The following is a 56665-nucleotide window of genomic DNA, read 5'->3' on the forward strand; positions in this document are numbered from 1 at the left end:
CGCATGGCCCGTGTCGTCCCGCCGCAGCCACATCTGCCAAATCGCGCCTGCCATGTCCGAGAGGCGTAGCCATCCGCAGCCGGCTCGGCCTACACTGGCCTGATCGCAGCCAGGATGCAGGCTCCGGATCGAGGCAGGACGATGCCGCAGGCAACCGAGACCGACCGCCGCAGCGAGACGACACCCTCCGCCTTGCCGCAGGCCTATGCGCATTGCGCGGCGCTGGTGCGGGAACAGGACCATGACCGCTACATCGCCTGCCTCTATGCCCCCGAATCGCAGCGTCCGTCGCTGTTTGCGCTCTATGCCTTCAGCCATGAGATCGCCCGGGTGCGGGCGCTGGTCAGCGAGCCGCTGCCCGGCGAGGTCCGGCTGCAATGGTGGCGGGATCTGCTCGAGGGGCAGGGCGCCGGCGAGGCCCAGGCCCATCCGGTCGCATCTGCGCTGCTCGACACGATCGCGCGCTACCGCCTGCCGATCGCGCCGCTGACCGGGCTGATCGAGGCGCGGATCTTCGACCTCTATGACGATCCGATGCCGTCGCTGCGCGATCTGGAGGGTTACGCGGGCGAGACGTCGAGCGCGCTGATCCGGCTGGCCTCGATCATCCTCGCCAATGGCCGCGATCCGGGGGGGGCGGCGGCTGCGGGCTATGCCGGCGTCGCCTATGCGCTGGCCGGGCTGATGCGCGCCTTTCCGTGGCATGCGGCCGAGGGCCAAGTCTATCTGCCGGCCGATATCCTCGGGCGCAACGGCGTCACCCGCGACGACATCGTGCGCGGGCGCGGCGGGCCGGGTGTCCTGTATTCGCTGAAGGAACTGCGCGAGATCGCGCGCGGGCATCTGCAGAAGCTGCGCGACCTGCGCGGGACGATCCCGACGGCCGTCATGCCGGCTTTTCTGCCCGTAGCACTGGTCGAGCCCTATCTCAAGCGGATGGAGCGAAGCGGCTACGATCCCTACCGCACGATCATCACGCTGCCGGCCTGGCAGCGGCAATGGCTGATCTGGTGGGCGGCCAAGGCGGCGGGCTGAGGCCATCCGTCATTCTCGGGCGAAGCGCAGCGCAGCGCAGACCCAAGAATCTTTTGCGGGAGATGCTCGGGTCAAGCCCGAGCATGACAGGCGTCTCACTCAGCCGCCTGAACCGCAACCCCGCCAGCCCAGGCTTCCATCTCCGCTTTGGCCCGCGCGGTCAGCGCGTGCTTGCGGGCGACGCTCTTTGCCGGACCTTTCAGCTTCTTGCCGTCGGGCCCATGCGTCGCCTGGCCCTCGATATGCGGGAACAGGCCGAAATTGATGTTCATCGGCTGGAAGGAGCGCGGCCCCTCGTCGATGGTGACGATGTGGCCGCCGGTGATGTGGTTGACCAGCGCACCCAGTGCCGTCGTCGCCGGCGGCAGCTCGAGGTCGCGGCCGAATCGTTCGGCGGCGGCCATGCGACCCGCCAGCAAACCGATCGCGGCACTCTCGACATAGCCCTCGCAGCCGGTGATCTGGCCAGCGAAGCGCAGGCGAGGATCGGCCTTGAGCCGCAGGCGCGGGTCGAGCAGCTTCGGCGAGTTGAGATAGGTGTTGCGGTGGATGCCGCCGAGCCTTGCGAACTCGGCGTTCTGGAGGCCGGGAATCATCCGGAAGATCGCGGCCTGCTCGCCATATTTCAGCTTGGTCTGGAAGCCGGTCATGTTGAACAGGGTGCCGAGCGCATTGTCCTGCCGGAGCTGCACGATCGCATAGGCCTTGACCGTCGGGTTATGCTTGTTGGTCAGCCCGACCGGCTTCATCGGGCCCCAGCGCAGCGTCTCGCGGCCGCGCTCGGCCATGACCTCGATCGGCAGGCAGCCGTCGAAATAGGGCGTGCCCTCCCACTCCTTGAACTCGGTCTTGTCGGCGGCGAGCAGTGCGTCGATGAAAGCCTCGTACTGGTCGCGGTCGAGCGGGCAGTTGATGTAGTCGGCGCCGGTGCCCCCGGGCCCGACCTTGTCGTAGCGCGACTGGAACCAGGCCTGGTCCATGTCGACCGAATCGAAATGCACGATCGGGGCGATGGCATCGAAGAAGGCGAGTGAGTCCTCGCCGGTCAGCGACTGGATGCCCTGTGCCAGTGCGGCGGAGGTCAGCGGGCCGGTCGCGATGATGATATTGTCCCAGGAGGCCGGCGGCAGGCCGGCGATCTCGGCGCGGTCGATGGTCACCAGCGGATGCGCCTCGAGCGCGGCGGTGACGCCTTGCGAGAAGCCGTCGCGGTCGACGGCGAGTGCGCCACCGGCCGGAACCTGATGCGCGTCGCCCTTTCCCATGATCAGCGAGCCGAGCCGGCGCATCTCCCAATGAAGCTGACCGACGGCGTTGCTGAGCGAATCGTCCGAGCGGAAGGAGTTCGAGCAGACGAGTTCGGCGAGCCCTTCGGTCTTGTGGGCGTCTGTGCCGCGCACGGGGCGCATCTCGTGCAGGACGACGGGGACGCCGGCCTGGGCGATCTGCCAGGCGGCTTCGGAGCCGGCGAGCCCGCCGCCGATGATGTGAATGGGTTCCATGCCCGGGATGTGTCCGCAGCAGCCGGGAAGGTCAAGGGACACGGGGCCTGCGAAACGCAAAATGCCCGCTTGGCAGCGGGCATTCGCTCTTCAACCGGTCTTCGCGGGGGAGGGCCGCGAGTCCAGGAGATACGACGTGTGGCCGGCTCCGCTTGCGGAGCGCGACGCCTTCAGACGGCGGCGTGGGTGCGCGCGACGAAGGCGATCTCCGAGCGCGACAGGCCGAGATCATCGAGCTCGCGGTCGGTCAGGCGGGACAGCTCGCGAACGGTCTCGCGATAACGCAGATAGGAACGGATCTTGGCGGCGATCATGGTGACGAACATGGTGGTAGTCCTGTTTGAGTTCCGGAGCGGGGCGGTGCCCACAGCGATGAATTCGTTGTGCACTGCATATAAGTGAGCCAGTGCGCCCCAAACAGAGGCATGATGTCAGCTCCGTTATGCAATTGGCGCATGAACCATTCTTGAATCCTTCATTTTCGCCGGATCGCACGCGCTGAGCGGTTAACGGCTCGGTAAGATTCGTCTGAATCCTGCCTCGCGATTGGGCAAATCATCTCGCAGATGCGAGAACGGGAGAGGCGATGCTCTTCGCTTGGGCGTTTCGAGGCTTTTCGGAGCTCGAACGGCGCCCCTTCCGACCGTATCGCGCCGATTCGGCCTGTAGCCGCCATGGCGCGGGACTTCGCCATGCGGTTAACGTAGGGTTATTCGCGCCAGCCGCTGGCGCGCGGCGCCGGGATCGTCCCGCGCGGCGTCGAAGGGGGAGACCATCATGAAGACGTTTCTTGCCGCAGCCCTGATGCTCGCCGGCGCCGCCTTTGCCGCGCCGGCCTCGGCCCTGCCGCTCGTCCCGCCCGGCGCGGTTCCGGACCTCGTCGTGGCGGTTGCCGGCGGCTGCGGGCAAGGCTTCCATCGCGGGCCCAATGGCGGCTGCCTGCGCAACTATGCCAATCCGGGCGCCCATCCCTGCCCGCGCGGCTATCATGTCGGCCCCGGCGGCCGCTGCCGCGGCAACGGCCGCTGAGGCCAGCCGAGGTCGCGGCTCAGTCGCAAGCGGCGAGCAGCCGCGAGGCCGCGGTGACGCCGGCAAGCGAGAAGGTGTAGCTCGTCTCGTTGCCACGGGCCGAGCGCGCCGCCAGCACCATCTCGCTGCCGGCGCGCATCGCGGCGAGCAGTTCCGGCTCGCGCTCGAGCCGGAGCAGCCAGGCATTGCTGCCCTGCGTCACCATACGGAAGCTCTCGTCGCCGATCGTCACGGTGATCTCCGAGCCGCGGGCGAAGTCGTAGCCGGCCTGCAGGCTCGATTCGGTGCCCTGCTGGCCGTCGCTGGTCTGCACAAAGAAATGCACGTCGCCATGGCGCAGCGTCGAGGGCTCGGCCGAGGCCGGGGTGGCGAGGATGTAGCAGCGGCGCGCCTCGCCGGCGCCATAGGCGGCGGCATTCCAGGTGCCGAAGCTGCCGAGCGGCGTCGCCGGGGCGGCGAGAGCGGGCGCGGCGGCCACAAGCGCGAGGAGGGCGCAGGCGGCGCGGGGCGTCAGATCGGTCATGTCGTCTCCTTTCGTCCGAAGCGGGCAGGGTGGAAAGAAGCGGTTAACGAGATGTAACCGGGACGCCGCCTGCGGCGGTGGGGCGCAGGTCGTGGCGGCAGCCGGGTGCGCGGGCGGCGCCCATCTCGGCGCTCATTCGCCGAAGCGGGCGATCTCGTCTTCGACGCGCGCCTGCGCCCGGGCGAAGGCTTCGCCGGGCTCGAGGCCGGCCTTGCGGTTTTCCAGCGCATAGCGGAACAGGCGGCGGTCCTCGTCCGGCAGCGCCTGCATGAAGGCGGTGAGGCAGGCCCCGTCGCTGCGCCGGCAGCTCCTTGCGCGGGTGCAGGCGCTGTTGTCGCAGCCGCGCCAGACCTCGAGGATATCTCCGACACGGTGCAGCAGCATCGGCCGCACCCTTTGGCAGCTCGCGAAATCGGTGATCGGCGGCAGGTCGGCGAAGCGGTTCCGGCGTTTCGGCATGGCGGGCTCCGATGGCTGAGGCGCCACCCGCCTGCACTCGGCGGGCGCGCCGAAGATCCGCCCGCGCGGGTGCGCGGCGGGTGCAAGGGCAGCAGGACGGGGCTGGCGGAGCGCCGCGAGGCGCGAAAGAAATCCGCATCCGTTGAGCCCGGACGCGGCGCGGCGGGATTGAGCCACCCGTCGCACGCCCCGTGGCGCTCCGCCTTCGGCGATTTTGGGCCTCGGGCCGCGCTTATCGGGTCGGTTGCCGACCGGCACCCTTGGGTCCATGTGACGCCAGTTCGGCTCATCGCCTCGTCGCGTCGAACCCGGCACCGGCGTTGTCGCCGCCGACCGTTCCAGCGAGCTCCTCGCACAGGGACCGTAGTGTCCCCAGGGCGGTGCCCCGAAGCCTCCCGGGACTGGCGTGTGAGACCAGCCGCAGGCGCCGACCCTTCACCCGACCAATGGCACACCTCCGGATGGCCGCCCCGTTTGGGTGATGGGCGAGGGGATTATGGGGGAGGTTTGGGCGGCGGGGATAAGTTCTCCACCTCCCGACGAGGCGCGGGCAACGCGGGGAACCCTCTCCTGTAAGGAGAGGGCAGGGAGAGGTGTCGGCCGTTCTCCGTTGAGGGCGCGGTGATGCCCACGGCTGCGGGCAGGTCACGGCCACGGTGTCCAGGGGCCGACACCTCACCCCTGCCCCTCTCCTTACAGGAGAGGGGTTCCCCGCGCTTTACCGGGGAGGGGAGGCATCACTCCCTGAAAGTAGTCGTCCCGGTCGGAGCCGTCGAAGCGGCCGCCCGGCATGCAGCACGTCTTGAAATCTGCGCCCGGAGCCGCAGACGCAGAGATCGCTGCGGCCGAGCTTTTCGTGCAGTTCGACATCGCCGTGGACGACGCGAACACCGCGCTTCACGCGCGTCTCGGACGGATAGGATTTGCGACGCTTGCTCGTGACCTCAAAAGGACGGCTGGTCGAAGACGTCGTGCGTGTTCCTGGTCATGGCACCCTCCATGGACGCTCCCCTCTTAGGCGGGTCCGTCCGCGCCAATAGAAACGTCATCAGAAATTACGCCGGCTTCGCGCAGTTTTCGAATGAGATCGTTGGGAAGCTGCATTTGTTGTTCGACCTCCCCAAATCTTTTGATCTCCAAGATGCCCCGGCTCACGCCATCCCACATGATCTCGCTCGGCTGCTTTGGCGCTATTGCTTTTATCATGTCTGACAGCGCTTCAATCCACTCTGATGGAGGCCGCCGCGGATCGATTACGGTAAGTAAACGCTTTAACACGGCGGCAACTTTATCGGCTTTGCCAGCGACCGCGAGGGTTACTAGCATTCCATCGTCTTCCCACGTGACAGGTACCGCAGCGCGCTGGGTTATTCCCGTCTCAATATCGGCAGACAAAGCGTCGGCTAAGGCGGTGACAAATCCGTCGAAGGTTGTCTTGAGGTCGCCATCCGGCACGAAGGCAATACGGGGAAGATTTAGTACCCCGTCCTGAAAGCCCGTCGTTGGTACGGTGCTCAAGTCAAACATTTCGCGAAGGCGTTGGGCCACTTGACCGACGCCTACTTCGAGGTAGTAAACTTGGTATCCGCCCATTTCAAAAAATGGACCCAAGAAAAATTGAATTGGCGGCCCGCTCAGTTCGCCTTCTGAAAGAGTGACGAGCGCTGCAATATCTGGAGAATCTGATTTGATTTCCTCTATGTCGTTTTGATCGGATTCTTGTTTTCTATAGCTATCTATTTCTGGCGAATCGCCAAAATACTCAGGAATAAGATTGTTGCCTCGGAAATAGGCTGTAAGAATCTCTTTCCAATCTTTGATGGGCAAAGCGTTATCCAAGCGGAAAAGTTTGGTGTACTCAGAACGCTTGCCCGCCCGATCGATAGAGGCATCTATTCGCTTTAAATAGTCGTCCGCAGGGTAGGCTCTAATGGCGCCATCGAAGTGCGTAATAGCGTCTTCTTCGGCGGAGAACTCCGCATGGGCATACCTGCAGCCAAATTGATCATCTTCTAAGCCTGCTGACGGGTTTTCTATCAGTTCTTCGATTTCGAAGGTCCTGAATTCAATACGGCGTTCTCCATCTCCATCTCGCGTCTCGGGCGATTTCCACCAAATATGGGTGCGATCAATGCCCTCAAACTTTCGAGTGCGCTCATCAGCCTTATGCTCGGCGACACCATTTTTGATATTGGCGATGTCGTCATCGTATAGAGGTCCACGCCAATATTCAAGCTCAACTATATTCTTGACGCTGTCAGGGTGCCCAATGATATCTGGATCAAGCCGTAATCTAATTCGAAGCCCAGGGTGAGCGGCGGCAATTTGCGCAAACGTCTGCAGAAAATCTACATTGAGCTTGTTGCGGTGCGATAGGCTTCGTCGAAAAAGCGATGGGCGAAAAGCAATAAGTCTCGATCTCGATCATGAAAAATGCCTGGTTGTATTTCTATCAGACGATCTATTAGGTCGCGGTAATCGGCAAGTCCGTCTTTGTCGACCTTATCTACCCCCGGAATAAACAGATCAGGATACAGCACGGCAGCGATGCCCTGCTTTTCTACTACTGCCGCCTCAAGCTGAAGCGACCGTGCTCCCGAAGATTCCGCGATCTCCGCTCGCTTCAGGATTTCCGCTTGTAAAGGGACAGAACCATGGTGAAACGCGGTCCAGTAAGACTCCGCTATGGTTCGGAGTTGCGCCTTCTCTGTCTCATTTTCTGGTTCCTCAATTTGTCCCAGGACACGCACCATCTCACTGTCGAGGTAGAGCCCCAACTCACAGCTCCAACCAATTAATCGATGCATATCGTGCTGTAGATGACAGGGTGTCCCGCTACGCACGCCTCTTGCTTGACACTCACGCCAATGATTTTGATGAGCCCGCATCAACTCAGAGGCAGGGAATCTCATTTTGCTACGATTGACCTGATCGGTATTGAATACACCGCGGCTGACGCGCATGGATTTATTACCTTCAAGAGGGTTATTCTGCGGATTTGATTGTGTATTCTGACACGCTTAAATCAACCCCGCTTCGCCATCTTGACGTATTCAGCGGCTCCTGCGCGCATTCAATTCGTATTTAGTAACAGGTATTTTGAAGATCAAAGACAGGCCATTTGCGACCTGGATGCCGGTCGATTGCGAACCTCGTCGTTTTGGGCGGGAGCTTGATGTCAACCCAGCTCTACTCCGCCGCCTCCCGCTGCACCTTCTCCTTCTTGATCGGCCGGCGCTCCAGCACCTCCTTCAAGAACCGCGCAGTGTGGCCTTTGCCGATGCGGACGATGTCTTCCGGCGTGCCTTGCGCCACGACCTCGCCGCCGCCGTCGCCGCCTTCGGGGCCCATGTCGATCACCCAGTCGGCGGTCTTCACCACTTCGAGGTTGTGCTCGATCACCACCACCGAATTGCCCTGGTCGACCAGCTCGTGCAGCACCTCCATCAGCTTGGCGACGTCGTGGAAATGCAGGCCGGTGGTCGGCTCGTCGAGGATGTAGAGGGTGCGGCCGGTGGCGCGCTTGGAGAGCTCCTTGGAGAGCTTGACGCGCTGGGCCTCGCCGCCTGACAGGGTCGTGGCCTGCTGGCCGACCTTGACGTAGTCGAGCCCGACGCGGTGCAGCGTCTCCATCTTGTCGCGGATCGAGGGCACCGCCTTGAACAGGTCCTTGGCCTCCTCGACCGACATGTCGAGCACGTCGGCGATGGAGTGGTCGCGGTATTTCACCTCCAGCGTTTCGCGGTCGTAGCGCTTGCCCTTGCAGACGTCGCAGGTGACGTAGACATCCGGCAGGAAGTGCATCTCGATCTTGAGCAGGCCGTCGCCCTGGCAGGCCTCGCAGCGGCCGCCCTTGACGTTGAAGGAGAACCGGCCGGGCTGATAGCCGCGCGCCTTGGCCTCGGGCAGGCCGGCGAACCATTCGCGGATCGGCGTGAAGGCGCCGGTATAGGTCGCGGGGTTGGAGCGCGGCGTGCGGCCGATCGGCGACTGGTCGATGTCGATAACCTTGTCGAGCAGCTCCATGCCCTCGATGCGCTCATGCGGGGCGGGGTGCTCGATCGAGCCGTTGAGCTTGCGCGCCACCGCCTTGTAGAGCGTGTCGATGACCAGCGTCGACTTGCCGCCGCCCGAGACGCCGGTGATGCAGGTGAACAGCCCCAGCGGAATATCGACCGTGACGTCCTTGAGGTTGTTGCCGCGCGCGCCGACGATTCTGAGGGCGCGGCCCTTCTGCGCCTTGCGGCGCTTGGCCGGCACCGAGACCGACATCTCGCCGGTGAGGTATTTGCCGGTGAGCGAATCCGGGTTGTCGAGGATCTGCTGCGGCGTGCCCTGGGCGACGATCTCGCCGCCATGGATGCCGGCGCCGGGGCCGACATCGACGACATAGTCGGCGGTCAGGATCGCGTCCTCGTCATGCTCAACGACGATGACGGTGTTGCCGAGGTCTCGTAGTCTCCGCAAGGTGCCGAGCAGGCGCTCATTGTCGCGCTGGTGCAGGCCGATCGAGGGCTCGTCCAGCACATAGAGCACGCCGGTGAGGCCGGAGCCGATCTGCGAGGCGAGGCGGATGCGCTGGCTCTCGCCGCCCGAGAGCGTGCCGGAGGCGCGGGCCAGCGTCAGGTATTCGAGGCCGACATCGAGCAGGAAGGTCAGCCGGTCGCGGATTTCCTTGAGGATGCGCGGGGCGATCTCGTTCTGCTTCTTCGACAGGCGGGCGGGCAGGGCGGAGACCCAGGCCAGCGCATCCTTGACCGAGAGCCGCGAAATCTCGCCGATATGGCGCATGTCGATCTTGACCGCCAGCGCCTCGGGCTTGAGGCGGTAGCCGTCGCAGGCCTTGCACGGCGTCTCGGACATGAAGCGGCCGATCTCCTCGCGGGCCCAGTCCGACTCCGTTTCCTTCCAGCGCCGCTCCATATTGGTGATGACGCCCTCGAAGGGCTTCCTCACCTCATAGGCGCGCAGGCCGTCATTATAGGCCATGCGGACGGGATCAGTGCCGGTGCCGAACAGGATCGCATCGCGCGCAGCTTGAGGCAGCTCGCTCCAGGGCTTCGTCATCGAGAAGCCGAAATGCTTCGCCAGCGATTCCAGCGTCTGGCCGTAATAGGGCGAGGTCGACTTGGCCCAGGGGGCGATGGCGCCCTTCTTCAGGGTGAGCGAACTATCCGGCACGATCATGTCCGGGTCAATGCGCATCTCGTGGCCGAGGCCGTCGCAGGCCGGGCAGGCGCCGAAGGGGTTGTTGAACGAAAAGAGTCTGGGCTCGATCTCGGGGATGGTGAAGCCGGAGACCGGACAGGCGAATTTCGAGGAGAAGGTAATGCGCCGGGCCTCGCCGTTCTCCTCCTTCTCGTCGGCATATTCGAAGACGGCGATGCCGTCGGTCAGTTCCAGCGCCTGCTCCAGCGAATCCGCCAGGCGGGCGCCCAAATCAGGCCGGATCACAATGCGATCGACGACGACGTCGATGTCGTGCTTGAACTTCTTGTCGAGGGCCGGCGCGTCGGGAATCTCGACGAATTCGCCATTGACCTTGACGCGCTGGAAGCCGCGCTTCAGCCAGTCCGCCATCTCCTTGCGGAATTCGCCCTTGCGGCCGCGCACCACGGGCGCGAGCAGGTAGCCGCGGGTCTTCTCCGGCAGTTCGACCAGCCGGTCGACCATCTGCTGGACGGTCTGGCTCTCGATCGGCAGGCCGGTGGCGGGCGAATAGGGGATGCCGGCGCGGGCCCAGAGCAGGCGCATATAGTCGTGGATCTCGGTGACGGTGCCGACCGTCGAGCGCGGGTTCTTGGACGTGGTCTTCTGCTCGATCGAGATCGCCGGCGAGAGCCCGTCGATCTGGTCGACATCGGGCTTCTGCATCATCTCGAGGAACTGGCGGGCATAGGCCGAGAGGCTCTCGACATAGCGGCGCTGGCCCTCGGCATAGATCGTGTCGAAAGCGAGCGACGACTTGCCCGAGCCCGACAGCCCGGTGAAGACCACGAGCTTGTCGCGCGGAATCGCGAGGTCGACATTCTTGAGATTGTGCTCGCGGGCGCCGCGCACCGAGATGACGCGCGAATCCGTCTTGCGCGCCTCGTCGAACATCGCCTCCAGCGAGGCGGCCTGGTCGGCGAGCGAGGTCTTGTTGCCAACAGGGGTTTTGCCACTGGCGGAGGTTTTGCGAGCCATGGGGGCGTCCGGTGAGGATGAAGCGTAGAGATAGGGCAAAAGCCGCGCCATGCCAGCCCGGCCGGCGGGCGGCAGCGATGTCTATCACGCAAGAGGCACGCCGGGCGGCCCGGTGCAGGGTGTTGCTGACAGGGGATGGCAGGAGCGGCAATGGCGCCGGGCGGGCGATGGTGCGAGCTTGCCGAGGGGACACACGCCCCTGGAATGGACAGGCATCGCCACAGATCCGGATCGTCATGGATCAAGCGTCGCCGATCGGCGTTCATGCGGCAGGCTGCTGCGCGCCGCGATATCAACCCAACGGGAGAGAGCCATGATCGTCAAAGCCGTGATGCGGGCCGGCGCGCTCGCGCTCTGTCTCGGTTTCGCCGGGCCGGCGCTGGCATGCGAACTGCCGCGTCCGCTCAAGATGGCGGGGTTGGACTATGATTCCGCTGCCTTCCATACCGCGGTCGCCAGCGCGATCGCCGAGCGCGGCTTCGGCTGCAAGGTCGAGCGTGTGCCCGGCGCCATTGCGCCGCTGGTGAACGGACTGGCCCGTGGCGACGTCGATATCGTCATGGAAATCTGGATGGCCAATCCCGTCGAGGCCTGGGTCAAGGCCGAGGCGGCCGGCCGCGTGATGCCGCTCGGCACGACCTTCCCCGATGCCAGCGAAGGCTGGTTCGTGCCGCGCTATCTCGTCTCGGGGGCCGATGCCAAGGCGCCTGAGCTGAAATCGGTCGAGGATCTCAAGCGCTACAAGGCGCTGTTCGCCGATCCCGAGGAGCCCGGCAAGGGGCGCTTCTACAATTGCGTGGCCGGCTGGGTCTGCGAGGGCATCAACACCAAGAAGCTTGCCGTCTATGGGCTGGCGGCGGATTTCACCAATATACGCGGCGGGTCGGGCGAGGCGCTGGTGGCCGCGATCGAGACGGCGCTCAAGCGAAAGCGGCCGGTGCTGTTCTATTACTGGGGGCCGAGCTGGCTGCTCGGCGCCTATGATCTCGTGAAGCTCGAGGAGCCCGCCTTCGATGCCGCGATCTGGACCGAGCTCAAGGCGAGCGATGTGCCGGGACGCGCGACGGCCTATCCGAGCAGCCGCGTCGTGATCGGTGCCCATGCCGATTTCGAGAAGCAGGCACCGCAGCTCGCGGCCTTCTTCCGGCGCTATGGCACCACCAGCGAGGTGACCTCGCAGATGCTGGCGCAGGCCCGCGAGAAGGGCGTCACGCCCGAGCAGCAGGCGCTGGTCTTCCTGAAGACGCAGCCGGAGGCCTGGCGCGGCTGGGTGCCGGCCGGGATCGCCGCCAAGGTTGCGGCGGGCTTGTGAGCGAAAGCGGGCTGCCCGATTTCGGCAAGGTGCTGCAGGGCGCCGTCAACCGCGCGGTCGATGCGCTCGTCACGGGCTATGGCGAGCAACTCGACGGGCTCGGCGGCCTGCTGACCGGGCCGGTGCGGCTGGTCGAGGCCGGGCTGCTGCAGCTCCCGGTCTGGCTTGGCGTCGTGCTGGTCGCCGTCGCGGCCTGGCTGGGGCGGCGCGAGGTCCTGTTTGCGGCGGCGATGGCGGCGCTGCCGCTGGCGCTGGCGCTGCTCGGCGTCTGGCTCGAAGCGATGCAGTCGCTGGCGCTGATCGTCGTCGCCGTTTCGATGGTCGTGCTGCTGGGGCTGCCGCTCGGCATCGCCGCGGCGCGGCTGCCGCGGGTCTCCCGGGTGCTCGCGCCGGTCTATGATCTGATGCAGACGATCCCGAGCTTCGTCTATCTGATCCCGGTCGCGATGGTGCTGGGTCTCGGCCGGGCGCCGGCGCTGGTCGCGACCCTGATCTATGCGTTGCCGCCCTTCGCGCGGTTGAGCGAACTCGGCCTGCGCGCGGTCGATGGCGGGCTGGTGCAGGCGTCGCGCGCGCTCGGGTTGGGCCGCTGGCAGACGCTGTGGCTGGTCGAATTGCCGCTGGCCAGGGCCGCGATCCTGCAAGGGCTGAATCAGGCGATCATGATGGCGCTTGCCATGGTCGTGGTCGCTTCGATGATCGGCGCCAAGGGGCTGGGCGAGATCGTACTGCTGGGGTTGCAGCGGGCCGATCCCGGCCTCGGCTTCGTCGGCGGGATGGCGATCGTGCTGCTCGCCATCCTGCTCGACAGGATGGCGCAGACGATGCTGACGCGGCGCTGAGCGCCGCGTCCCGGGCGGCGATCAGGCTGTCGCCGTGCCGAGGCTGGCGATCGCAGCCGCGACGCCGCCCGCGCCATGCGGAATGCTCTTCGCCTGCAGGGCCATCTCGACGGAGCCGAGCGTCGCCAGCAGGGTGGCCGCGCTGAAATGGCCCATATGGGCGATGCGGAAGGCCTTGCCGGTGTAGTCGCCGATGCCGAGACCGAGCGAGACGCCGCAGACGTCGCGGGTGAAATCGGTGATCGTGGCGGCGTTGACGCCCTCGACCAGGATGGTCGTGACCGAAGGCGAGCGCTGCGCCGGCTCGGGTACGCTGAAGCCCAGCACCTGCCCGGTCGCCCAGGTTTCGACGGCGGCGTGGGTCGCGCCGGCGAGCGCGGCGTGGCGCTGCCAGACCGCCTCCAGCCCTTCCTCGAAGATCATGTCGAAGGCGGCGCGCAGGCCGAAGAGCAGATGCTCCGGCGCCGTGCCGCAATGCTTCATATAGGCCAGCGTGTTCATTCGCCCGGTCCAGTCCCAGTAGCCGGTGCGCATGTCGGCATGGACATGGGCCGCCAGCGCCCTCGGATTGGCCGCGACGACGGCGAGGCCCGGCGACGACATCAGCCCCTTCTGCGAGGCCGACATGGCGACGTCGATGCCCCATCGATCCATCTCGAAGGGCATGCAGCCGACCGAGGCGACGCCGTCGACCATGAACAGGGCAGGGTGGCCGGCGGCATCGATCGCCCGGCGGATTGCCGGGATATCGTTGACGACGCCCGAGGCGGTGTCGACCTGCACGACCATCACGGCCTTGATCGAATGCGTCGTATCTGCGCGAAGCCTGGCCTCGACGGCGGCGGGATCGACGGCGGCACGCCAGCTTCCGGCCAGGACCTCGGTGTCGGCGCCGATGAAGCGCGCCATCTCGCCCCAGCCGATGGCGAAACGGCCGCTCGCCAGCACCAGCACCTTGTCGCCGCGCGACAGCACGTTGGTCAGCGCCGCCTCCCAGCCGCCATGGCCGTTGGCGGCGTAGACGAAGGTCTCGCCTTCCGTGCGGAAGATGCGCTTCAGATCGACCAGGATCGACTCGGTCAGACCGACGATCGCTTGCGAACTGAGCTCCTCGGCCGGGCGCATCATCGCCTGCAGCACGCGGTCGGGAATGTTGGTCGGCCCCGGCATCGCGAGAATGTGCCGGCCGTTTGCGACGCTCATCGCTCGAAGATCCTCTCAGGCGCGCGCCTTTCGCAAGCGCAGCAGACCGAAGGCCTTAGCGACAGACCGGGCGGGCAGGCAAGAGCCACCAGAGCGGCCACCCCATGTCGCCCGCGAAGGCCCCTCATGCCGTGGGCGAGTGCCACAACGCATGCCGCCCCTGCGTCGCTGTCGCTGGCCTCGCGTCGCGACAAGGTCCAATGGCTTTTCAAAGACAACAAGGCGAAGCGCCGGACATGACGATCAGTACATCCGCCAGCCCATCCCGCAGCGCTGCCATGCCAGTGCTGATCGCGCTCAGCGCGACGCATCTGCTCAACGACATGATGCAGTCGCTGATCCCGGCGATCTATCCGATCATCAAGGTTGCCTACGGGCTGGACTTCGGCCAGATCGGGCTGATCACGCTGACCTTCCAGATCACCGCCTCGCTGTTTCAGCCGCTGGTCGGTGCCTATACCGACAAGAACCCGATGCCCTATTCGATGGTCGCGGGCATGGGCTTCACGCTGGCGGGACTGATCGGGCTGGCCTATGCCGGCAGCTACCCGCTGCTGCTGCTTTCGGCCGGCTGCGTCGGGCTCGGCTCATCCATCTTCCACCCGGAAGCGACGCGCATGGCGCGCAGCGCTTCGGGGGGCCGTCATGGTCTGGCGCAGGGCATCTTCCAGGTCGGCGGCCAGACCGGCGGGGCGCTCGGGCCGCTGCTGGCGGCGTTCATCATCGTGCCGCGCGGGCAGACCAGCCTGGCCTGGTTTTCGGCCGCGGCGCTAATCGCTATGATGCTGATGACCTGGACTGCCGGGCGTTTCGCCGAGTTGCAGCGCAGCCAGCCTCCGGCGGCGAAGAAGAGCGGGGCCACGGCTGCCGGTGCAGCCCGTTCGACGGCGGCGGTCGCCTTCGCCGTGACGATCCTCGTGATCCTGCTGTTCTCGAAGAACGCTTATTCGCAGAGCTTCAGCTCGTTCTACACCTTCTACCTGATGGGCAAGTTCGGGGTGTCGGTGCAGTATTCGCAGGTGATGCTGTTCCTGTTCCTCGCCTCGTCGGCGGCGGGTGCACTGTTCGGCGGCATGCTCGGAGACCGGATCGGCCGCAACAAGATCATCTGGTTCTCGATCCTCGGCGCGCTGCCCTTCACGCTGGTGCTGCCCTTCGCCGACCTGTTCTGGACCGGCGTTTTGACGATCGTCATCAACGTGATCATGTCGAGCGCCTTCGCCGCGATCCTGATCTACGCGATGGAGCTGATGCCCGGCCGCATCGGGCTGGTCGGCGGGCTGTTCTACGGGCTGTCCTTCGGCCTCGGCGGGGTGGCTGCGGCGATGCTGGGCGAGCTCGCCGACCAGATCGGCATCGACGCGGTTTACCGGATTTGCTCGTTCCTGCCGGCGATCGGCCTGCTCGCCTGGTTCCTGCCGAAGCTCGGAACGGAGATGCAAGGCGCAGCCCTGCACTGAGGCCGATACCGCTGCGGCAATTGATCTCGCCCAATGTGAGCGCCGGCCACCGGCGCTAGCATGGTTGCAAAATGCCACCTCCCGGCCGGCCAGGCCCGGAGGCGCAACCGGGGGAATGCCATGACGGAGCCGTATCCGAATCCCGAGGCGGCGGATGCGCCGCGACCCGATCCGGTGGTACGCCGCATCGCCGTGCACGATGTCGTCGAGGCCTTCGTCGCGGGCCTGCGGGATTTCCAGGCGGCACCTCTCTTCGGCCTTTTCTTCGGCGGCATCTATGCAGTCGCCGGTCTGGCGATCCTGCTGTCACTGACCACCTTCGGCATGCCCTATCTCGCCTATCCGCTGGCGGCGGGCTTCGCGCTGATCGGCCCTTTCGTCGCGGTCGGCCTGTATGAGGTGTCGCGCCGGCGCGAGGCCGGCGAGCCGCTCGCCTGGGGCAAGGTGCTCGGCGTCGTCTTCGCGCAGGGCAAGCGCGAACTGAGCTGGATGGCCTTCGTCACGCTGTTCGTGATGATGATGTGGCTCTATCAGGTCCGGCTGCTGCTCGCGCTGTTCCTCGGCTTCCAGTCCTTCGCCAGCTTCCGCGGCTTTCTGGGCGTGATCGCGACCACGCCGGAGGGGCTGATGTTCCTCGCCGTCGGCAATCTCGTCGGCGCGGTCCTCGCCGCGGCCCTGTTCTCGCTGACGGTGGTCTCCTTCCCGCTGCTGCTCGACCGCGAGGTCGACTTCATCACCGCGATGATCACCAGCGTGCGCGCCGTGGCGGCGAGCCCCGTGCCGATGCTCGGCTTCGCGGCGGCGATCGCGGCGCTCTCCGTGGTCGCGATGCTGCCGGGCTTTCTGGGCCTCGTCGTCATCATGCCCGTGCTCGGCCATGCGACCTGGCATCTCTACCGGCGCGTGGTCGAACCGGCCGCCTGAGCGCCGGGCGCGCTGCTGCCGCAAACCGTCCGGCCGGCCGTGATAACGTGCTCCGTCAAGGAGATCACGACGATGGATGAGCTGCGTCCGTACCGGGCCATGGCCTGCAACAACCTCTGGGCCAACCACCGGCTGCTGAGCGCCTGCGCCTTGCTGTCACCGGACGAATTCGTGGCGAAACGTACGGGTTTCTTCCCGAGCCTGCGCGCGACGCTCAATCACATCCTGATCATCGACCGCTTCTATATCGACGCCATGGAGGGCGGCCGGCTCGGGCCGGCGGCCTGGGCCGATCGGGAGCCTTGCGCGACGCTTCCGGCCCTGCAGGCCGCGCAGGAGGCGATGGACCGGCGCCTGATCGCTGTTGTCGAGGCTGCCGGCGGGGCGGGCCTTGCCCGCGTGGTCGAGGTGCATCGTGGCGCGCGAATCCAGCGCGAGCGGCTCGACCGGCTGCTGCTGCACCTGTTCCAGCATCAGGTGCATCATCGCGGCCAGGCCCATGCCATGCTCAGCGGCACGATGGTGGCGCCGCCGCAGCTCGACGAGTTCTTCTCAGCTGGCGAGGCGAGCTTGCGGGCCGATGAGTTCGCGGCACTCGGCCTGACCGAGGCGATGGTCTGGGGCGAGGACGAGAGCAGGCCCTGAGCCTGCCGCAAGGCGCGACCACGGCAGCAGCGAAAGCAGGGGACAACCTCGCAAATGACCCTTGAACAAAACAGGAACATCATTGATAGTGGCGCGGTCAGCCGGTAGGGTCCGGCTCCGGTGTCGAGCCGGTTTTCGATGTGCGCAGGAAATGGAGCCTCTCATGGCTGGTAGCGTCAACAAGGTCATTCTGGTCGGCAATCTCGGCCGCGATCCTGAGGTCCGGCGTCTCGGCTCGGGCGAGCCGGTCGTCAATCTGCGCATCGCCACCTCCGAAACCTGGCGCGACAAGCAGTCGGGCGAGAAGAAGGAGCGCACCGAGTGGCACTCGGTCGTGATCTTCAACGAGAACCTCGCCAAGGTCGCCGAGCAATATCTGAAGAAGGGCTCGAAGATCTATGTCGAGGGCCAGCTCCAGACCCGCAAATGGCAGGATCAGTCGGGCGTCGAGAAGTACACGACCGAGATCGTGCTGCAGCGCTTCCGCGGCGAGCTGACCATCCTCGACAGCCGCGGGCAGGGCGGTTCCGACGAGTATGGCGAGGGCGGCGGATCGATGGAGGATCGTTCCTCGGGCTCGTCCTTCGGCCGCTCGGGTCCGGCGAGCGGTGGCGGCGGCTCGCGCCAGCCGGCGATGGCGGGCGGCAGCGGTGGCGGGCGCTCGTCCTCCAGCCATCTCGACGACGACATCCCGTTCTAGGGGCGGGATTTCACCCGGCCGCCGCGCGCTCCAGCGCGGCGATGTCGATCCTGGTCATCTGCATCATCGCCTGCATGACGCGGGCGGCTTTGGCGCCATCGGCATCGCCCAGCAATTCCATCAGCCGGTCGGGCACGATCTGCCAGGACAGGCCGAACTTGTCCTTGAGCCAGGAACACTGGTCGTAGCGCCCGCCATCGCCAAGCTTTTCCCAGAAGTAGTCGACCTCCGCCTGGGTCGCGCAATGCACGACGAAGGACACGGCCTCGGTGAAGCTGTGATACGGCCCGCCGTTGAGCGCGGTGAAGGTGAGGCCCTCGAGCGTGAAGGACGCGGTCAGGACGCTGCCTTTCGGCCCTGGCCCTGCGTCGCCGCAACGCAGCATCGGGCCCGCCTCGGCATTGGGAAAGACCGAGAGATAGAATGCGACGGCCTGTTCGGCCTGATGGTCGAACCACAGGAACGGCGTGATCTTCTGCACCTTGGCCATGCTGCTCTCCCTGGCGTCTGCGGGCGCCGCGCACCTCTTTGATTAACCGAATGGTTTAGTATTGGGCCGCGCTTGTCAAGCCACGGCATCCCACGCCCGGCCGCGTCATGCCATCAGGGCAGGGCGCCTCTGCCGCCCGGCGTCCTTGTTCGCGCCCGGCTTCCCGGCGAAGGTCCGCGCATCATGAGCAGCATCGATCCTTCCGTTTCCGCCCTCTCCGTCTGGCTCGCGCTGGAGAGCCCCACCCATCACGCCCCCGGCGTCAACGGCATGATGGACCTCGTCGCCCATGAGGTCGAAGGTCTGCCGATCGCGGTCGAGCGCATCGCCGGACGCGACGGTCTCGGCGACAGCCTCGTCCTGCGCGCCGGCCTCGGCAACGGCGAGCCTGCGGTCGCGATCCTGTCGCATCTCGACACGGTCCACCCGGTGGGGACCAGCGCGCGCGATCTGCCGGTACGGGTCGAGGGCGACCGGCTCTACGGGCCCGGCGTCTACGACATGAAGGGCGGCGCCTGGCTGGCGCTTCAGGCTTTCAAGGAGGTCGCGCTGGCGGGCACGGCGAAGCGGCCGATGATCTTCCTGTTCACGCCGGATGAGGAGATCGGCTCGCCGACGACGCGCGGCCTGATCGAGGAGATCGGCCGCGGCTGCGCCGCCGTGCTGGTGACGGAGCCGGCTCGCGAGGGCGGCAAGATCGTCACCGCGCGCAAGGGGGTCGGGCGCTTCGAGGTCAAGTTGGAGGGGCGTTCGGCGCATTCCGGCACGCATCACGCCAAGGGCCGCAGCGCCATCCGCGAGGCCGCGCACCAGATCCTGGCGGTCGAGGGCATGACCGACTATGCGCGCGGTATCACCACCTCGGTCGCGCTGATGGGCGGCGGCACGGCGGCCAATGTCATCCCGCAGCATGCCTGGTTCAGCATCGATCTGCGCGTCACCAGCGCCGCCGACGGCGTCGCGATGGAGAGCCGGATTCTCGGCCTGTCGCCGCATGATCCAGATGTGAGGATCAGGGTCGGCGGCGGGATGAACCGTCCGCCCTACGAGAAATCGGCGGCCGGGGCGGAATTGTTCGAGACGGCGCGCAAGGTCGCGGCCGGCATCGGCTTCGATCTGCAGGACTGCGCCATGACCGGCGGCGGCTCTGACGGCAACTTCACCGCGGCGCTCGGCGTGCCGACGCTGGACGGGCTCGGTATCGACGGCGACGGCGCCCATACGCTCAGCGAATATGCGCTGATCTCCTCGATCGCGCCGCGGCGCGCCCTGATCAAGGGGTTGTTGGAGACGGTTTAAGCTGTCGGGGAAGTGCGCGGGGAACCCCTCTCCTGCATCGAAGTCGGGTAGACCCGACTTCGACACTTTGAGTGCTGAACTCGGGCAGGCCCGAGTTCAGTGAGAGGGGCAGGGGTGAGGTGTCGGCCCTTGGACACTGTAGCCGCGAGCCAACGGCGGCTACCTCCCAGACAACTGGCGGAAGGGCCGACCCTTCACCCTGCCCTCTCCCTACGGGAGAGGGTTCTGCGTCGTGGTTCCCGTGCTTACGAGATGCACGGGGCAGCCGGCGAAGATCACTCCCCGCCGTTCTCCTCCGGCGCCGGGCCGGCCTCGACCTCGGCATCGCCTTCTTCGCTCTCGCCCTCGTCACCGATGCGCTCGACCGAGACGACCTTCTCGCTGGCGTCGGTGTTGAACACCGTCACGCCTTGCGTCGAGCGGCCGGCGATGCGGATGCGGTTGCCCGGGCCGGCATCGACCGGCACGCGGATGACCTGTCCGCCATCGGTGACCAGCATGATCTGGTCGCGGTCGTCGACCGGGAAGGAGGCGATCAGCTTGCCGTTACGATCGTTGACGACCATGGCGACGATGCCTTTGCCGCCGCGGCCGGTGACCCGGTACTCAAAGGACGAAGTGCGCTTGCCGTAGCCCTTCTCCGAGACCGTCAGGATGAACTGCTCGGCGAGTTGCATCTCGAGGCGCTTGGCCCCGAGCTCGACCTCGCCGGCGGTCTCTTCGCCGTCGGCTGCTGGCTCTGCCGTCTCCTCGCCTTCGCCGGTGAGGGCGCGGCGCTGGGCGGCGGCGTCCTTGAGATAGGTCGCGCGCTCCTCGGGCGTCGCGTCGAGATGGTGCAGGATCGCCATCGAGATGACGATGTCGTCCTTGGCCAGGTTGATGCCACGCACGCCGGTCGAGTCGCGGCCCTTGAAGACGCGCACATCGGTGACCGCGAAGCGGATGCACTGGCCGAGCGCTGTGGTCAGCAGGACGTCGTTGCCCTCGGTGCAGATCTGCACGTCGACGATGGCGTCGCCCTCGTCGAGCTTCATCGCGATCTTGCCGGCGCGGTTGACGTTGACGAAGTCCGAAAGCTTGTTGCGCCTGACACCGCCTGATGCCGTGGCGAACATGACGTCGAGCGTATCCCAGCTCTCCTCGTCCTCCGGCAGCGGCATGATCGTGGTGATGCGCTCGCCCTTGTCGAGAGGGAGCATGTTGACCAGCGCCTTGCCCTTGGCGTTCGGCGCCGCCAGCGGCAGCCGCCAGACCTTCTCCTTGTAGACCTGGCCGAGCGACGAGAAGAACAGCACCGGCGTATGGGTGTTGGCGACGAAGAGCCGCGCGACGAAATCCTCGTCGCGGGTCGCCATGCCGGAGCGGCCCTTGCCGCCGCGCTTCTGCGCCCGATAGGTCGAGAGCGGCACGCGCTTGATGTAGCCGGCATGGGACACGGTCACGACCATGTCCTCGCGGGCGATCAAATCCTCGTCGTCGAGGTCGGAGCCCCAATCCTGGATCACGGTGCGGCGCGGCGTGGCGAAGGCGGTCTTCACCTCGGCGAGCTCGTCCTTGATGATCGACTGGATGCGGACGCGCGAGCGCAGGATGTCGAGATAATCGGCGATCTCGGTCGCGAGCTTCTGCAGCTCGTCACCGATCTCGTCGCGGCCGAGAGCCGTCAGGCGGGCGAGGCGCAATTCGAGGATCGCCTTGGCCTGCGCATCGGAGAGGCGATAGGTGCCGTCTGCGTTGATCGGGTGGCGCGGATCATCGACCAGCGCGATCAGCGGGGCAATGTCCTCGGCCGGCCAGTTGCGCTCCATCAGCGAGGCATGGGCGGCGGCGGGCGTCGGCGCGGTGCGGATGAGGCGGATGACCTCGTCGATATTCGCCACCGCCGTCGCCAGGCCGCACAGCACATGGGCGCGCTCGCGGGCCTTGTTGAGCAGGAAGCGGGTGCGCCGCGAGACGACCTCCTCGCGGAATTCGACGAAGGCGACGATGAAATCCTTGAGATTAAGGACCTCGGGGCGTCCGCCGGTCAGCGCGACGAAGTTGCAGCCGAAGGAGGTCTGCAGCTGGGTGAAGCGGTAGAGCTGGTTGAGCACGACATCGGCCAGCGCATCGCGCTTGATCTCGATGACGACGCGCACACCCTCGCGGCTGGATTCGTCGCGCAGGTCGGAAATGCCCTCGATGCGCTTCTCGCGCACCATGTCGGCGATCTTTTCGACCATCGAGGCCTTGTTCACCTGATAGGGAACCTCGGTGACGATGATCGCCTCGCGCTCCTTGCGGAGCTCCTCGATATGCGTCTTCGAGCGCATCACCACCGAGCCGCGGCCGGTGTGATAGGCGGCGTGGATGCCGCTGCGGCCCATGATCGAGGCGCCGGTCGGGAAATCGGGGCCGGGCACGATCTCGATCAGCTCGTCGATCGTGATCTCGGGATTGTCGATCAGCGCGACGCAGGCGTCGATGACCTCGCCGAGGTTATGCGGCGGGATGTTGGTCGCCATGCCGACGGCGATGCCGCCGGCGCCGTTGACGAGCAGGTTCGGATAGCGCGCCGGCAGGACGGTCGGCTCGTTCTCCTTGCCGTCATAGTTCGGCTGGAAATTGACGGTGTCGAGGTCGAGATCCTCGAGCAGCGGCATGGCCGCCTTGTCGAGCCTGGCCTCGGTGTAGCGATCGGCCGCCGGTGAATCGCCGTCCATCGAGCCGAAATTGCCCTGGCCGTCGATCAGCGGCAGGCGCAGCGAGAAGTCCTGCGCCATGCGCACCAGCGCGTCATAGACCGCGAGATTGCCGTGCGGATGGTATTTACCCATCGTGTCGCCGACGATGCGGGCGCATTTCGTGTAGGGCCGGTCGGGCAGGTTCTTGTTCTCGTGCATCGAGAACAAGATGCGCCGGTGCACGGGCTTCAGGCCGTCGCGGACGTCGGGAAGAGCGCGGCTCACGATCACGCTCATGGCGTAATCGAGATAGGACTTCTTCATCTCGTCGGTGATGGCGATCGGCTTGATGTCGCCGCCGAAATGCGGCTCGTCCGGGCGCTTGTCGTCTGTGTCGTCGCTCAAGGGATTGGGTCCCGATTCCTGCTTGTTTTCAAGCTTCTGGCTACCCGATTCCGGCGGTGGAGGCCAGCGAAAGCGGGCGCTGTCCAGATGAAATAAATCGTTTCGTTTTCAATGGGTTGTGCGCCCGCGCAGGCTTTCGGAGCGGCGCGGCGCCGCCGTTCGCCACATCGCTGCCGCAATGTCGGGCGCGCGGGCTGTCTCAGCCGGGCGCGACCTGCTCCCCGGCGCGGCGGTAACGCAGCGCATAGGTTGCGAACTTGCCGAGGAAGATGCCGACGAAGAGGCCGCTGAGGAGGAGGTCGGCCGTGCCGGTCCAGCCCGTCCGGAGCGCAGCGGGGGCGAGCGACTGCATGACGGCGAAGCCGTATTTGACCAGGAAGGTCGCCAGCACCAGCGGCAGCAGGGTCGGATCGCCGGGGTGCCGGATGACGCCGCGCGCGCGGTCGACGGTCAGCGCCAGCCGGCGCACGAGCGCGACACCGAGGCCGAGCCCGGCCGCCGCTCCGAGCAGCCAGAGGCCGACCGTCGCCGGCGTCGGGTCGAACAGGCGCGTCAGTTCGTGCAGGCTCCAGGCCGTCAGCAAGACGGGAACGATGGCGAGCTTGACCAGGCTGACTTCGCCCGGCTGGCGCGCCTTGACGCCGATGAAGACGAGATAGCCGAGAAGAAGCCAGACCCAGTGCGGCGTGCCCTGTATGATGCCGTTGATCATGCCCATCCGCCTGCCCATGGTCAGTCGGTCCATTGCTACAGGAAACGCGCCTCATGGTCACCGCCGATCTGGTCTGGTTCGCGCCCGCCCCGTGCTCACAGGGAGGCATCTGACCGCCATGCATCTCGATTTCCTGACCTCCGCGCTGGTGACACTCCTGGTCACGCTCGATCCGCCGGGGCTGGCGCCGATCTTCCTGTCGCTGACGCAGGGCATGTCGGTGGGGGAGCGCCGGCAGGTCGCGATCCGCGCCTGCATCATCGCCTTCGGCATCCTGGCCTTCTTCGGGGTGGCGGGGGATGTCGTGCTGAAGGCGCTCGGCGTCTCGCTGCCGGCCTTCCGCATCGCCGGCGGGCTGCTGCTGTTCTGGATCGCCTTCGAAATGGTGTTCGAGCGCCGCAGCGAGCGCAAGCAGCAGACCGCGACGACCGCGATCACTCAGGATCATATCCGCAACGTCGCGGCCTTTCCGCTGGCGATCCCGCTGATGGCGGGGCCGGGTGCGCTGACGGCGATCATCCTGCTGGCGGGGCGGGCGGAGGGCGATCCGCTGCGGCTCGCCGCGCTCGCCGTGATCTGCGGGCTGGTGATCGCGTCGTGCCTCGCCGTCTTCTGGCTCGCCGTGCCGATGGCCCGCCTGCTCGGCGTGACCGGCAACATCGTGCTGACGCGGCTGCTCGGCGTGATCCTGGCGGCGCTGGCGGTGCAGTTCGTGATCGACGGGGTGGGCGCTGTGGTCAGGGCGGGGTAGGGTGCGCGCCGTTGCAGGTGTCGGCAAATGCCCGCTCCCGACTCTAGCCACAGCACAACCTACGAGAGTTTTTCGCCCAGCCAGCCCCTCAGGCTCAGCCCGTCATCGGTGGCCTGAAGCGCTGTAAACATCGAACCAAGCCGGCGCGCGGACCGATCCGCGATCTTGCTCGACCTGACCCACCACAACGTCGATTGAACCGTCTCGGCTGCGCTCGAGAGGATGGTCGGCGATTGTGGGAAAAGCCATTGGCGTTCAAGCTAGCGGCGGCGCGCGCCGTCGTCGGTGTCAGTCACCCTCATGCATCGACAGGGGTCAAAGGACCTCGCATTTCGCGGTCGGCCAGCTTGGTTCAGTGGAATGAATCATCGTGCGGCGTCTTGGGGCCCAGCTCTCATAAGCGGTGAAACCAGGCTTTAACCGCCATTCGAGCGAAGCGGTGCAGGACGTCGGCCCCTGCGTCCTGAGCCATATGGCGAAGGTATGAGATTTCCACGCCTGCAAACGGACCAAGGTCGAACTGTTGATCACCTTCCATTGGGTCGGCGAGATTTCGTCACCACTTACGCCTAACTTGCCTTCTTGCTCGAATGTGGTCGAGCCGCTTTCTCCGACCTCGCGTTCCAAAAGCTCGCGCACCGTTCTGCCGCGCAAAGACACGAGGTACACGAAATTCGCTTGGCGCGACGTGGTCCTCGGCGACGTCTCGTGAACGGTCCAACCAGCGGTTATGCGAAACTTGACTTCCTGTGCTCGACTTTCTGTGGCCAGCGAGCTCAAAAGCGTTGCCAGAGTCAGAGTTGTCCGAGCGAAACCAACTCTTATGCGCATCTGGCTGCATCCATGCCAAAGACTGTTGCCGTAGTTCACCTGCATTCACAATATCATCATTGGACCACATTTGGGTCAATTTGGGCCCACTTAAGTTGTCACTTCTCATGGAGATTAGGCGTGCTCGTCGAAGTCCTCCGGGGACTGCCGTTGGAACTCAGGCCGAAGCTGCCCTGAACCAGAAACGCCGGGGAGACTGTCAGCCCCCGGCGATTGCCTGGCCCTCGCAAGGGACGGCCCTCGTGGGTCGTTTCCTCCCTGACTGGCCCAGCCTCGCTCACATGGGGCGCGCCCTTTTTTTGTTACGCCGCCCAGTACACGCTTGAGAATGAGATGAAAGAAAACTGTTGCCGGCGGCTTGCCGAGACGTTTGCTTCAGGGCGACGTTCCAAGTTTCGCCTCTAACGCGATCCGGCTGGTCCGTGGCGGCTCAGCCAGTTTCCGATTTCCACCCAAAGCGGTCATCCTTATATTTGCACCTCTCTTCGCGATGTGTCCGGGGCGCCGTCGCCTTTTTTCCCTGACCGTCACGACGCTGTCGCCACAGCCTCCCTCGATCTCCGTCAATTGGATGACGCCGGCCCGGTGCCGGCTTGCCGATACTCGCTCGGGGGGAATCAATCGCGCCGGCGGAGGCAGCATGCGGATCGGATTCTGGAGGCCGGTGGCGATCGCCATCATGGCCGCGGCATTTGCGGCCCTCACCATGGGCGCGACGCCGGCCCTGGCCCAAAAGCGGCTCGCCTTTGTGATCGGCAATGGCGGCTACACCGCAATCCCCGCGCTCCAGAACGCTCTGAACGACGCCAATGCGACGCGCACCGTGCTGCAGGATGCCGGTTTCGACGTCGTTCCTGCGACGAACGCCACGCTGGCGGGGCTGCGCAATGCGCTCGATACTTTCATCGAGCGGGTGCAAGGCGCCGGAACCGGCACGACCGCGCTGGTCTACTATGCCGGCCATGCGGTTCAGCTCGACGGCACGAACTACCTGCTGCCGGTCGATATCCGGCCGGAACGCTCGGCCGATATTCCAGCCCAGTCGCTCTCGCTAAGCGAGATCCTGCGGCGGCTGGACGGCACCGGCGCGGTTTCCAAGATCGTCGTGCTCGACGCCTGCCGCAACAATCCCTTCGCCAATCGTGAATTGTCGCGCGGGCTCGCCGTCCAGCTCGTCGACGGCGCCAATGAGGGCATCCGCTCGGAGGCCGGGCTGGCGCGGATCGATTCCGGCAGCGGGACCTTCGTCGCCTTTTCGACGTCGCCCGGCGCCACCGCAGCCGACGGCACCGGCAGCAACAGCCCCTTCACGACCGCCTTCCTGCGCGAGATGCGCGAACCCGGCCTGCCGATCGAGCAGCTTTTCCGCCGCATCCGGCTCGCTGTGCACGACACGACGAGCGGCCAGCAGATTCCCTGGGAAACCTCCTCCCTGATCACCGACTTTGCCTTCTTCCAGCGCCCGGCGAGCGCGCCCGGCGCGCAGCCGGCGCCGCCCGCCACGGCGCAGGGACCTTCGCTGACGCTGCGGCCCACGCCGGCTGCCTTGCGCAGCCTGGCTCCGGCCGACGCCTACCGCGCTGCCATCGCCTGGGACCGGCGCGACATCTACCGCGCCACGCTCGAGGCCCATCCCGATGACGAGCGCGCGCTGCGGCTGCATCGCGGCTTCGCGCTGCGGACGGAGGAGACGACCTGGGCCGAGACGGTCCGAGCCGGCGATGCCGAATCCTTCCGGCTCTTCGCCAGACTCTATCCGGGCTCGGCTCATGTGACGGAGGCCCTGCGTCTCGCGCCGGCTGCGCCCAGCCGCGACCGGGTCAGGATTGCCGCCATGTGCCCGGTCTGCCCGGCGCCCGCACCGCGCAGCCGCCGTGCCGATTTCACGCCGCGCGAGGTCGTCCCGGTCCGTGTCGCCCCCGCCCGCTCCGCCCCGGTGAGGCAGGCGCTGCCGCCTGCCGCGGCGCCGGTCGTCGTGCCGGAGCTGCCGCCTGCGCTGCTTCCGGCCAAACCGCGCTGGACCGGTTTCTATGCCGGCGGTTCGGTCGGCGGAGCCGACCAGAGATCGCCGACGCGGATCGCCGGCTTCGGGCCGGCAAGTGAGGTCCAGACCTCGATCGATGCCGGTAATGTCGCGTCGCGGCTCTCGCCTTCGGGGCGGGGCGCCACGATCTCCGGCCAGCTAGGCTTCAATTACCAGATCGGCGCGGTCGTGCTGGGGGCGGAGACGGATTTCTCCGCCATGCATGTCGGCGGCCGCAAGGCCTCGACGGTCAACCCCTTCGGCGTCGAGGTGACGACGCAGGCGCAGACCGAACTCGACACGCTGGGAACGGTGCGGGCGCGCGCCGGCATCGCCTTCGGCGATCTTCTGGTCTTCGCCACCGGCGGTTACGCCTACGGGCATCTCGGCCAGCGCGGCGCGATCAACCCGGTGCCGACCGCCAATCCGACCTATGCCGGGTCGACCGCGCAGATCGCCTCCGGCTGGGCCCTCGGCGGCGGGCTCGAATATGCGCTGGGTCCGATGCTGTCGCTGAGGCTCGACTATCTGCGCTACGACCTCGGAACCCAGCGCCTCGTGCTTGGCGAGACCGCCGGCTTCTTCACCGACGAATATGCGACGATGCGCGCCCGCACCCGCGGCGACATGGTCCGCATGGGCCTGAACATCGGGTTCTGAGAGGCGCCGCCTTCGCCCTACTTCTCCAGGAAAGCGCGGATCGCGCCTTCGGCCTGCTTCATCGAGATCACCCCGTCGAGATGGCCGCGCGAGCCCTGGATCAGGACATGCGTCAGGTCGACGCCGCCCTTCCGGAGAGTTTCGGCGGTGTGGTCGACCGTGTCGGCGGTGAAGACGAGGTCCTTCGGTTGGGTGATCAGCAGTACCGGCGCCTTGATCTTCGTCGCGGCATCGGCGAGCGAGGTGCCGCCGGCCGCGAAGAGCTGGTTGGCCTTGATCAGATAGAGGAAGTGGTTGGCGTCGGAGACCTTGGCGCGGGCCTCGCCGGCATTGTCGAGGATACTCTGGACCTGAAAGCGGTTGGAGAGCGCGGCGGCGGGATCCTCGCCCTCCCTGGCCGCCCGGCGGCCGAAGGTGGCGTTGGCCCAGTCGGCATGGTTCGCCTGCAACGTCACGGCGGTCAGCGCCTTGGCGAGGCCAGCATTGGGGGGCGTCCTGCTGTAATAGTCACCCTTGTTCCAGTTCGGATCGACCAGGATCGGCGCCGCCCAGACGTCGAGCCAGGCGATGAGCTGCGCATCGGCCTCACCCGCGCCGATGACCGGCATCGCCTTCGCCACCATCTCGGGGTGGCTTGCCGCCCATTCGAGCGTCTGGAGCGAGCCCATCGAGGGACCGGCGACCAGCGCCAGTTTCCTGATGCCGAGGCTTTCGACCAGCGCCTTCTGGACATTGACGAAATCGCCGACAGTCACGACCGGGAAATCGAGCGCGTAGGGCTTGCCCGTGTCGGGGTCGATCGAGGCCGGGCCGGTCGTGGTCGTCTTGGGGTCGCCGGTGTTGAGGTTCACCAGCGTGTCCGAGGAGAGGACGAAGTATCGGTTGGTGTCGATCGCCTTGCCCGGGCCGATGATCGCGTCCCAGTACCCGGGCGCGGCGTCCTTCGCGTCGTATTTGCCGGCGGCGTGTGAATTGGCAGAGAAGAAGTGGCAGATCAGGACGGCATTGGATTTGTCGGCATTCAGCGTGCCGTAGCTCTCCCAGCCGACCTTGACGTTCTTCAGGGTCCGGCCGCCCCGGGTGGTGAAGCTCTGCAGGGTGAAGACCTGCTTCTCGACCATCAGTTCCTGGCCCGTGAGTCCTTGGGCCGCGGCCGGCTGCGTCTCGATCATCGTCATCGCCATCCATCCCACGACGCCGGCCGTGGCCGCAATCCAGTGTCTCATCGCCGCTGTCCTTGTCGCGAATTCCTGGCCCTGACGGCCGTCGAGCAGCCTTGGCCGCATCCAAGCGGAATTCGACAGGCAACGGAAGCGGGAAAGCCTGCGCCCGCAGCATCGGCTTTCCCGAAAACCGGGCCCAGCTTTCGGGCCGATGTCTTAGCGCAGCGGCAGCGGGGCGTCGCCGGTCGCGCCGGTCGGCCGCAGCATCGCCTGCATTTCGAGTTCGAGGGTCGGTGCCGCGAGCGGGCCCCTGAGGCTGAAGGGCAGCCGGAGCGTGCCGGCGACGGGCTGGAGCAAAGCGGCCATATCGAGGGTGCGCTCCGGCAGCGAGGCATTTCCGATCAGGGTCATCCGATAGCCGGAGCCTGCCATCTGCGCTTCGCCGATGGTCAGGATGCCGCCAGCGATGACGGCATTGGCGCTGGCGGTCTCGAAGGTCGTCTTGCCTTGGCGCCAGTCGCGCAGGGCAAGGCCCGGATTGCGCTCGGCCCGGCGCAACAGGTCGCCGAAGGCGAAGCCGCCGAGCTCGCCCTGGCGCAGGGCGATGCTGCCCTTGCCGCTGAGTGATGCCAGGATTTCGGGCAGCGAGCGCCCGAGCCCGTCGAGACTGAACTGGAGGCCGCCGATGCCGCCGAGGCGGGCGATCTGCGGCAGGTCGGCGCCGGCCTGGCCGAAATTGACCTTGTCGAGCGCGGCGACGAGCTTGACGTCGATGCCGCCCGGCGCCGCGGTCGCGAGCAGGCGTCCCTTGGCGCTGCCGCCATAGGCATTGGCACGCAGGATCCCGGTCTCGAAGCGCCCCTTCTTGACCAGAAGATAGGTCGCAACGTCACCGAACCTGGCCCCGTCCAAGCGTGCGGCCTCGACCGAGACGCGCAGGTCGATGTCCTGCGCCGTCCAGGCCTCGAAGGGCAGGGCGGCAGCGTCGGCGGGGGAGGCCGGTTCGGCGATGTCCAGCTGCGAGACCAGCCGCGCGAGATCGAGCTGGGCGCCGGCCAGGGTGCCCGACAGCGAGGGGCGCCCACCGGCGAAGCTGAGATTGAGCGCGCCGTCGAGGCGGTCGCCGTCGAGGCGGGCGACGACATTGGAGAGCGCCAGGTCGTGCGGGCGGATCAGGGCGTTGGCGCTGAGGCTGAGCGGGCCGACCGCCGAGGCCAGCCGGGGCGTGTCGCCGAACCAGCCGAGCAATTGCGGCAGCGACGGCGTGGTCAAGGTAAGCTGACCGCTGGTGGCGGGCTCCGGGGATTGGCTGCGCGTGCCCTCGAACTGAAGCTTGAGCAGGGGCGCATTGACGCCGAGCGTCGTCCGGCCATGCCCCGTGGCGACCGGCCAGAGCAGGCTGATCTCGGTCGCGACGCCGCGCCAGCTCAGCGAGCCCGCGACCGCCAGCGGCTCCTGCGCCTCGCGCTCGTCGATCGCCAGGTTGACGTCGCGCAGGATGGTGCGGATCGCGCCCTCCGCCCGCAGGAAGATCGAGCCGGCGGTGATGACGATGCGGCTCTGGCCGCGCAGCGCCTGAAGATAGTACAGCGGGGTCGCGAGCCAGTCGGCGAGGCTGTCGCTGTCTGTAGCAATGGCGATGTCGATCTGTGGCGCGACGAGGTCGACCCTGTCGAAGTCGACGCGCCCGGCCAGGAGCGGCAGCAGCCGTGCCCGTGCCCTGATGCGCAGCGCCTTGCCGGAGACCTGTCCGTCACGCTGGGCGAAGCCGACATGGGAGAGGCTGATGCGCGGCAACGGCAGCAGCGCGATCTCGGCACGCTCGAGCTCCGTCACCACGAGGCCCGTGCGCGCCTCGATGGCGGCGATGATATGCCGTTCGACGCGCGCGACCGCGATGCTCCAAGACTGCAGGCCGAGCAGTCCGAGCACGAGAACGAGGCTGTAGGCGAGGATCGAGGCGCGTCGCGTCATGGACCTTCGAGACGTCATGGACTTGGGGCCGGCGTCGGGGCGGCCTGGGCCGTCCCCTGAGATTGAACGCTCCCGGCGGCGCCGCTATGCGAGGCCGCCCGAGTTTGAACCCGCCACTTACCCAACCAGGAGGAGACATGAAGCCGCCCGAATAAGGCGCCCACCTTCGGCATCATGTCCTGTGCGGTGCCCGGTGTAGGACGATGGCCCCGACTTGTCGAGCCGGCGAAGCGCGCCGGCCGTTTCAACCCGGCCGGCCACCGGCCCGCGCCAGCCTGATCGCGGGGTAGAGCCCGGCCAGAACGATCAGGAGGCCGGCGAGCGCGCCGTCCTCGAACGCGCCACGCGCGGCGTGTCCGTAGACCGTCGTCGCCAGCGTGTCGACGTTCAAAGGACGCAGCAGCAATGTCGCCGGGAGCTCCTTCAGGCAATCGACGAAGACGAGCAGGGCGGCGGCGGCGATCGCCGGGCGGGCGAGGGGCCAGTGCATCCGGCGCAGCACCTCCGGGGCGCTGGCGCCCAGCGTCCGGGCGGCGTCGTCGATGCGGGGCGAGATCCGCGACAGGCCGCTCTCGATGCCGGTGACGGCGATGGCAAGGAAGCGCACGATGTAGGCGAGGACGAGCGCGGCGCCCGAGCCGATCAGCAGCAGGCCGGGACTCACTCCGATCCAGCGTATCGCGGCATTGGCAAAGGCGTTGTCGAAGGCGGCCAGCGGCACGAGCAGTCCGAGCGCCAGCACCGTGCCGGGCACCGCGTAGCCGAGCGAGGCGATGCGCGACAGGGCCGGAAGAAAGGTTTCGCGGCCTTGACGGCTCGCCGCGACGATGCCGATGCCGAGCGCGACGACGCTGGCGGCGGCGAGGCCGGAAAAGATCAGGGCGTTGGCGAGATTGCGCAGCAGGGCAGCATCGAGTTGCTGCCAGAGGTCACGGCGCAGCACCTCCACCGCGAGAAAGGCGATCGGCAGCACGGCGCCGAGCAACACCGGCAGGGCGCAGGCAAGGCCGGCCGCGAACGCGGCACGCCCCGAGAGCGGCACGCGGCCGACTGCGCGCGGCTGGCGAACGGGCAGGGCGAAACGGCGCTGGCCGCGCAATTTGCCCTCGATCAGGATCAGTGCCACGACGATCAGCAGCATGACGCAGGCGATCTGGGCGGCGCCGGCCAGCGAGTTGCGGTTGACCCAGGTCGTGTAGATCGACAGCGTCAGCGAGCGCACGCCGAGATATTCGCTGGCGCCGATATCGTTCAGCGTCTCCAGCAGCGCGAGCGTCATGCCGGCGGCGAGGGCCGGCCGCGCCATCGGCAGGCCGATGCGCCAGAACAGCCTGCCATGCGAGGCGCCGAGCGTCCGGGCCGATTCGACGATCGTGGCGGCCTGCAGGCCGAACAGCGCCCGCACGCTGAGATAGACGTAAGGGTAGAGCACGATCGCCATGATGCAGATCGCGCCGGCGAGGTTGCGCGGATCGGGAAACCAGTAGTCGCGCAGCGAGCGCCAGCCGGTCAGCGCCCGCAGCGCCTCCTGAAGCGGTCCCTGGAAGCCGAGGACTTCGACATAGACGTAGGCGGTGATGTAGGTCGGCAGCGCCAGCGGCAGCACCAGCAGCCATTCGAAAGCGCGCCGTCCGGGGAAGTCGTATTGCGTCACCAGCCAGGCGGTGCCGACGCCGATCAGGCCGCAGAGCAGCCCGACGCCGAGCAGGAGCAACCCCGTATCGGCCAATGCGGCCGGAATGACGTTGGCCGCCAGATGCGGCCAGATCGACGCGGCCTGCGAGGACAGGGCGGTGATCGCCAGTGCCAGCACCGGCAGAGCCACGAGGCCGGCGCCGAGAAGCGAGACCCAGACAAAACGCGTCGACGGCCGCCACGCGAGTGGCGACCGTCGGTTGGTGGCGAGGGGAGCGCTCAGGCTCAATTGTCGAAGCCGACCTTGTCGACGAGGTCCGCCGCGGCCTTGCGGTTCTTGGCGACGTCGCCGAGCGGGGTCGTGTCGGGCGTGACCGCGCCGAGCAGCTTCACGGCTGCGCTTTCCTTGACGTCCTGGTTGACCGGGAACTCGAAATTGCCGTCGGCATAGAGGGCCTGCGCCTTCGCGCCGAGCATGTACTCGACCAGCTTGACGGCATTGTCCTTGTTCGGCGCGTTCTTGGCGATCGCGGCGGCTGAGACGTTCACATGGGTACCGCCGCCGGCGAAGGTGGTCTTCAACGGCTTGATCGCGTCGTACCAGCCCTTCTGCTCGTTCTTCGCCACGCTCATCAGGCCGATATAATAGGTGTTGATGAGCGCGATGTCGCACTGGCCCGACAGGATGTCGCGGGCGACGTCGCGGTCGCCGCCGCCGGGCTTGCGGGCCACGTTCGCCTTCAGCGCCTTGAGATAGCTCTCCGTCTTCTCGGCGCCGTTGCGGGCGAGATAGGCGGCGAAGAAGGCATTGTTATAAGGGTGCTGGCCGGCGCGGATGCAGAACTTGCCCTTCCACTTCGGGTCGGCGAGATCCTCATAGGTGATCGCGTCCTGCTTCACGCGCTCCTTGGAAACGACGACGATGCGGGCGCGCTTGGTCAGAGTGACCCAGTTGTCGCCGGGGCCGCGGAGCTGCGCCGGGACGGTCTTGTCGACGATGGCCGACTTGATCGGCTGGGTGACGCCGGCATCGACGGCCGCGTTGATCTCGCCGACATCGACCATCAGCATCACATCGGCCGGGCTGTTGGCGCCTTCGGCCTTGACGCGTTCCTGCAGGCCATCCTTGAGGAAGACCGCGTTGACCTTGATGCCGGTGTCCTTGGTGAAGGCCTCGAGCACAGGGTTGAGCAAGGCCGGCTCGCGCGTGGTGTAGAGGTTGACGCTCTGGGCCAAGGCGGGTGTCGCCAGAAGGCCGGCGGCCAGCGCAAGAGTGGACAGGCGGGTCGCGTGGATCATGGTTCGCTCCTTCGGGTTCAAGGCCCGTTTCATCGCGTTGCGGGCGGAGCGGTAGAGCCCGGGCGGACGGTCGTCAATCAAAAAACCGTTTCAGATCAAATAGTTAAATAAATTCTAAACTGCAGATAGGTTTGTTTTATTCTAAACTGATGGGTCATCCATACCTTCGCGGCAAGGCGCATCGCGGGTGCCCTCGCTCGGGAAGCCAGCAAGGCGCAGTCGCCCCGAAGACCGGCGGCCGCGGATGTCGGCAAGACTGGACCGAAAGACTGGACCGAACGGTCGATGCCCCGCCGGGCCGAGGCGCGGCCTCTACTCGGCGAGGAGCGAGATGACGCGGACCGTGCCCCGCATCACGGGGTCGAGCGAGCCGCGCAGGGTCATGACGGCATCGCTGGCGACGCTGTCATCGTGCAGGCTGGCCTCGCGCAGACGCATCTGGCGGCGCAGGCCGCGAGCCTGGGCCTCCATGCGGGAAATGCCGACGCGCTCGTCGATCTGCTTGCGCTGGCCGTTGCTCAACTCGGAGGCGCTGCGGAAATCGCGGAAGTCGCGCGGGCTGTAGGGCCAGCGCGAGCCGCCGACGAAGGTCGTGACCTTGCCGTCCAGCACGACACTGTCGCCGGGGCGCAGCGTGAAATCGCGCAGCAGCGAGACGCGGCGCTCGCCGGCCTGGACGATGGCGGGGCGGCAGGCGGCGGCGTCCCGCGAATTCTCATGGCTGTAGGCCATCGGCAGGGCGTTGTAGCGCTGGCCGTCGGCGGCCTGGGCCTCGCCGATGTCGGCCGCGCCGGCAGCGACGCGGAAGGTCTTGACCGGGATGCCCGGATTCATCGCCTGGCAAAGCGCGTCATGTGCCTTCATGTCGGAGGCGGCGCGCAGATAGCCGATCGGCGCGTGGAAGCCGTCGCAGAGACGCACGCAGATGGTGCGCGCGACATCGGCCGCGCCGGACACCGTATCGAGCCGGGCCTGGGTGGTGCGTCTGGCCTGACGCTTCGGATCGGCAGCCTGCTGGCGCTGCCGGAACGGGTTGAGCTCGACTGGCGGGTGGGCGATGCGCCCGTCGGGCTCCATCCGCAGCAGGGGCACCTGCCAGCCGGAGCGGGCGGGGGCGTAAGCCGTTGCGCGGGGCTGGAACGAGGCCGGAGAACTTGTGGCGTGGCTGGATTGCCTCAGCACGGCTTCCTGGCGATGGAACGCCCGGATTCCGGCGTCGTCCTCGGCCTGGACGAGGGAAACGGTGAAGACCGCGCCACCTGCACCCAGAGCAAGGCCCAGAGCCGCCATGGCGGCAAGGCGCGCCGGCTTGCCGGTACGCGCCGGGTTCTGGGCCGAAACGCTTGGGGCGGCAGGACTTTCGGCGCAGGTCGAACCCTGCGTCGCAACTTCACGGACACGCAACATCGCGTCGACTCCACCCTACGCCTGTTTACCCGTCCGCCGCCTGCTGGGTGTAGTTTACTTCTTGTTAAGGTTCAACGCCGGCCCCGCCCGCGCCCGGCAAAACAGGGCGCGATGCTTAACGCAGGTCCCCGGGGACGAGCCCCAAGGCGAAAGCGCTTCTGCGCAGTTCCTCCGGGAAGGTGGAAACAGAAAAATCCGGCACCTCGACCCGCTACCGCTCCCGATATGTGGAATGATACTCTCGCCAAGCTTGCAGGAGGCTTGCATGGACGACGATGATTATAGCGATCCGGTGATGACGCGGCTGATGCAGCGTTCGCCGGAGGCGCGCGAGGCCAATTTCGCCAAGATGGTGATGTGGGGCGCCTATAATCTCGTTAAGGTGACCGCCCCGACGGGCGGCGTCCTGGACCATGCCGCCGGCTACGTCACCCTGCAGATGGAGATCAGGGAGAAGACGCCGCTCCAGATCGAACGGGCGCTCGGGCTCAAGGTGGGCACGCTCGCGCTGGGCGCGCGCATCTACAGGCTCAAGCATCTCCCCCATAAGGAGGAGTTCGAGGTGCGGGGCTACAGCTCGCTGCCCGACGGTCTGCGCCTGCAAGAGGGTAAGGAAACCGATGCCGCCGGATATCCGCGCGGGCAGATGGCGTGGCAGATCCGATTGACCCATGCCGTCCAGGTCGACCTGGTCAAGACGTTGCGGAGCGGGCAATCCTTCGTGCCGGGGCTCCACCCGGACATCGCCGCGCGCATGCCGCGCCGCTGAGCCTCACAGCACGGCGAGGACGACGCCGACCCACATGCAGAACAGCACGGCGACGCCAATCGCGAAGATCGTGGCGCGCAGCCGCAGGTCGTTGGAACCGACATGCACCAGCGTGTGCGCCACACGGGTCGCGACATAGGCCCAGGCGAGGGCGGCCATGATGTAGCTCGTCGCGGCGACCTCCATCGCCAGCATGATCAGCGCAAAGAAGATGACCGGCGTCTCGAACTGGTTCGAGAAGTTGGCCGCGGCAAGGCGGGCAGGTTCGGGATAGCGCTCGTTCGAGACCGCGATATCCTCCATGCGAACCTGCTTCGCGGAGAAGGCCGTCTTGCGGCGCAGGAAGACGATGACGAGGACGGTGAAGATCCAGAGGATCAGGGCCAGCGTGGGATAGACCAGCTTCAGCGTCATCTGCATCTCCGATCGGGCCATGGCGCAGCGGGAGGCCGCCGGTTCGGGGCGGCGCACCGTGAACGGAGCGAAGCGAACCTGTCTTCAAAAAGCAAGCGCAGCGCCCGGGTTGAAGGCGCTGCGCTCAAGATGACGGTGGATAGCCGAGCTGGCGCGTCGTTCCGGACAAGCAGCGAAGCCGTGCCCGGAATGACGGCGCCTCTCGTCGGCGGGGTCAGGAGCGGGTCGGGTAGTTCGGGCTTTCGCGCACGATGGTCACGTCGTGGACATGGCTCTCGCGCAGGCCGGCGCTGGTAATGCGGATGAAGCGGGCCTTGGCCTGGTAGTCCTTGAGGGTGGCGCCGCCGACATAGCCCATGGCGGCGCGAAGTCCGCCGGCGAGCTGGTGAAGCACGCTCGAGACAGGCCCCTTATAGGCGACCTGGCCCTCGATGCCTTCCGGCACCAGCTTCAGCGCGTCCTTGATGTCCTGCTGGAAATAGCGGTCGGCGGAGCCGCGCGCCATCGCACCAACGGAGCCCATGCCGCGATAGGATTTGTAGGAGCGGCCCTGGTAGAGGAAGGTCTCGCCCGGGGTCTCGTCGGTACCGGCCAGCAGCGAGCCGACCATGGCGCAGGACGCGCCTGCCGCCAGGGCCTTGGCGAGGTCACCCGAATATTTGATCCCGCCATCAGCGATGACGGGGATGCCGGCCTTGCTCGCCGCATTGGCGGCATCCATCACGGCGGTGAGCTGCGGCACGCCGACACCGGCGACGATGCGGGTGGTGCAGATCGAGCCCGGGCCGATGCCGACCTTGATCGCGTCCGCGCCGGCATCGATCAGCGCCTGCGCGCCGCCGGCCGTCGCAACATTGCCGGCGATGATCTGAACGGCGTTGGAGAGCTTCTTCACCCGCGTCACGGCTTCCAGCACCTTGGCGGAATGGCCATGGGCGGTGTCGACGACGATGATGTCGACACCGGCGTCGATCAGCATCTGCGAGCGCTCGAAGCCGAGATCGCCGGTGGTGGTCGCGGCCGCCACCAGCAGCCGCCCCTTGGCGTCCTTGGCGGCGCTGGGATGGGCGACCTGCTTCTCCATGTCCTTGACCGTGATCAGGCCGATGCAGCGGTGGTGATCGTCGACGACGAGCAGCTTCTCGATGCGGAACTGGTGCAGCAGCCGGCGGGCCTCGTCCTGCGTGACGCCCTCGCGCACCGTGATCAGCCGGTCCTTGGTCATGATCTCCGAGACGGGCTGCTCGGGATTGGCGGCGAAGCGGACGTCGCGGTTGGTCAGGATGCCGACGAGCTTGCCCTTGTGGCCCTGCGGGCCGCGCTCGACCACCGGGATGCCCGAGATCGAGTTGTGCTTCATGATCGCGAGCGCTTCGCCCAGGGTCTCGTCGGGGAAGATCGTGATCGGATTGGCGACCATGCCCGATTCGAACTTCTTGACCAGGCGGACCTGCGCCGCCTGCTGGTCGGCCTCGAGATTGCGGTGCACGACGCCGAGACCGCCGGCCTGGGCCATCGCAATCGCCATCTTCGCTTCCGTCACCGTGTCCATCGCCGAGGCGATGATCGGCAGGTTCAGCGAGATCGTCTTGGTGAGCTGGGTGCGGATGTCGACATCGGCCGGCATGACCTCGGACGGGCCGGGCTCGAGGAGCACGTCGTCGAAGGTGAGGCCGTCGCGAATCAGGCCGCCATGATCAATGAGAGCGTTTTGGGAAAGCGTCATCGTCAACTCCGACACCGGCAATGCCGGCTCTCTGTTGCGGTCTCGCGGAGGGCGCCCGCGACCGGGTTGACGAGGCCCGTTAGCATGGGCCCAACGCCGCCGCTAGAGCGCCGCAGCGAATATTTTGCAATGCGGCGATGCGCGGCGGCGGAGGCTGCGAATCTAGCGGCGGCGTACGGGCTGCGCGGCGTCGGCATTCACGGCCGGGGCGCTGGGCGAAACGCCGAAGCAGCCCATGCCCATCATCGTCGCGCCGTGCGCGTCGGCCATGCTGGCGCAGTCGTTCTGGCGGATACAGGCGCGCTCCCTCGCCATGTCGCCATAGCCCTGTGGCGAGTTCTTGAAGGTGCAGGCCTGGTGCCAGTCGGTGTCCAGCGCTTTTGCAGGAGCGGGCGCGGCCATCATGGCGGCACCGGCGCAGAGCGCGAATGCCGCAAGCCGCAGGCTGTGCAGGGCGGGGAGGTGAGTTCGGTCAAGCATCGGACGTCTCCAGATCATTGAAGAAAGCAGTCGCCCCTTTGGTGTCCGAGACTGACGGACAAGGTTGAGATGGGAGTGGCCCGATACGGCCGGCAGTACGCCAAGTGCATGGCGGTGCTGCTTGCTGGGTCGTCGCAGATGTCCGGCGCATGGCGGCATTGCATGCGCCGAGGCTGATCGGGCTCGCAGAAGCCCGCCCTTGCCCTCGTCACGTCCGATTCGTGCGGCTAAGGCAGAGCGAGGATTCAGCCGAGGGCCGACCGTCTTGCAGCGCGCCAAACTCCTGCCCCTGATCGTCGCCTGCGCGCTGTTCATGGAGAACACCGATTCGACGGTGATCGCGACCTCGCTGCCGGTGATCGCGCAGTCGCTGGGCGAGGATCCGATCGCGCTCAAGCTGGCGCTGACCTCCTATCTGGTCAGCCTCGCCGTCTTCATCCCGATCTCGGGCTGGATGGCCGATCGCTATGGCGCGCGCACGATCTTCCGCGCCGCGCTCGGCGTGTTCATGCTCGGCTCGGTCTTGTGCGCGCTGTCGAACTCGCTGGGCGCCTTCGTCGGCGCGCGCTTCGTGCAGGGCATGGGCGGGGCGATGATGGTGCCGGTTGGCCGGCTCGTGATCCTGCGCAGCGTCAGCAAGTCCGAGCTCGTCAGCGCGCTCGCCTATTTGACCGTGCCGGCGCTGGTTGGCCCCGTGGTCGGCCCGCCGCTCGGCGGCTTCATCACGACCTATTTCGACTGGCGCTGGATCTTCTTCATCAACATCCCGATCGGGATCGTCGGGATCGTGCTGGCGAGCCTGTTCTTCGAGGATGTGCGGGAGGAGGACGTCGCGCCGCTCGACATCCGGGGCTTCGTGCTGTCCTCCTTCGGCTTCGCCAGCCTGATGCTGGGCCTGGCGACCGGGGGCCGCCATCTCGTGCCGGAAGCGGTGTCCTATGCCTGCGTCGCGGCCGGGGTCGCGGCGCTGACCGCCTACTGGTTCCATGCGCGCCGCGTCGCCCATCCGGTGCTGAACCTGTCGCTGCTGCAAATCCCGACCTATCGGATCGGCGTCATCGGCGGCTCGATCTTCCGCACCGGGATCGGCGCGGTGCCGTTCCTGCTGCCGCTGATGCTGCAGCTCGGGTTCGGGCTCGATGCGCTGCAATCGGGGCTGATCACCTTCGTCTCGGCCGCGGGCGCGCTGCTGATGAAGACCCTGGCGAAGACCATCCTGGCGCGTTTCGGATTCAGGCGCGTGCTGACGTTCAACGCTGTCATCGGCGCGGCCTTCCTGGCGGCGTCGGGGCTGTTCACGCCGCTGACGCCGCATTGGTTGATGCTGTCGGTGCTGCTGATCGGCGGCTGTTTCCGCTCGTTGCAGTTCACCGGCATCAACGCGCTGAGCTATGCCGACGTCTCCAACAAGGAGATGTCGAGCGCGACCAGCCTGTCCAGCGTGGCGCAGCAATTGTCGCTGAGCATGGGCGTGACGATCGGCGCCTTCGCGCTGGAGACGGCGAGCGCCGTCCATGGCGGCGCTGCGCTCGGTGCTGCGGATTTCTGGCCGGCCTTCATGCTGGTCGGGCTGATCTCGGCCTCGTCGGTCTTCATGATGAGACAACTCGCGCCCGATGCCGGGGCCGAGGTCTCGGGCCATGCGCCGTTCAGCGCTCGCAAGGCGACAGCGGAAGCGATCGCGGACCAGAAGCCGCTCGAGTGAGCTGGCAGGCTTGCCGCGCCGGATCAGCGGCATCCGGCTCCGACGGGGTCGATGGCCCATATTGCCACGTCAGCGATTCAGCCACCAGATCGACAGGTTCAGCAGGGTCGCGAAAGAGACCCACGCTGCATAAGGCCAAAGCAACAGCGACGACAGCCGGTCGAGTCGGCCAAAGGCCGCGATCGTGGCGAGGATCATCGCGAGCAGCGGCAGGATCACCACCATGCCGCCGAGCGGGGAGTTCAGTCCGAAGAAGATGCAGGACCATAGCAGGTTCAGCGCGAGCTGGACGTGATACACCGTCAGCGCCCACCGCGACGCCAGCGGCTGCCGCAGGATGCGGAAGACAGCAAAGGCCATCATCGCGAAGAGCGTCGTCCAGACCGGCGCGAAGATCCAGTTCGGCGGGTTGAATGGCGGCTTGACCAGATCGGCATACCAGCCGGCAATTTGCGGCACGGTTGCGGCGCTGCCGAGCAGCGACGCAAGGACCACGGGCACGACCGCGATCAGGATATCGAGCCAGAGGGGCCGGCGGGCGGAAGGCGGGTCGGGAATGGCGCTGTTCATGGAGGGATGATGGGGAGCCGCTGTTGACAGGGCAAGGGACCAGCCTCGCGGGCCAGTCCGCTGCCGGCGCCGCGGTGAACGCCGCCAACCGATCTTCGACAGCGCGCTTGGAGGCGGGCTGCGCGTCGCCGGGCGACATACCGTTCCACCTCTGCGACCGCCCGGCGAACGCGTATGTCGCGCCAAGCCTCTGTCCCGATCGGGGACCTTTACGCCTGCCGGGCGAGACCGTGGGCGATCAGGCGGTCGAGAATCTCGGGATAGGCAATGCCGCTGGCAGCTAGCGCCTTGGCGTACATGCTGATGTCGGTGAAACCCGGGATCGTGTTGATCTCGTTGACGATGACGCTGAGGTCGGCCTTCACGAAGAAGTCGACGCGCGCCATGCCATCGCAGCCCAGAGCCCGGAAGGCCTTGGCCGACATCGCCTGGAGCCGCTGCGTCGCCTCGTCGGGCAGATGGGCGGGCACGCTGAGCGCCGCGCCATCGGCATCCAGATATTTGGCCTCATAGGTGTAGAAGCCATGCGCCTCGGCCGGAACGATCTCACCGGGCAGGGAGACGATCAGCTCGCCATCGGGCTGTTCGAGAATGCTGAACTCGATCTCGCGCCCCTGAACGAACTCCTCGACCAGCACCTTCTGATCGTGCGCGAACCCTTCGGCCAAGGCCGAGCGGAACTCCTCCTCCGTCCTTGCCTTGCTGACGCCGACCGACGATCCCTGCCGGGCGGGCTTCACGAAAACCGGCGATCCGAGCTGGCCTGCGACCTCGTCGAAGGATGGCGTGTCGCCGCGTCGAAGCGTGATCGACCGCGCGACGGGCAGCTCCGCCTCGCGCAGCAGCCGCTTGGCGATGTCCTTGTCGATCGCGGTCGCCGAGCCGAGGATGCCGCATCCGGCGAAGGGCACGCCCGACGCCTCGGCCAGCCCCTGGATCGAGCCGTCCTCGCCATGGAGGCCGTGCAACACCGGAAACAGTATGTCGATCGCCGGCAGCTCATGGGGATGTCCGGCCGTCGGAATGGCGAGGAGGCGCCCTTTCCCGCCGGGCAACAGGCAGAGTTGCGTGCCGCCATCGGGGACCTGCAAGGCGCCGCCGTCCAGATCGACCGCGAGCCACTGGCCGCTGCGGGTGATCGCGATCGGCACGACGTCGTATTTCGAGCGGTCGAGCGCCTTCACGACATTGCTGGCGGAGAGGATGGAGACGTCGTGCTCGGCCGACTGGCCGCCGAAGAGAACCGCGACCCGTAGTCTTTTCGCCATCGAATCCAGAGCTCCCCTGTCCGCGATTGGGCAGTTAATCCGGCATCGGTAAAAGCTTTGCCTCCAGGCTGCGGCGGGTTGCGCCAGAGGGTTCGCTCATCCCCGATCCGCAACCTGCCTTATGGCCGCAGCAGATCGCCGGCCTGTTTCAAGCCGGGGCGTCGTCGGGTTCGTCCTTGCGGCGATAGCCTGTCGCCAGCACGTAGAGCTCCGACGAGTCCGCGCGGCTGGCGGATGGTTTGACGTTGCGCACGGTGGTGAAATCGCGCTTGAGCTGGGCCAGAAGCTCGGCGCTTTCGCCCCCCTGGAAGAGCTTGGCGAGGAAGAAGCCGCCCGGCGTGAGAATGGTGTGGGCGAAGTCCAGCGCGGCCTCGGCCAGCGCGATGATCTTGAGATGGTCGGTCTTCTTGTGGCCGGTGGTGTTGGCGGCCATGTCGGACATCACGCCGTCGGCGCGCCCGCCCAGCCGTTCCGTCAGCAGGGCAGGGGCCTCGTCGGCCATGAAGTCCATCTCGATCAGATCGACGCCCGGAATCGGGTCGACGGGCAGCAGGTCGATGCCGACGAGGCGGCCCTTGCCCTTCTCCAGCCCGATCCGGGTCGCCGCGATCTGGCACCAGCCGCCGGGCGCGCAGCCAAGATCGACCAGCTTCTGTCCCGATTTCAGAAATTTGAAGCGGTCGTCCATCTCCTCGAGCTTGAAGGCGGCGCGCGAGCGATAGCCCATCTCACGGGCCCGCTTCACATAAGGGTCGTTGAGCTGGCGCTCGAGCCAGAGCTGCGAGGAATGCTTGAGCTTGCCGGCCTTCTTGACCTTGACGCGCATGTCGCGCGCGCCGCCCGACTTGCCGGCGACACCGACCGCCTTGCCGGTGGTCTTGCCACCGGACTTGCCAGTGGATCTGCCGCCCGACTTGATGGTGCTCATGGCCGTGTCCCCGGCCGCAGTCCCGTCGCGCTGGCCGGGTTCCTCAAAGGCGTCATATCATCTCCGGCGCCACCAGGCGCGGTCCTCATGCATCATCCTGAGCAGGATGCCTTCCCGCAGGCCGCGATCGGCGATGCGGACCCGCTCGCTCGGAAAGGCGCGGCGAATCGCCTCGAAGATGGCGCAGCCGGCCAGCACGAGATCGGCGCGCTCGCGGCCGATGCAGGCGTTGGCCGCGCGGGCTGCATAGTCCATTTCGACCAGCCGGTCGATGACGGCGAGAATATCCTCCTGCCGCATCCACAATCCGTCGACCTCGCGGCGGTCGTAGCGCGGTAAGCCGAGATGGATGCCGGCGACGGTCGTGACCGTGCCAGAGGTGCCGAGCAGGTGGAAGCTCCTGGCGCCGCGCGCCGCGGCGGCCTTCTTCGCGAAGGGAGCGAGTTCCCTGGCGCAATCCTCGACCATCGTCTCGAACAGGGCCCGGCTGACATCGACGCCGCCATAGCGCTCGGCCACGGTGACCACGCCGATCGGCAGCGAGGCCCATTCGCGGATGCGGGCGGCGGGATCGCGCGCCGCGCTGCGCCCGCCCATCCAGACGATCTCGGTCGAGCCGCCGCCGATGTCGAAGACGATCACGCCTTCGGCCGCGGGGTCGGCCAGCGCGGCGCAGCCGGAGACGGCGAGCGCAGCCTCGGTGCGCTGGTCGATGATCTCGAGCTCGAGCTCGGCCTCGGCGGCGACCCGGCGGACGAAATCGGTGCCGTTGACGGCAGCGCGGCAAGCTTCCGTCGTCACCAGCCGGGCCCGGGTGACGTTGCGGTGGAGCATCTTGCTGCGGCAGATCTTCAGGGCCTCGACGGCGCGGTCCATCGCCGCGTCGCAGAGCCGGCTGCTCGCTGCCAGCCCCTCGCCCAGCCGCACGATCCGCGAGAAGGCGTCGACGACGCGAAAGCCGTGCTGGGCCGGCCTTGCGATCAGCAGGCGGCAGTTGTTGGTGCCGAGATCGAGCGCGGCATAGGTCGTCGCCGAAGCCCTTGCGACATGCGTTTCCGCGACCTGTCCTCCAGCAGCATGCGCGGGCGCAGCATGTATCCGCGAGGCGTCGATTCCAGAGGCGGAGATACAGCCCTGCGCCAGCATCGGGGCAGCCCGATGCGGCGCGCCGCCCTCCGCGGGATCTGCGCCATGAAACTGCGGATGCGCCGCTGCCGCGACATCCCGCTCCTGCCGGTCTTCGACCGCCACCCTGCTCGTTCCTTTGGCCTGCCGCATGCGCCCCCGATCAGATGGACCAGAGCGCCGGCGGCCGAGCCGGGCGAAAGCCCGGCTGCCCGTTGGCGTCGAGCGTAACAAGAGCGGGACTGCGGTGCCAAGCGGAACCTTCTGTCGAGCACGATCTGCCATCACGCACGATCGGCCGTCACACAAGATCTGCCGTCATGGCAGGGTCGGCAGTGTAGGCCTTGCCCTCCGGCGCAGGCTTCGGCCAGTCTCCGGGCACAAGACGGCCTCGCTGCATCATCGGGTAGCCATGGCCGCAGCATCAGGGAAGGACCGCCGCATGGGCGCCGCACGCCATATCCTCGCGATCGACCAGGGCACGACCTCATCGCGCGCGCTGCTCTTCGACGCGGGGCTCAACCTCGTGGCCAGCGCCCAGCGCGAATTCGCGCAGCATTTCCCGGCCTCGGGCTGGGTCGAGCACGAGCCGGAAGACATCTGGGACAGCGTGCTCGCGACCTGCCGCGAGGCGATCGCCAAGGCCGGGCTCGATTCGGCTGCGATCGCCGCCATCGGAATCACCAACCAGCGCGAGACCACGCTGGTCTGGGACCGCAAGACCGGCCACGCCATCCACCGGGCCATCGTCTGGCAGGACCGGCGCACCGCGCCCCGCTGCGCCGAGCTCGTCGCCGCCGGGCACGAGCCGCTGGTCGCGGCGCGGACCGGCCTGCGCATCGACCCGTATTTCTCCGCCACCAAGATCGCCTGGCTGCTCGACAACGTGCCCGGCGCGCGGCGCCGGGCGGAAGCCGGCGAACTCGCCTTCGGCACGGTCGACAGCTTCCTGCTCTGGCGGCTGACCGGCGGAGCCGTGCATGCGACCGACGCGACCAATGCCTCGCGCAGCATGCTCTTCGACATCGGCCGCGGCGTCTGGGACGAGGACCTGCTGGCGCTGTTCGACGTCCCCGCCGCGCTGCTGCCCGAGGTGAAGGACTGCGCCGCGCTCTTCGGCGAGACGACGCCGGAGCTGTTCGGCAAGGCGATTCCGGTGCGCGGCATCGCCGGCGACCAGCAGGCGGCGACGATCGGCCAGGCCTGCTTCGCGCCCGGCATGGTGAAATCGACCTATGGCACGGGCTGCTTCGCCCTGCTCAACACGGGCGAGACGCCGGTCGCCTCGAAGCATCGCCTGCTCAGCACCATCGCCTATCAGCTCGACGGCAGGCGCATCTATGCGCTGGAGGGCTCGATCTTCATCGCCGGCGCGGCCGTGCAATGGCTGCGCGACGGGCTCGGCATCATCACGGAGGCGAGCGAGACCGGGCTGCTGGCGCCGGCCGCCGATCCGGCGCAGGACGTCTATCTCGTGCCGGCCTTCGTCGGCCTGGGCGCGCCGCACTGGGACGCCGATGCGCGGGGCGCGATCTTCGGGCTGACACGGGGCAGCGGCCCGCGCGAATTCGCCAAGGCCGCGCTGGAGAGCGTTTGCTACCAGACGCTCGACCTGATCGAGGCGATGCATGCCGACTGGCCGCAAGCAGGGCAGGGCGCGCGTTCGGTGCTGCGGGTCGATGGCGGCATGGTCGCCTCCGACTGGACGATGCAGCGCCTCGCCGACATCCTCGACCTTCCCGTCGACCGGCCGAGCCTGCGCGAGACGACCGCGCTGGGCGCGGCCTATCTCGCCGGGCTCGACGCCGGCCTGTTGCCCGAACCGGACCGCTTCGCCGATCTCTGGCGGCTGGAGCGGCGTTTCATGCCGGGGATGCCGGCGAGCGAGCGCAGCCGCAAGATCGACGGCTGGCGCGACAGCGTGCGCCGGACGCTGAGCAGCGCCTGATTTCGGGCGGAGCGGGCCTGCGGCGCGGCGGGAAAACGCTGCGGCGCGCGCTCCTCGCGGCCGGCTGCTGCCGATCCGCAAGGTTTGCATGATCGCCTGCATTCTGGGGCTTGCCATTCGGCCGAGCTTTGATTAGACCCCCGGCTCACCAAGGCGAGCGCAGCCCACCGCGCTGCTCGCCATTGGGGGATCGTCTAACGGTAGGACCCCAGACTCTGACTCTGGTTGTCTAGGTTCGAATCCTAGTCCCCCAGCCACTCGCGTGGCTTTCCATGAAAACCCAAGAACTGGGCGCTGCGATCTGGGGCGATGGCCCTGATTTGCATAGTGCTGGCGCGTCTTGCGGCTCACAGCTTCTTCGAAGGCCATCGCGACCGCCGACGAAACCGCGGCGGCCCGATTCACGCCTGCGGCGGTGTTCCGTGCGTGTGGAAGCTGTCGATCGTCTTCAACCCCCAAGCCTGTCCCTTCTTCCGCTCGGTCTCGGTCCAGGTCACGGTCTGCCAGTCCGGATCGAGGATCAGCCTTGCCCCGGCATTGGCGATTTCGACGCGGTTGCCGGCGGGCTCGTAGACATAGAGGAAGAAGGTCTGCTGCACCGCGTGCTTGTGCGGGCCGGTCTCGATGAACACGCCGTTCTCCAGGAAGAGGTCGGCCGCTTCCAGGATGTGTTCGCGCTGGTCGACGGCATAGGTGACATGGTGGAAGCGCCCTCGCGCCGGCGTGTGGTCGCGGGTGTAGGCGATGTCATAGCTCTTGTTGTTGACGGTGAACCAGCAGCCGCCGACCTCGCCCGAATCGAGCACGATCTGCTCGGTGACGCGGCTGCCCAGCGCCCTCGGCATAAAATCCCGGATCGCCGCCACGTCCTGCGCCAGCAGGTTGAGATGGTCGAGCCGGCGGACCGCGCAGCCGCGGCCATGGTTGCGCTGGGCCTGGTTCTTCAGGGCGGGACGCTCATGCGCGGGAGCGAGGTATTTGTTGGTGTCGAAATAGATCTCGAAGACGTGGTTGTCGGGGTCGCGGAAGCGATAGGCCCGGCCATGGCCGAGATCGCCCTTTGACCAGCCGAGGCCGGCGCCCATCGCCTCGATCGCGGCGACCCGTCGGTGCAGCGCCGCCTCGCTGGTGGCGCGATAGCCGACATGGCCGATGCCGGTCGTGTTCGAGGCGGTGAGCTTCAGCGTGTGGAACTCGTAGTCGTCCCAGGCACGCAGATAGACCGAGTCGCCCTCCCGCCCGCTCTCCGTCAACCCGAAGATGTTGACGAAGAAGTCGAGGCTCGCCTCGGGCTTGTTGCTGAACAGCTCGACATGGCCGAGATGGGCGGTGTCGAAGCAGGGTTCCGTGCTCATCCCCAGACCTCCTTCGCGACCTCGAGGATGCGCGAGAGCTTGGCCCATTGCTCGTCCTCGGCCAGCACATTGCCTTCCTCGGTCGAGGCGAAGCCGCATTGCGGCGAGAGGCAGAGCTGATCGAGGGCCGCGAACTTCGCGGCCTCCTCGATGCGGCGCTTGAGATTGTCCTTGCTTTCCACCGTGCCGAATTTCGAGGTCACGAGCCCGAGCACCACCTGCTTGTCGCCTTTCGGCAGGAAGCGCAGCGGCTCGAAGCCGCCGGAGCGGTCGTCGTCCCATTCCATAAAATAGCCGTCGACGTCGATCTGGTTGAAGACCATGTCGGCGACCGGCTCGTAGCCACCCGAGGCGATGAAGGTCGATTTGAAGTTGCCGCGGCAGGTATGGGTGGTGATGGCCATGTCCGCCGGCTTGGCCTTGAGCGCGACGTTGAGAATGTCCCGATAGATGAAGATCAGTTTTTCGGGATCGTCGCCGCGCTCGGCCAGCATCTTGCGCTGCTCGGGATCGCAGAAATAGGACAGGCTGGTGTCGTCGAGCTGCAGGTAGCGGCAGCCGGCGTCGTAGAAGCTCCTGATCGCCTTGGCGTAGGCCTTGCCGAGGTCTTCGTAGTAGTCCTCCATCCGGTAATAGGCGCTGGCGTCGATCGCCTTCCGCCCACCGCGATAATGCAGCATGGACGGGCTCGGGATCGTCATCTTCGCGACGCGGTTTGTGGTCGAGGCCAAGAACCTGAAATGCGCCAGATGCGGGTGGTCGTCCGGGAAATCGAGCTTGCCGGTGACGCGGATGCCGCGCGCCTTGGTCGCGACGCCCTTGAACTGGATGCCTGAATCGGAATCGTAGCCGGTGACGCCGGTCAGGGCTTCGAGGAAGTCGAAATGCCAGAAAGCGCGGCGGTATTCGCCGTCGGTCACCGCTTGCAGGCCGATCTCCTCCTGCTTGCGGACGAGCTTGCGGATCTCTTCGTCCTCGATGGCGGTCAGCTCGGCCTGGCTCATCGCGCCTTCCGCGACCTTGGCGCGAGCGTCCTTGACCGGCGCGCTGCGCAGCAGACTTCCGACCATGTCGCCCCGGAAGGGCGGCTTCTGTCTCAGGGTCATGTCGTGTCCTCCCGGTTGTTGATTGTCAGGCCGCGGCGGCGAGGCCGAGGTGATGTTCGAGCCGCTGCGGCTCGGCGAGCAGCGTCGCGCTGCGTTCCGCCAGGACGACGCGGCCGCGTTCGAGCACGATGGCATCGTCCGTCAGCTCGAGGATCTTGCGGGCATGCTGCTCGATGACGATGGCGGCGAGGCCTTCATCGCGAAACAGCGCCTTCAGCGCCCTGAGCAGTTCCTCGACGATGATCGGGGCCAGACCCTCGGTCGGCTCGTCGAGAAGCAGGAGCTTCGGATTGAGCATCAGCGCCCGCCCGATCGCCAGCATCTGCTGCTCGCCGCCCGAGAGCTGGTTGCCGAGATTGCCCTTGCGCTCGGCGAGGCGCGGGAACATCGCGAAGACGCGCGCGGCATCCCAGGGGCCGGGCCGCGCGACGGCGGTGAGGTTCTCGAGTACCGTCAGCGACTTGAAGATGTTGCGCTCCTGCGGCACCCAGCCGATGCCGGCATGGGCCCGTTGTTCCGGCGAGGCGCTCGTGAGGTCGCGTCCCGCCAGCATGATCCGGCCGCCGCGGCGGCGCGTGACGCCGATGATGCTGTTGACCAGCGTTGTCTTGCCGACGCCGTTGCGGCCGAGCAGGGCGAGCGAATGGCCTTCCGCCAGCGCGAGGTCGATGTCGAACAGCACCTGCGCCTCGCCATAGCCGGCGCTCAGCTTCTCGATCGTCAGGAGCCCCGATCGCGATGCGTCAGGTGGCGATGGCTCAGACATGGGCATTCTCAGACATGGGAATCCTCGCCGAGATAGGCCGCGCGGACGGCCGGATCGCGCGCCATCTCGTCAGGCGTGCCCTCGGCCAGCACATGGCCGTTGACCAGCACGGTGATGCGCGTCGCGAAGCGGAAGACGAGGTCCATGTCATGCTCGATCAGCAGCACGGAGACGTCTGCCGGCAACGAGGCGACCGTCTCCATCAGTTCGCGGCGCTCCGCCTCCGGCACGCCGGCGGCCGGCTCATCGAGCAGCAGGACGGACGGCTTCGCGGCGAAGGAGGCGGCGATCTCGATCTGGCGCTGCTTGCCATAGGGCAGCGTCGCGATCTGCCGGTCCATGATGTCGTCGAGCCTGAAGCGGGCCAGGATCTCGGCCGTCTGCGTCACCAGCTCCGCATCGCGATCGAGCCTGCGGAAGGGATGGCTGCCGTGGCCGAGGCGCTCGGAGGTGACGAGCGCGATCATCTCCAGCGGCGTCATCGTGGCGAAGAGCTGGTTGATCTGGAAGGTGCGTGCCAGCCCGCGCTTCACCCGCGCCTCGCGCGACCGGCCTGTAATGTCCTCGCCCATGAGTTCGACGCGGCCCGAGGTCGGCCGCAGCACGCCGGTGAGCTGGTTGACGAAGGTGGTCTTGCCGGCGCCGTTCGGTCCGATCAGCGCGTGGCGGGCGCCGCGCTGGAGCGTGAAGTCGACATGGTCCGTCGCGACGATGCCGCCAAAGCTCTTGCACAGATCGAAGGTCCGGAGCGCCACGCTCATCGGGCGGCTCCCTTGCCGAAGCGGGCGAAACGCAAGGCCACGGCCTTGATCGCGCCATGGATCATCTCGCGCCCGCCGAGCACGAACAGCACCAGGAACAGCCCGATCCAGAACATCCAGTATTGCGGCGTGAAGGTCGCGATCGCGTCCTGCAGCAGCTTGAAGGCGATCGCGCCGATGAGTCCGCCATAGAGGTAACCGGCGCCGCCGATGATCAGCACGAGCATCAGGTCGGCGGAGCGGTGGAAATCGAGCACGTCGAGCGAGACGAACTGCGTGGTCTGGGCGAGCAAGGCGCCGGCCGCTCCCGCATAGGCCGCAGCCAGCGCATAGGCGGCCGCGAGGCGCCGGCCATTCGGCACGCCCGAGGCCGCGGCGCGCAGCGGATTGTCGCGGATCGCGCGCAGCGACAGGCCGAACGGCGAATTCGTCACCCGCCGTGCGACCAGGAACAGCAGGAACAGCACGCAGAGCGAATAGAGATAGGCGGTGCGGCCGAAGATATCGAACGCGAACAGGCCGAGCACCGGCGCCATCACGATTCCCTGCAGGCCGTCGGCGCCGCCGGTGAGCGAGCCGAATGAGTTCGCCAGCTCATAGAGGATGAGCGCGACGCCGAGCGTGATCATCAGCCGGGTGAGATCGGTGCCGCGCAGCACGAGCGGGCTGGTAACGAGGCCGAGCAGCCCCGCCGCGCCCATGCCGATGGCGAGCCCGGCCAGCGGGTCGGCCGTGACATGCTTTGCCGCAAGGCCGGCCGCATAGGCGCCCATGCCGAGGAAGGCGGCGTGCCCGAGCGAGACGATGCCGGCATAGCCGAGGATCAGGTCGAGCGAGAGCGCGAAGAGCGCGAGGATCGCGATCTCGTTGAGCAGCAGCAGGTTGCGCGGGAACAGCAGGAACGCCGCGAAGGCCACGAGCCAGAAGGCGATCTCGGCCGGGTGCCAGCGCCGCGCGGCGAGCAGCGAATAACGGACGGGTGTCTCCAGGGCAGGCGCCGTCATGTCCGCGCCCTTGCGAAGAGCCCGTGCGGCCGGGTGATCAGGAGCGCCACCATCAAGGCGTAGATGATGAAGGCGCCGACCTGCGGAACGAGATATTTGCCGACGACGTCGGCGACGCCAAGCAGCATCGCGGCAAAGAACGGCCCGGTGATGCTGGAGGTGCCGCCGACCGTGACGACGATCAGGAAGTAGATCATGAATTTCAACGGAAAGGTCGGGTCGAGGCCCATGAGTTCGATGCCGAGCGCGCCGCCGAGCCCGGCGAGACCGGAGCCCAGCGCGAAGGTTAGCGCAAAGAGCCGGCTGACCGGGATGCCGAGCCCGCGCGCGACGCGGGCATCGTCGACCGCGGCGCGCAGCCGGCTGCCGAAGCGGGTCCGGGTGAAGCCCCATTGCAGCGAGACCGCCAGCACACCGCAGACGGCGATGACGAAGAGGCGGTAGCGGCCGATGCCGATGCCCGCCACCTCGAAACGCCCCTGAAGCCAGGCCGGCAGCCGGATGAACTGCTGGGTCGATCCCATCAGCCAGTCCGTCCCCGCGACCGCCATGAAGACCAGCCCGATCGAGAACATCACCTGGTCGAGATGGCTCTTGGCGTACATCGGCCGGTAGATCAGCCGCTCCAGCACGATCCCGACAAGCGCCGCCGCAAGGAAGGCGACCGGCAGGCTCGCGAGGAAGGGCAGGCCGAGCCGCTGCATCGCGGCCACTGCGACGTAGCCACCGAGCATCGCGAAGGCGCCGTGGGCGAGGTTGACGAAATTCATCAACCCCATCGTCACGGACAGCCCGCAGCCGAGGACGAAGAGCACCATGCCATAGGCGATGCCGTCGAACAGAATGGTCAGCATGCGCCGCGATCCGGCTTGGCAGTGGCGCCGCTCACTTGCGCGCCTTCACCGGATCCTTGACGTTCGGGATCGTCGCGAACTCGATATTCCTGAATTCCGAGCCGACCTTCTCCGTCTTGCGGACATAGATGTTCTGGATGATGTCGCGCGTGTCGGGATCGATCTTGATCGGTCCGCGCGGGCTTTCCCAGGCGGCGCCCTTCATCGCGGCGATCAGCTTCTCGCCGTCGGCATCGCCCTTGGTCTCCTTCAGCGCTTCCGCGACGAGGCGCATGCCATCATAGCCGCCTACCGCCATGAAGTTCGGCCGCATTCCGGGGTTGGCCTTCTGGAAGGCCTCGACGAAGGCCTTGTTGGCCGGGCTGTCATGGGCGGCTGAATAGTGGTGCGTCGTGATCGCGCCGAGCGCGACGTCGCCGATGCCGTCGAGGATGTCGTCATCGACCACGTCGCCGGGGCCGATCAGCTTGACGCCGGCCTTGTCGAGACCGCGCTCGACGAACTGCTTCATGAATTGCGCGCCGACGCCCGAGGGCACGAAGACGAAGAGCGCGTCCGGCTTGGCTTCGGAGACACGCTGGAGGAAGGGCGCGAAATCGGGATTGCGCAGCGGCACGCGCACGCTCTCGACCGTGCCGCCCGCCGCCTTGAATTTCGCCGCGAAGGACGTCTCGGCGTCGATGCCCGGACCGTAGTCGGTCACGACCGTGAAGACCTTCTTGATGCCGTTGGCCGCAGCCCAGTCCGCCATCGGCTCGGAGGCCTGCGGCAGGGTGAAGGAGGTTCTCGCGATAAAGGGCGAGGCCTCGGTGATCGTGGCGGTCGCTGCCGCCATGACGATCTGCGGCACCTTGGCTTGCGTCGCGATCGGTGCCGTCGCCATGGCGAGCGGGGTCAGGCCGAATCCGGCGAGCACCGCGACCTTGTCGTTGACCACCAGTTCCTGCGCGATGCGGCGGGTGGCGTCGGCGTTGCCGGCGTCGTCCTTGAGGATGACCTCAAGCTTGCGTCCGCCATGGACGGCGCCTTCCTTGGCCAGGAAGAGTTTCACCGCCGCGTCGATCTGCCGGCCGGTCGAGGCGAAGGGCCCCGTCATCGGCAGGATCAGGCCGATCTTGACCGGCTCCTGCGCCAGCGCCGCGCCCCCGGCCGAAGCCGCCAGCGTGAGGCCGAGAATTCCACTCAGAACTGTCCTGCGATGCGTCATGTCTTCAATCCTCCCGAAAGTCTTGCCGGATCCCCTTGGCGGGGCTTTGCTTCTGGTTATTCGTCGTCGCGGTAGACGAGGCCCGCCTTGGTGAGGCCTTCGCGCATAGCGTACATGTCCAGCCCGAGTTCGCCAGAGGCGAGACGGCGTCGCTTCTCCCCTTCGTTCGCCTCACGCTCGCGGCCGGCCTCGGCCACGGCTTCGGCGTCGAGACGCGGCACGACCACGATGCCGTCATCGTCGGCGACGATCACGTCGCCCGGATGGACGAGGGCACCGGCGCAGACCACCGGCACATTGACCGACCCTGGCGTCGCCTTGACCGTGCCCTTGGCCGAGATCGCGCGCGACCAGACCGGAAAGCCCATCTGCGTCAGGATGCGCACATCGCGCACGCCGGCATCGATGACGAGGCCGACCCCGCCGCGCGCCTTGAGCGAGGTCGCGAGGAGGTCGCCGAACATGCCGTCGGTGTTGTCGGTCGTGCAGGCGACAACAAGCACGTCGCCCGGTTGCACCTGCTCGATCGCGACATGGATCATCCAGTTGTCGCCGGGCTGGGCAAGCACGGTCACGGCGCCGCCGGCGATCTGCGCGCCGGCATAGATCGGCCGCATGTAAGGCTTCATCAGCCCGCTGCGCCCCATCGCCTCATGCGTGGTCGAGACGCCGAACTCCGCGAGAGCGGCCATCGCGGCGGCCGGCGCGCGCTTCTTCGTGCGGATGACGACGGGGGTCATGCCAGCATCTCCAGCGCTTCGGGGAAGAGGCGCTGATAGGCCTCGCCATAGGTCATCGGCTTGCCGGAGTTCCGCCCCCCCTGCATGCCGCGGTTGAGGGCGACGCGGGTGTAGTATTCCCAGAGATGCTTCTGCGCGGCGAGGATCTCGAAGGCCTTGCGCTTCACCTCCCAGACCTCGTCGATGTTGAGGATGACGTTGGGCTTGAAGTTGCACTGCTCGGGCTGGTGCGGCTCGAACAGGAAGACCGGCGGGGCGGGATAGGCGCGCTCCGGATCGGGCTTGTGGCCCGCCGCCTGCGCGATGATGCGCGCCTCCTGCGCGAAGCGCGCCGCCTCGGGGTGGTCGACATTGTAGGGGTCTTCGAGCGCATGCGTCAGCACGAAGCGCGGACTGAGTTCGTGGAAGATGTCGATGGTGCGGTCGAGCATTCCGGACGTCGTCCGCAACGGATAGTCGCCGGCATCCATGAATTCGATCTCGGCGCCGAGAAGCGCGGCCGCCTGCTCCGCTTCTTCGCGGCGTTGCGCCTTGACGTCCTCCATCCGGACGCCGGCTTTCTTCCAGGCGAACTGGCTTTCGCCACGCTCGCCATAGGACAGGCAGAGGATCTTCACGCGCAGGCCGCGCTTCGCATGCAGCGCGATGGCACCGCCGGCACGCCAGACGAAATCGCCCGGATGCGCCGTGATCACCAGACCCGTCTTCGGCAAGCTCGTCATCGACGCCCGGTCCTCTCACTCGTCATGTCATTCGGCCGCATGGCGGATGCCGTCCGCATGCGCCGCCATGACGCTGGCCGGCACGAAGGCGCGGCCCTCCATCAGGATGCGCGCCGTGCGCAGCAGCCCGGCTCGTTCGACCACTGGCTGCCCGGCTGTCCCGCCGACCGTCAGCGTCACGGTGAACTCTCCCGTCGGATGCTCCACCGAGAGCGAACGCTCGCGGCCCTGCGGCATCACGGCGACAGAGGCCGCCGGCGAACCGGGGAGCGCCGCCGCCGTCGCCACCGTCACCGCCGCGAAGACTCCGATCGAGGCATGGCATTCATGCGGGATGAAGCTGCGCGTCGCGATCGACCCGCCTGCAACCGGGGGGGCTACGAGCGCGATCTTGGGCACGACCTTCGTCGAGACGTCGCCGAGATGCATCAGGGGCCCGGCCGCGAGGCGGATGCGTTCAAGGCGCGCCTTGAGCTCGGTGTCCTTGTCGAGTTGCTCGCGCGGCTCGTAGCCGGTGCGCCCGACATCGACCGCCCGCATCACGATCACCGGCATGCCGTTGTCGATCAGCGTGCAGGGCACGCCCTCGATTTCGTCGACGACGTTGCCGGTCGGCAGCAGCGCCCCGCAGACCGAGCCCTCGGCATCGAGAAAGCCGATGTCGATCGGCGCGGAGGTGCCCGGCACGCCGTCGATCCGGGCATCGCCCTCGGCGCTGGCCTCGCCATCCGGCGTGTCCATCGTCAGGTCGGCGATGGTGCCGGTGTTGATGGTGCGGACCCTGATCGTCGTGCGCGCTCCATTGGCCCGCACGAGACCGCGTGCCAGCGCAAAGGCGCCGATGCCGGCGAGGATGTTGCCGCAGTTCGGCGTCGTGTCGACGCTTGCTGTCTCGACGCCGACCTGCGCGAACAGGAAATCGATATCGCAGCCCGGCTCTCTCGACGGCGAGACGATCGCGACCTTGCTGGTCAAGGGATGGGCGCCGCCGAGCCCGTCGACCTGCCGCCTGTCGGGAGAACCCATCACTGCGAGCAGGAAGGCATCGCGCGCGGCGACATCCGCCGGCAGATCGTCGCGCAGGAAATAGGCGCCCTTGGAGGTGCCTCCTCGGATCAGCATGCAGGGAACGGCGATCTGGCTCATCGCCTTACGCTCCGGCTGCGGGTTTGGCGCGAGCGCCGCGTTGCTGGCTGTCGGCCACGGCCGTGGCGAGACAGGGATCGAGCCCCGCGGCAGCGAGCATCTCGGCCGCTTCGCGCATCTCGGCCGCCCTTCGCACGCCATGGGTGGCGACGCGCTCGCGCATGTCGGCAGCAAGTGCGTGGAAATCGATCGACGGGAAGGTCGCGTGCAGGCTGGCGAAGACCGGATCCTTGACGTCCCAGGCCTCGCTGGCAGCAGCGCAATCGACCATCAGCGCCTCCAGCCCCTTGATGACGATGCTGCGGCAGAGCTTCATCGCCGAGGCCCGGCCGAAGAGCTCGGAGACCGGGGTCAGATTCATGCCCATCATGTTCAGAGCCTCGGCGGCGGATTGCGCCTTCGGGCCGCCGGCCAGGATAGAGACCTTGAGGCCGGGCTGCTTCACCGCTGCCATCACCGCGGCCTCGACATAATCGGCGCCGCTCGTCGCGATCGCCTTCGCCGCTCTCTGCTTGGTCGAAGGTGCCGCCGAGTTGACGTCGACGAACACCTGCCCGGGCTTCAGCCAGGTGGCCGCCTCGATCGCCACGGCCTCGGCGCGGTCGGCCGTGACGGCCGAGAAGATGAAGCGGGCATCGGGGCCGACCGCCTCCGGCGACGCGGCGCAATCCACGCCGATCGACCGCGCGGCCTCTTCGAGCCTGTGCCCCGCTGGGCTGCCGAACAGCAGATCATAGGCGCGTATACCCGCCGCGCCGTTGGCCAGCAGCCCGCGTGCGAAGGTCTGCCCGACCTCGCCAAATCCGATGAATGCGATCGTCGCCGGTGCAAAACCAGCCATCGTCGCCACTCCTTGTGCGTTTCTTCCCGCAGCAAGGGTGGGGCAGGCTCATTCCGCCATCAAATGATAAGAATGCAGCGATTGATTAGTTTCATTCA

Annotated in this window: 50 protein-coding genes and 1 tRNA gene (1 of these 51 cut by a window edge); 15 read left to right on the forward strand and 36 right to left on the reverse strand. The window is 67.0% G+C overall.

Features of this window, described 5'->3' with window-relative positions:
• The first annotated feature begins 141 nt into the window (after window positions 1–141).
• On the forward strand, window positions 142–1035 hold the full coding sequence (locus C8D03_RS21075) for a phytoene/squalene synthase family protein (protein ID WP_108049390.1): 894 nt from the start codon (window positions 142–144) through the stop codon (window positions 1033–1035).
• 95 nt (window positions 1036–1130) lie between these two features.
• Here C8D03_RS21075 and trmFO read toward each other — a convergent pair whose 3' ends face one another.
• Both trmFO and C8D03_RS21085 read right to left on the reverse strand, forming a co-directional pair.
• Window positions 1131–2537, reverse strand: coding sequence for a methylenetetrahydrofolate--tRNA-(uracil(54)-C(5))-methyltransferase (FADH(2)-oxidizing) TrmFO (trmFO, locus tag C8D03_RS21080; protein ID WP_108049392.1), 1407 nt, complete (start codon window positions 2535–2537; stop codon window positions 1131–1133).
• Window positions 2538–2707: 170 nt separating this feature from the next.
• Window positions 2708–2863: a DUF1127 domain-containing protein gene (locus C8D03_RS21085; RefSeq protein WP_082358930.1), complete on the reverse strand. Its 156-nt coding sequence runs from the start codon at window positions 2861–2863 to the stop codon at window positions 2708–2710.
• A 448-nt stretch (window positions 2864–3311) separates the two neighbouring features.
• Between C8D03_RS21085 and C8D03_RS21090 the strand changes: the two genes are divergently transcribed.
• Complete coding sequence (locus tag C8D03_RS21090; RefSeq protein WP_465246478.1) at window positions 3312–3566, forward strand: GCG_CRPN prefix-to-repeats domain-containing protein; 255 nt, start codon at window positions 3312–3314, stop codon at window positions 3564–3566.
• 19 nt (window positions 3567–3585) lie between these two features.
• Here the strand turns inward: C8D03_RS21090 and C8D03_RS21095 are convergent, their stop codons facing one another.
• The 5 genes from C8D03_RS21095 to uvrA form a co-directional block, all read right to left on the reverse strand.
• Window positions 3586–4089 carry an invasion associated locus B family protein gene (locus tag C8D03_RS21095; RefSeq protein ID WP_108049396.1) on the reverse strand — a complete coding sequence of 168 codons (504 nt, stop codon included), beginning with the start codon at window positions 4087–4089 and terminating at the stop codon, window positions 3586–3588.
• 132 nt (window positions 4090–4221) lie between these two features.
• A complete protein-coding gene (locus tag C8D03_RS21100) occupies window positions 4222–4548 on the reverse strand; it encodes a hypothetical protein (RefSeq protein ID WP_108049398.1) in 327 nt (108 codons plus the stop codon).
• Between the two features lie 1014 nt (window positions 4549–5562).
• On the reverse strand, window positions 5563–6375 hold the full coding sequence (locus tag C8D03_RS21110) for a hypothetical protein (protein ID WP_146170248.1): 813 nt from the start codon (window positions 6373–6375) through the stop codon (window positions 5563–5565).
• Between the two features lie 521 nt (window positions 6376–6896).
• Window positions 6897–7511: a hypothetical protein gene (locus C8D03_RS26250; protein WP_146170249.1), complete on the reverse strand. Its 615-nt coding sequence runs from the start codon at window positions 7509–7511 to the stop codon at window positions 6897–6899.
• Between the two features lie 226 nt (window positions 7512–7737).
• Window positions 7738–10650: an excinuclease ABC subunit UvrA gene (uvrA, locus tag C8D03_RS21115; RefSeq protein WP_248308719.1), complete on the reverse strand. Its 2913-nt coding sequence runs from the start codon at window positions 10648–10650 to the stop codon at window positions 7738–7740.
• 397 nt (window positions 10651–11047) lie between these two features.
• Between uvrA and C8D03_RS21120 the strand changes: the two genes are divergently transcribed.
• Window positions 11048–12046, forward strand: coding sequence for an ABC transporter substrate-binding protein (locus C8D03_RS21120; protein ID WP_108049404.1), 999 nt, complete (start codon window positions 11048–11050; stop codon window positions 12044–12046).
• Window positions 12043–12888, forward strand: a complete 846-nt coding sequence (locus C8D03_RS21125) for an ABC transporter permease (RefSeq protein WP_210203949.1) — start codon at window positions 12043–12045, stop codon at window positions 12886–12888. The genes C8D03_RS21120 and C8D03_RS21125 overlap by 4 nt, the downstream gene beginning before the upstream one ends.
• A gap of 21 nt (window positions 12889–12909) precedes the next feature.
• On the opposite strand, the gene C8D03_RS21130 is transcribed toward C8D03_RS21125, so the two are convergent.
• A complete protein-coding gene (locus C8D03_RS21130) occupies window positions 12910–14091 on the reverse strand; it encodes a pyridoxal-phosphate-dependent aminotransferase family protein (RefSeq protein ID WP_108049407.1) in 1182 nt (393 codons plus the stop codon).
• Window positions 14092–14327: 236 nt separating this feature from the next.
• Between C8D03_RS21130 and C8D03_RS21135 the strand changes: the two genes are divergently transcribed.
• The 4 genes from C8D03_RS21135 (at window position 14328) to ssb (ending at window position 17820) form a co-directional block, all read left to right on the forward strand.
• On the forward strand, window positions 14328–15551 hold the full coding sequence (locus tag C8D03_RS21135; protein WP_108049409.1) for an MFS transporter: 1224 nt from the start codon (window positions 14328–14330) through the stop codon (window positions 15549–15551).
• Between the two features lie 120 nt (window positions 15552–15671).
• Window positions 15672–16475, forward strand: a complete 804-nt coding sequence (locus C8D03_RS21140; RefSeq protein ID WP_108049411.1) for a DUF2189 domain-containing protein — start codon at window positions 15672–15674, stop codon at window positions 16473–16475.
• A 72-nt stretch (window positions 16476–16547) separates the two neighbouring features.
• The gene (locus C8D03_RS21145; RefSeq protein WP_108049413.1) at window positions 16548–17120 is read left to right on the forward strand and encodes a DinB family protein; all 573 of its coding nucleotides are present in this window, start codon (window positions 16548–16550) and stop codon (window positions 17118–17120) included.
• Between the two features lie 163 nt (window positions 17121–17283).
• A complete protein-coding gene (gene ssb / locus C8D03_RS21150; RefSeq protein ID WP_108051866.1) occupies window positions 17284–17820 on the forward strand; it encodes a single-stranded DNA-binding protein in 537 nt (178 codons plus the stop codon).
• A 10-nt stretch (window positions 17821–17830) separates the two neighbouring features.
• Here ssb and C8D03_RS21155 read toward each other — a convergent pair whose 3' ends face one another.
• Entirely contained in the window at window positions 17831–18301 is a 471-nt protein-coding gene (locus C8D03_RS21155; RefSeq protein ID WP_108051867.1) for a VOC family protein, read from the reverse strand.
• Between the two features lie 192 nt (window positions 18302–18493).
• Between C8D03_RS21155 and C8D03_RS21160 the strand changes: the two genes are divergently transcribed.
• The gene (locus C8D03_RS21160; protein WP_108049415.1) at window positions 18494–19609 is read left to right on the forward strand and encodes a M20 family metallopeptidase; all 1116 of its coding nucleotides are present in this window, start codon (window positions 18494–18496) and stop codon (window positions 19607–19609) included.
• Window positions 19610–19884: 275 nt separating this feature from the next.
• Here the strand turns inward: C8D03_RS21160 and gyrA are convergent, their stop codons facing one another.
• The gene (gyrA, locus tag C8D03_RS21165; protein WP_108051868.1) at window positions 19885–22596 is read right to left on the reverse strand and encodes a DNA gyrase subunit A; all 2712 of its coding nucleotides are present in this window, start codon (window positions 22594–22596) and stop codon (window positions 19885–19887) included.
• 280 nt (window positions 22597–22876) lie between these two features.
• Complete coding sequence (locus C8D03_RS21170) at window positions 22877–23389, reverse strand: DUF6622 family protein (protein ID WP_146170250.1); 513 nt, start codon at window positions 23387–23389, stop codon at window positions 22877–22879.
• Between the two features lie 118 nt (window positions 23390–23507).
• Between C8D03_RS21170 and C8D03_RS21175 the strand changes: the two genes are divergently transcribed.
• Window positions 23508–24140 (forward strand): MarC family protein, encoded by a 633-nt coding sequence (locus C8D03_RS21175; RefSeq protein WP_108049419.1) that lies wholly within the window; start codon window positions 23508–23510, stop codon window positions 24138–24140.
• 315 nt (window positions 24141–24455) lie between these two features.
• Here C8D03_RS21175 and C8D03_RS26255 read toward each other — a convergent pair whose 3' ends face one another.
• Window positions 24456–25016: a hypothetical protein gene (locus C8D03_RS26255; protein ID WP_146170251.1), complete on the reverse strand. Its 561-nt coding sequence runs from the start codon at window positions 25014–25016 to the stop codon at window positions 24456–24458.
• A gap of 595 nt (window positions 25017–25611) precedes the next feature.
• Between C8D03_RS26255 and C8D03_RS21180 the strand changes: the two genes are divergently transcribed.
• Window positions 25612–27654, forward strand: coding sequence for a caspase family protein (locus C8D03_RS21180; RefSeq protein WP_181301149.1), 2043 nt, complete (start codon window positions 25612–25614; stop codon window positions 27652–27654).
• A gap of 17 nt (window positions 27655–27671) precedes the next feature.
• On the opposite strand, the gene C8D03_RS21185 is transcribed toward C8D03_RS21180, so the two are convergent.
• From C8D03_RS21185 to C8D03_RS21205, 5 genes are all read right to left on the reverse strand, one after another.
• Window positions 27672–28880, reverse strand: coding sequence for an E22 family MetX-like putative esterase (locus tag C8D03_RS21185; protein WP_248308559.1), 1209 nt, complete (start codon window positions 28878–28880; stop codon window positions 27672–27674).
• 153 nt (window positions 28881–29033) lie between these two features.
• Window positions 29034–30791, reverse strand: coding sequence for an AsmA family protein (locus tag C8D03_RS21190; protein ID WP_181301151.1), 1758 nt, complete (start codon window positions 30789–30791; stop codon window positions 29034–29036).
• A gap of 244 nt (window positions 30792–31035) precedes the next feature.
• A complete protein-coding gene (locus C8D03_RS21195; protein ID WP_248308560.1) occupies window positions 31036–32616 on the reverse strand; it encodes an ABC transporter permease in 1581 nt (526 codons plus the stop codon).
• Between the two features lie 95 nt (window positions 32617–32711).
• On the reverse strand, window positions 32712–33725 hold the full coding sequence (locus C8D03_RS21200) for an extracellular solute-binding protein (RefSeq protein WP_108051870.1): 1014 nt from the start codon (window positions 33723–33725) through the stop codon (window positions 32712–32714).
• A 312-nt stretch (window positions 33726–34037) separates the two neighbouring features.
• Window positions 34038–35132 carry a DUF2865 domain-containing protein gene (locus C8D03_RS21205; RefSeq protein ID WP_108049427.1) on the reverse strand — a complete coding sequence of 365 codons (1095 nt, stop codon included), beginning with the start codon at window positions 35130–35132 and terminating at the stop codon, window positions 34038–34040.
• A gap of 265 nt (window positions 35133–35397) precedes the next feature.
• Here C8D03_RS21205 and C8D03_RS21210 point away from each other — a divergent pair, with 265 nt between their 5' ends.
• A complete protein-coding gene (locus C8D03_RS21210) occupies window positions 35398–35901 on the forward strand; it encodes a hypothetical protein (RefSeq protein WP_108049429.1) in 504 nt (167 codons plus the stop codon).
• 3 nt (window positions 35902–35904) lie between these two features.
• Here the strand turns inward: C8D03_RS21210 and C8D03_RS21215 are convergent, their stop codons facing one another.
• From C8D03_RS21215 to C8D03_RS21225, 3 genes are all read right to left on the reverse strand, one after another.
• On the reverse strand, window positions 35905–36315 hold the full coding sequence (locus C8D03_RS21215) for an MAPEG family protein (protein WP_181301153.1): 411 nt from the start codon (window positions 36313–36315) through the stop codon (window positions 35905–35907).
• 214 nt (window positions 36316–36529) lie between these two features.
• On the reverse strand, window positions 36530–38041 hold the full coding sequence (gene guaB / locus C8D03_RS21220) for an IMP dehydrogenase (RefSeq protein WP_108049433.1): 1512 nt from the start codon (window positions 38039–38041) through the stop codon (window positions 36530–36532).
• A 162-nt stretch (window positions 38042–38203) separates the two neighbouring features.
• Window positions 38204–38521, reverse strand: a complete 318-nt coding sequence (locus C8D03_RS21225) for a hypothetical protein (protein WP_108049435.1) — start codon at window positions 38519–38521, stop codon at window positions 38204–38206.
• Between the two features lie 217 nt (window positions 38522–38738).
• Between C8D03_RS21225 and C8D03_RS21230 the strand changes: the two genes are divergently transcribed.
• Window positions 38739–40226, forward strand: a complete 1488-nt coding sequence (locus C8D03_RS21230; protein ID WP_108051871.1) for an MFS transporter — start codon at window positions 38739–38741, stop codon at window positions 40224–40226.
• 69 nt (window positions 40227–40295) lie between these two features.
• Here C8D03_RS21230 and C8D03_RS21235 read toward each other — a convergent pair whose 3' ends face one another.
• The 4 genes from C8D03_RS21235 to C8D03_RS21250 form a co-directional block, all read right to left on the reverse strand.
• The gene (locus C8D03_RS21235; RefSeq protein ID WP_108049437.1) at window positions 40296–40796 is read right to left on the reverse strand and encodes a TspO/MBR family protein; all 501 of its coding nucleotides are present in this window, start codon (window positions 40794–40796) and stop codon (window positions 40296–40298) included.
• A 209-nt stretch (window positions 40797–41005) separates the two neighbouring features.
• Window positions 41006–42064 carry a D-alanine--D-alanine ligase family protein gene (locus tag C8D03_RS21240; RefSeq protein ID WP_108049439.1) on the reverse strand — a complete coding sequence of 353 codons (1059 nt, stop codon included), beginning with the start codon at window positions 42062–42064 and terminating at the stop codon, window positions 41006–41008.
• Between the two features lie 148 nt (window positions 42065–42212).
• Window positions 42213–42992: an RlmE family RNA methyltransferase gene (locus tag C8D03_RS21245; protein WP_108049440.1), complete on the reverse strand. Its 780-nt coding sequence runs from the start codon at window positions 42990–42992 to the stop codon at window positions 42213–42215.
• 57 nt (window positions 42993–43049) lie between these two features.
• Window positions 43050–44243 (reverse strand): Ppx/GppA phosphatase family protein, encoded by a 1194-nt coding sequence (locus tag C8D03_RS21250; RefSeq protein WP_248308562.1) that lies wholly within the window; start codon window positions 44241–44243, stop codon window positions 43050–43052.
• 316 nt (window positions 44244–44559) lie between these two features.
• Between C8D03_RS21250 and glpK the strand changes: the two genes are divergently transcribed.
• Window positions 44560–46065 (forward strand): glycerol kinase GlpK, encoded by a 1506-nt coding sequence (gene glpK, locus C8D03_RS21255; protein WP_108049442.1) that lies wholly within the window; start codon window positions 44560–44562, stop codon window positions 46063–46065.
• Window positions 46066–46248: 183 nt separating this feature from the next.
• Window positions 46249–46322: transfer RNA gene (locus tag C8D03_RS21260), tRNA-Gln, on the forward strand.
• A gap of 144 nt (window positions 46323–46466) precedes the next feature.
• On the opposite strand, the gene C8D03_RS21265 is transcribed toward C8D03_RS21260, so the two are convergent.
• From C8D03_RS21265 to C8D03_RS21320, 12 genes are all read right to left on the reverse strand, one after another.
• Entirely contained in the window at window positions 46467–47420 is a 954-nt protein-coding gene (locus C8D03_RS21265; RefSeq protein WP_108049445.1) for a VOC family protein, read from the reverse strand.
• Window positions 47417–48526, reverse strand: coding sequence for a 5-methyltetrahydropteroyltriglutamate--homocysteine S-methyltransferase (locus C8D03_RS21270; protein ID WP_108049448.1), 1110 nt, complete (start codon window positions 48524–48526; stop codon window positions 47417–47419). The genes C8D03_RS21265 and C8D03_RS21270 overlap by 4 nt, the downstream gene beginning before the upstream one ends.
• A 25-nt stretch (window positions 48527–48551) precedes the next feature.
• Complete coding sequence (locus C8D03_RS21275; RefSeq protein WP_108051873.1) at window positions 48552–49292, reverse strand: ABC transporter ATP-binding protein; 741 nt, start codon at window positions 49290–49292, stop codon at window positions 48552–48554.
• 8 nt (window positions 49293–49300) lie between these two features.
• Entirely contained in the window at window positions 49301–50053 is a 753-nt protein-coding gene (locus tag C8D03_RS21280) for an ABC transporter ATP-binding protein (protein ID WP_108049450.1), read from the reverse strand.
• Complete coding sequence (locus tag C8D03_RS21285; protein WP_108049452.1) at window positions 50050–51057, reverse strand: branched-chain amino acid ABC transporter permease; 1008 nt, start codon at window positions 51055–51057, stop codon at window positions 50050–50052. Before C8D03_RS21285 ends, C8D03_RS21280 begins: the two co-directional genes overlap by 4 nt.
• Window positions 51054–51911, reverse strand: a complete 858-nt coding sequence (locus tag C8D03_RS21290) for a branched-chain amino acid ABC transporter permease (protein WP_108049454.1) — start codon at window positions 51909–51911, stop codon at window positions 51054–51056. Before C8D03_RS21290 ends, C8D03_RS21285 begins: the two co-directional genes overlap by 4 nt.
• A 31-nt stretch (window positions 51912–51942) precedes the next feature.
• On the reverse strand, window positions 51943–53118 hold the full coding sequence (locus tag C8D03_RS21295; RefSeq protein ID WP_108049456.1) for an ABC transporter substrate-binding protein: 1176 nt from the start codon (window positions 53116–53118) through the stop codon (window positions 51943–51945).
• Window positions 53119–53174: 56 nt separating this feature from the next.
• Window positions 53175–53858: a 4-carboxy-4-hydroxy-2-oxoadipate aldolase/oxaloacetate decarboxylase gene (locus C8D03_RS21300; protein WP_108049458.1), complete on the reverse strand. Its 684-nt coding sequence runs from the start codon at window positions 53856–53858 to the stop codon at window positions 53175–53177.
• A complete protein-coding gene (locus C8D03_RS21305) occupies window positions 53855–54580 on the reverse strand; it encodes a PIG-L deacetylase family protein (RefSeq protein ID WP_108049460.1) in 726 nt (241 codons plus the stop codon). The genes C8D03_RS21300 and C8D03_RS21305 overlap by 4 nt, the downstream gene beginning before the upstream one ends.
• A 27-nt stretch (window positions 54581–54607) precedes the next feature.
• Window positions 54608–55726 carry a 4-oxalomesaconate tautomerase gene (locus C8D03_RS21310; protein WP_108049462.1) on the reverse strand — a complete coding sequence of 373 codons (1119 nt, stop codon included), beginning with the start codon at window positions 55724–55726 and terminating at the stop codon, window positions 54608–54610.
• A gap of 4 nt (window positions 55727–55730) precedes the next feature.
• Window positions 55731–56567 (reverse strand): NAD(P)-dependent oxidoreductase, encoded by an 837-nt coding sequence (locus tag C8D03_RS21315; RefSeq protein ID WP_108049464.1) that lies wholly within the window; start codon window positions 56565–56567, stop codon window positions 55731–55733.
• 91 nt (window positions 56568–56658) lie between these two features.
• Window positions 56659–56665, reverse strand: partial view of a LysR family transcriptional regulator gene (locus tag C8D03_RS21320; protein ID WP_181301156.1) — the final stretch only. The gene runs 887 nt beyond the window's last position; only the last 7 of its 894 coding nucleotides appear in the window; its start codon lies beyond the right edge, outside the window; its stop codon occupies window positions 56659–56661.

The sequence above is a fragment of the Bosea sp. 124 genome, assembly GCF_003046175.1.
Classification (GTDB): Bacteria; Pseudomonadota; Alphaproteobacteria; order Rhizobiales; family Beijerinckiaceae; genus Allobosea.

What these genes read in the sequence shown, in the direction of transcription:
- C8D03_RS21075 (WP_108049390.1), top strand. Translation starts at nt 142, where the DNA reads ATGCCGCAGGCAACCGAGACCGACCGCCGCAGCGAGACGACACCCTCC.
- trmFO (WP_108049392.1), bottom strand. Translation starts at nt 2,537, where the DNA reads ATGGAACCCATTCACATCATCGGCGGCGGGCTCGCCGGCTCCGAAGCC.
- C8D03_RS21085 (WP_082358930.1), bottom strand. Translation starts at nt 2,863, where the DNA reads ATGTTCGTCACCATGATCGCCGCCAAGATCCGTTCCTATCTGCGTTAT.
- C8D03_RS21095 (WP_108049396.1), bottom strand. Translation starts at nt 4,089, where the DNA reads ATGACCGATCTGACGCCCCGCGCCGCCTGCGCCCTCCTCGCGCTTGTG.
- C8D03_RS21100 (WP_108049398.1), bottom strand. Translation starts at nt 4,548, where the DNA reads ATGCCGAAACGCCGGAACCGCTTCGCCGACCTGCCGCCGATCACCGAT.
- C8D03_RS26250 (WP_146170249.1), bottom strand. Translation starts at nt 7,511, where the DNA reads ATGCGCGTCAGCCGCGGTGTATTCAATACCGATCAGGTCAATCGTAGC.
- uvrA (WP_248308719.1), bottom strand. Translation starts at nt 10,650, where the DNA reads ATGTTCGACGAGGCGCGCAAGACGGATTCGCGCGTCATCTCGGTGCGC.
- C8D03_RS21120 (WP_108049404.1), top strand. Translation starts at nt 11,048, where the DNA reads ATGATCGTCAAAGCCGTGATGCGGGCCGGCGCGCTCGCGCTCTGTCTC.
- C8D03_RS21130 (WP_108049407.1), bottom strand. Translation starts at nt 14,091, where the DNA reads ATGAGCGTCGCAAACGGCCGGCACATTCTCGCGATGCCGGGGCCGACC.
- C8D03_RS21135 (WP_108049409.1), top strand. Translation starts at nt 14,328, where the DNA reads ATGACGATCAGTACATCCGCCAGCCCATCCCGCAGCGCTGCCATGCCA.
- C8D03_RS21140 (WP_108049411.1), top strand. Translation starts at nt 15,672, where the DNA reads ATGACGGAGCCGTATCCGAATCCCGAGGCGGCGGATGCGCCGCGACCC.
- C8D03_RS21145 (WP_108049413.1), top strand. Translation starts at nt 16,548, where the DNA reads ATGGATGAGCTGCGTCCGTACCGGGCCATGGCCTGCAACAACCTCTGG.
- ssb (WP_108051866.1), top strand. Translation starts at nt 17,284, where the DNA reads ATGGCTGGTAGCGTCAACAAGGTCATTCTGGTCGGCAATCTCGGCCGC.
- C8D03_RS21160 (WP_108049415.1), top strand. Translation starts at nt 18,494, where the DNA reads ATGAGCAGCATCGATCCTTCCGTTTCCGCCCTCTCCGTCTGGCTCGCG.
- gyrA (WP_108051868.1), bottom strand. Translation starts at nt 22,596, where the DNA reads ATGAAGAAGTCCTATCTCGATTACGCCATGAGCGTGATCGTGAGCCGC.
- C8D03_RS21170 (WP_146170250.1), bottom strand. Translation starts at nt 23,389, where the DNA reads ATGATCAACGGCATCATACAGGGCACGCCGCACTGGGTCTGGCTTCTT.
- C8D03_RS21175 (WP_108049419.1), top strand. Translation starts at nt 23,508, where the DNA reads ATGCATCTCGATTTCCTGACCTCCGCGCTGGTGACACTCCTGGTCACG.
- C8D03_RS26255 (WP_146170251.1), bottom strand. Translation starts at nt 25,016, where the DNA reads ATGCAGGTGAACTACGGCAACAGTCTTTGGCATGGATGCAGCCAGATG.
- C8D03_RS21180 (WP_181301149.1), top strand. Translation starts at nt 25,612, where the DNA reads ATGCGGATCGGATTCTGGAGGCCGGTGGCGATCGCCATCATGGCCGCG.
- C8D03_RS21185 (WP_248308559.1), bottom strand. Translation starts at nt 28,880, where the DNA reads ATGAGACACTGGATTGCGGCCACGGCCGGCGTCGTGGGATGGATGGCG.
- C8D03_RS21190 (WP_181301151.1), bottom strand. Translation starts at nt 30,791, where the DNA reads ATGACGCGACGCGCCTCGATCCTCGCCTACAGCCTCGTTCTCGTGCTC.
- C8D03_RS21200 (WP_108051870.1), bottom strand. Translation starts at nt 33,725, where the DNA reads ATGATCCACGCGACCCGCCTGTCCACTCTTGCGCTGGCCGCCGGCCTT.
- C8D03_RS21205 (WP_108049427.1), bottom strand. Translation starts at nt 35,132, where the DNA reads ATGTTGCGTGTCCGTGAAGTTGCGACGCAGGGTTCGACCTGCGCCGAA.
- C8D03_RS21210 (WP_108049429.1), top strand. Translation starts at nt 35,398, where the DNA reads ATGGACGACGATGATTATAGCGATCCGGTGATGACGCGGCTGATGCAG.
- C8D03_RS21215 (WP_181301153.1), bottom strand. Translation starts at nt 36,315, where the DNA reads ATGACGCTGAAGCTGGTCTATCCCACGCTGGCCCTGATCCTCTGGATC.
- guaB (WP_108049433.1), bottom strand. Translation starts at nt 38,041, where the DNA reads ATGACGCTTTCCCAAAACGCTCTCATTGATCATGGCGGCCTGATTCGC.
- C8D03_RS21225 (WP_108049435.1), bottom strand. Translation starts at nt 38,521, where the DNA reads ATGCTTGACCGAACTCACCTCCCCGCCCTGCACAGCCTGCGGCTTGCG.
- C8D03_RS21235 (WP_108049437.1), bottom strand. Translation starts at nt 40,796, where the DNA reads ATGAACAGCGCCATTCCCGACCCGCCTTCCGCCCGCCGGCCCCTCTGG.
- C8D03_RS21240 (WP_108049439.1), bottom strand. Translation starts at nt 42,064, where the DNA reads ATGGCGAAAAGACTACGGGTCGCGGTTCTCTTCGGCGGCCAGTCGGCC.
- C8D03_RS21245 (WP_108049440.1), bottom strand. Translation starts at nt 42,992, where the DNA reads ATGAGCACCATCAAGTCGGGCGGCAGATCCACTGGCAAGTCCGGTGGC.
- glpK (WP_108049442.1), top strand. Translation starts at nt 44,560, where the DNA reads ATGGGCGCCGCACGCCATATCCTCGCGATCGACCAGGGCACGACCTCA.
- C8D03_RS21265 (WP_108049445.1), bottom strand. Translation starts at nt 47,420, where the DNA reads ATGAGCACGGAACCCTGCTTCGACACCGCCCATCTCGGCCATGTCGAG.
- C8D03_RS21270 (WP_108049448.1), bottom strand. Translation starts at nt 48,526, where the DNA reads ATGACCCTGAGACAGAAGCCGCCCTTCCGGGGCGACATGGTCGGAAGT.
- C8D03_RS21275 (WP_108051873.1), bottom strand. Translation starts at nt 49,292, where the DNA reads ATGTCTGAGCCATCGCCACCTGACGCATCGCGATCGGGGCTCCTGACG.
- C8D03_RS21280 (WP_108049450.1), bottom strand. Translation starts at nt 50,053, where the DNA reads ATGAGCGTGGCGCTCCGGACCTTCGATCTGTGCAAGAGCTTTGGCGGC.
- C8D03_RS21285 (WP_108049452.1), bottom strand. Translation starts at nt 51,057, where the DNA reads ATGACGGCGCCTGCCCTGGAGACACCCGTCCGTTATTCGCTGCTCGCC.
- C8D03_RS21290 (WP_108049454.1), bottom strand. Translation starts at nt 51,911, where the DNA reads ATGCTGACCATTCTGTTCGACGGCATCGCCTATGGCATGGTGCTCTTC.
- C8D03_RS21295 (WP_108049456.1), bottom strand. Translation starts at nt 53,118, where the DNA reads ATGACGCATCGCAGGACAGTTCTGAGTGGAATTCTCGGCCTCACGCTG.
- C8D03_RS21300 (WP_108049458.1), bottom strand. Translation starts at nt 53,858, where the DNA reads ATGACCCCCGTCGTCATCCGCACGAAGAAGCGCGCGCCGGCCGCCGCG.
- C8D03_RS21305 (WP_108049460.1), bottom strand. Translation starts at nt 54,580, where the DNA reads ATGACGAGCTTGCCGAAGACGGGTCTGGTGATCACGGCGCATCCGGGC.
- C8D03_RS21310 (WP_108049462.1), bottom strand. Translation starts at nt 55,726, where the DNA reads ATGAGCCAGATCGCCGTTCCCTGCATGCTGATCCGAGGAGGCACCTCC.
- C8D03_RS21315 (WP_108049464.1), bottom strand. Translation starts at nt 56,567, where the DNA reads ATGGCTGGTTTTGCACCGGCGACGATCGCATTCATCGGATTTGGCGAG.